This window comes from Sporomusa acidovorans (genome assembly GCF_900101845.1).
Classification (GTDB): Bacteria; Bacillota; Negativicutes; order Sporomusales; family Sporomusaceae; genus Sporomusa; species Sporomusa acidovorans.
The window spans coordinates 1-57671 of record NZ_FNAM01000023.1 but is presented as its reverse complement, the minus strand read 5'-3'; the positions used below and the strand labels follow the sequence as shown (position 1 = coordinate 57671).

59 protein-coding genes, 1 tRNA gene, 2 pseudogenes, 1 riboswitch and 1 other annotated feature (1 of these 64 running past the window's edge) are annotated in these 57671 nt (G+C 44.8%); of the genes and pseudogenes, 11 read left to right on the top strand and 51 right to left on the bottom strand.

Annotation, left to right across the window (positions count from 1 at the left end; translation table 11 throughout):
• The 19 genes from BLR65_RS16120 to BLR65_RS29875 form a co-directional block, all read right to left on the bottom strand.
• A protein-coding gene (locus BLR65_RS16120; RefSeq protein WP_143122597.1) for a hypothetical protein crosses the window boundary here: on the bottom strand, positions 1-338 show its 5' portion. The gene continues 241 nt to the left of window position 1, outside the view; 338 of the gene's 579 nt are visible here — the first part of the coding sequence; it begins with the start codon at positions 336-338; its stop codon lies off the left edge, out of view.
• Positions 307-1476: a chorismate synthase gene (aroC, locus tag BLR65_RS16115; protein WP_093795211.1), complete on the bottom strand. Its 1170-nt coding sequence runs from the start codon at positions 1474-1476 to the stop codon at positions 307-309. The genes BLR65_RS16120 and aroC overlap by 32 nt, the downstream gene beginning before the upstream one ends.
• 17 nt (positions 1477-1493) lie before the next feature.
• Positions 1494-2069: a type IV pilus inner membrane component PilO gene (locus BLR65_RS16110; protein WP_093795210.1), complete on the bottom strand. Its 576-nt coding sequence runs from the start codon at positions 2067-2069 to the stop codon at positions 1494-1496.
• The gene (locus BLR65_RS16105; protein ID WP_093795209.1) at positions 2059-2601 is read right to left on the bottom strand and encodes a PilN domain-containing protein; all 543 of its coding nucleotides are present in this window, start codon (positions 2599-2601) and stop codon (positions 2059-2061) included. The genes BLR65_RS16110 and BLR65_RS16105 overlap by 11 nt, the downstream gene beginning before the upstream one ends.
• Entirely contained in the window at positions 2601-3701 is a 1101-nt protein-coding gene (gene pilM, locus BLR65_RS16100; protein WP_093795208.1) for a type IV pilus assembly protein PilM, read from the bottom strand. Before pilM ends, BLR65_RS16105 begins: the two co-directional genes overlap by 1 nt.
• Positions 3685-3963, bottom strand: a complete 279-nt coding sequence (locus BLR65_RS16095; protein ID WP_169717039.1) for a late competence development ComFB family protein — start codon at positions 3961-3963, stop codon at positions 3685-3687. The genes pilM and BLR65_RS16095 overlap by 17 nt, the downstream gene beginning before the upstream one ends.
• A gap of 15 nt (positions 3964-3978) precedes the next feature.
• A complete protein-coding gene (locus BLR65_RS16090; RefSeq protein ID WP_093795207.1) occupies positions 3979-5037 on the bottom strand; it encodes a pilus assembly PilX N-terminal domain-containing protein in 1059 nt (352 codons plus the stop codon).
• 12 nt (positions 5038-5049) lie between these two features.
• On the bottom strand, positions 5050-5586 hold the full coding sequence (locus BLR65_RS16085; protein WP_093795206.1) for a PilW family protein: 537 nt from the start codon (positions 5584-5586) through the stop codon (positions 5050-5052).
• Positions 5587-5612: 26 nt separating this feature from the next.
• A complete protein-coding gene (locus tag BLR65_RS16080) occupies positions 5613-6029 on the bottom strand; it encodes a type IV pilus modification PilV family protein (RefSeq protein ID WP_093795205.1) in 417 nt (138 codons plus the stop codon).
• Positions 6030-6044: 15 nt separating this feature from the next.
• Positions 6045-6512, bottom strand: a complete 468-nt coding sequence (locus BLR65_RS16075; protein ID WP_169717038.1) for a type II secretion system protein — start codon at positions 6510-6512, stop codon at positions 6045-6047.
• A 198-nt stretch (positions 6513-6710) separates the two neighbouring features.
• The gene (locus tag BLR65_RS16070) at positions 6711-7457 is read right to left on the bottom strand and encodes a prepilin peptidase (RefSeq protein ID WP_093795203.1); all 747 of its coding nucleotides are present in this window, start codon (positions 7455-7457) and stop codon (positions 6711-6713) included.
• 60 nt (positions 7458-7517) lie between these two features.
• Complete coding sequence (locus tag BLR65_RS31460) at positions 7518-7937, bottom strand: type II secretion system protein (protein ID WP_093795202.1); 420 nt, start codon at positions 7935-7937, stop codon at positions 7518-7520.
• Positions 7938-8091: 154 nt separating this feature from the next.
• The gene (locus BLR65_RS16060; protein ID WP_093795201.1) at positions 8092-9318 is read right to left on the bottom strand and encodes a type II secretion system F family protein; all 1227 of its coding nucleotides are present in this window, start codon (positions 9316-9318) and stop codon (positions 8092-8094) included.
• Between the two features lie 62 nt (positions 9319-9380).
• Positions 9381-10472 carry a type IV pilus twitching motility protein PilT gene (locus BLR65_RS16055; protein ID WP_281241549.1) on the bottom strand — a complete coding sequence of 364 codons (1092 nt, stop codon included), beginning with the start codon at positions 10470-10472 and terminating at the stop codon, positions 9381-9383.
• Positions 10450-11976, bottom strand: coding sequence for a GspE/PulE family protein (locus BLR65_RS16050; RefSeq protein WP_093795244.1), 1527 nt, complete (start codon positions 11974-11976; stop codon positions 10450-10452). The genes BLR65_RS16055 and BLR65_RS16050 overlap by 23 nt, the downstream gene beginning before the upstream one ends.
• Before the next feature lie 215 nt (positions 11977-12191).
• Positions 12192-13046: a shikimate dehydrogenase gene (locus BLR65_RS16045; RefSeq protein WP_245692832.1), complete on the bottom strand. Its 855-nt coding sequence runs from the start codon at positions 13044-13046 to the stop codon at positions 12192-12194.
• Positions 13047-13106: 60 nt separating this feature from the next.
• Positions 13107-13610: a YqeG family HAD IIIA-type phosphatase gene (locus BLR65_RS16040; protein WP_093795199.1), complete on the bottom strand. Its 504-nt coding sequence runs from the start codon at positions 13608-13610 to the stop codon at positions 13107-13109.
• Between the two features lie 132 nt (positions 13611-13742).
• A complete protein-coding gene (locus tag BLR65_RS16035) occupies positions 13743-14018 on the bottom strand; it encodes a sigma-70 family RNA polymerase sigma factor (RefSeq protein WP_245692831.1) in 276 nt (91 codons plus the stop codon).
• 165 nt (positions 14019-14183) lie between these two features.
• Complete coding sequence (locus BLR65_RS29875; RefSeq protein WP_169717037.1) at positions 14184-14345, bottom strand: hypothetical protein; 162 nt, start codon at positions 14343-14345, stop codon at positions 14184-14186.
• 378 nt (positions 14346-14723) lie between these two features.
• On the opposite strand from BLR65_RS29875, the gene BLR65_RS31455 reads away from it, so the two are divergent.
• The 3 genes from BLR65_RS31455 to BLR65_RS16020 all read left to right on the top strand — a co-directional run bounded on the left by BLR65_RS31455 (position 14724) and on the right by BLR65_RS16020 (position 17695).
• Positions 14724-15212 (top strand): CBO0543 family protein, encoded by a 489-nt coding sequence (locus BLR65_RS31455; RefSeq protein WP_093795197.1) that lies wholly within the window; start codon positions 14724-14726, stop codon positions 15210-15212.
• A gap of 181 nt (positions 15213-15393) precedes the next feature.
• Complete coding sequence (locus BLR65_RS29870) at positions 15394-15540, top strand: hypothetical protein (protein WP_169717036.1); 147 nt, start codon at positions 15394-15396, stop codon at positions 15538-15540.
• Between the two features lie 577 nt (positions 15541-16117).
• The gene (locus BLR65_RS16020; RefSeq protein ID WP_093795195.1) at positions 16118-17695 is read left to right on the top strand and encodes a recombinase family protein; all 1578 of its coding nucleotides are present in this window, start codon (positions 16118-16120) and stop codon (positions 17693-17695) included.
• On the opposite strand, the gene BLR65_RS16015 is transcribed toward BLR65_RS16020, so the two are convergent.
• From BLR65_RS16015 to leuS, 15 genes are all read right to left on the bottom strand, one after another.
• Positions 17661-18170, bottom strand: a complete 510-nt coding sequence (locus tag BLR65_RS16015) for a sigma-70 family RNA polymerase sigma factor (protein ID WP_093795194.1) — start codon at positions 18168-18170, stop codon at positions 17661-17663. The two genes, BLR65_RS16020 and BLR65_RS16015, sit on opposite strands and share 35 nt — an antisense overlap.
• A gap of 453 nt (positions 18171-18623) precedes the next feature.
• On the bottom strand, positions 18624-19217 hold the full coding sequence (gene yyaC / locus BLR65_RS16010) for a spore protease YyaC (RefSeq protein ID WP_093795193.1): 594 nt from the start codon (positions 19215-19217) through the stop codon (positions 18624-18626).
• A 65-nt stretch (positions 19218-19282) separates the two neighbouring features.
• A complete protein-coding gene (locus tag BLR65_RS16005) occupies positions 19283-19852 on the bottom strand; it encodes an HD domain-containing protein (RefSeq protein WP_093795192.1) in 570 nt (189 codons plus the stop codon).
• Positions 19853-20041: 189 nt separating this feature from the next.
• Entirely contained in the window at positions 20042-21772 is a 1731-nt protein-coding gene (locus BLR65_RS16000; protein ID WP_093795191.1) for an ABC transporter ATP-binding protein, read from the bottom strand.
• A 154-nt stretch (positions 21773-21926) separates the two neighbouring features.
• Positions 21927-22595, bottom strand: a complete 669-nt coding sequence (locus BLR65_RS15995) for a C40 family peptidase (protein WP_093795190.1) — start codon at positions 22593-22595, stop codon at positions 21927-21929.
• 3 nt (positions 22596-22598) lie between these two features.
• A riboswitch (cyclic di-AMP (ydaO/yuaA leader) is annotated at positions 22599-22737 on the bottom strand.
• A 99-nt stretch (positions 22738-22836) separates the two neighbouring features.
• Positions 22837-23796, bottom strand: a complete 960-nt coding sequence (locus BLR65_RS15990) for a glycosyltransferase family 2 protein (protein ID WP_093795189.1) — start codon at positions 23794-23796, stop codon at positions 22837-22839.
• 227 nt (positions 23797-24023) lie between these two features.
• Positions 24024-24383 carry a chorismate mutase gene (gene aroH, locus BLR65_RS15985; RefSeq protein WP_093795188.1) on the bottom strand — a complete coding sequence of 120 codons (360 nt, stop codon included), beginning with the start codon at positions 24381-24383 and terminating at the stop codon, positions 24024-24026.
• Positions 24384-24478: 95 nt separating this feature from the next.
• Positions 24479-24793: a hypothetical protein gene (locus BLR65_RS15980; protein WP_093795187.1), complete on the bottom strand. Its 315-nt coding sequence runs from the start codon at positions 24791-24793 to the stop codon at positions 24479-24481.
• 27 nt (positions 24794-24820) lie between these two features.
• Positions 24821-25303, bottom strand: coding sequence for a HyaD/HybD family hydrogenase maturation endopeptidase (locus BLR65_RS15975; RefSeq protein WP_093795186.1), 483 nt, complete (start codon positions 25301-25303; stop codon positions 24821-24823).
• Between the two features lie 15 nt (positions 25304-25318).
• Positions 25319-26038 (bottom strand): Ni/Fe-hydrogenase, b-type cytochrome subunit, encoded by a 720-nt coding sequence (cybH, locus tag BLR65_RS15970; RefSeq protein ID WP_093795185.1) that lies wholly within the window; start codon positions 26036-26038, stop codon positions 25319-25321.
• Positions 26039-26175: 137 nt separating this feature from the next.
• Positions 26176-28068: a nickel-dependent hydrogenase large subunit gene (locus BLR65_RS15965; protein ID WP_093795184.1), complete on the bottom strand. Its 1893-nt coding sequence runs from the start codon at positions 28066-28068 to the stop codon at positions 26176-26178.
• A gap of 22 nt (positions 28069-28090) precedes the next feature.
• Positions 28091-29218: a hydrogenase small subunit gene (locus tag BLR65_RS15960; RefSeq protein ID WP_093795183.1), complete on the bottom strand. Its 1128-nt coding sequence runs from the start codon at positions 29216-29218 to the stop codon at positions 28091-28093.
• Between the two features lie 129 nt (positions 29219-29347).
• Positions 29348-30910, bottom strand: coding sequence for a bifunctional metallophosphatase/5'-nucleotidase (locus tag BLR65_RS15955; RefSeq protein ID WP_169717035.1), 1563 nt, complete (start codon positions 30908-30910; stop codon positions 29348-29350).
• 124 nt (positions 30911-31034) lie between these two features.
• Positions 31035-31376, bottom strand: coding sequence for a thioredoxin (gene trxA, locus BLR65_RS15950; protein WP_143122598.1), 342 nt, complete (start codon positions 31374-31376; stop codon positions 31035-31037).
• A gap of 17 nt (positions 31377-31393) precedes the next feature.
• Positions 31394-33874, bottom strand: a complete 2481-nt coding sequence (gene leuS, locus BLR65_RS15945; protein ID WP_093795180.1) for a leucine--tRNA ligase — start codon at positions 33872-33874, stop codon at positions 31394-31396.
• Between the two features lie 47 nt (positions 33875-33921).
• On the opposite strand from leuS, the gene BLR65_RS29865 reads away from it, so the two are divergent.
• Both BLR65_RS29865 and BLR65_RS15940 read left to right on the top strand, forming a co-directional pair.
• Positions 33922-34086: a hypothetical protein gene (locus tag BLR65_RS29865; protein WP_176772754.1), complete on the top strand. Its 165-nt coding sequence runs from the start codon at positions 33922-33924 to the stop codon at positions 34084-34086.
• A gap of 1 nt (position 34087) precedes the next feature.
• Positions 34088-34294, bottom strand: a binding site (T-box leader).
• A 108-nt stretch (positions 34295-34402) separates the two neighbouring features.
• Complete coding sequence (locus BLR65_RS15940; protein ID WP_093795179.1) at positions 34403-34813, top strand: hypothetical protein; 411 nt, start codon at positions 34403-34405, stop codon at positions 34811-34813.
• A 194-nt stretch (positions 34814-35007) separates the two neighbouring features.
• On the opposite strand, the gene BLR65_RS15935 is transcribed toward BLR65_RS15940, so the two are convergent.
• Entirely contained in the window at positions 35008-36390 is a 1383-nt protein-coding gene (locus BLR65_RS15935) for an aminotransferase class V-fold PLP-dependent enzyme (protein ID WP_093795178.1), read from the bottom strand.
• Between the two features lie 158 nt (positions 36391-36548).
• Here BLR65_RS15935 and BLR65_RS15930 point away from each other — a divergent pair, with 158 nt between their 5' ends.
• Both BLR65_RS15930 and BLR65_RS15925 read left to right on the top strand, forming a co-directional pair.
• Positions 36549-39815 (top strand): DEAD/DEAH box helicase, encoded by a 3267-nt coding sequence (locus tag BLR65_RS15930; RefSeq protein ID WP_093795177.1) that lies wholly within the window; start codon positions 36549-36551, stop codon positions 39813-39815.
• Positions 39816-39914: 99 nt separating this feature from the next.
• Positions 39915-40610: a metallophosphoesterase gene (locus tag BLR65_RS15925; protein ID WP_093795176.1), complete on the top strand. Its 696-nt coding sequence runs from the start codon at positions 39915-39917 to the stop codon at positions 40608-40610.
• Here BLR65_RS15925 and BLR65_RS15920 read toward each other — a convergent pair.
• The gene (locus tag BLR65_RS15920; protein WP_093795175.1) at positions 40607-41311 is read right to left on the bottom strand and encodes a cytochrome c biogenesis CcdA family protein; all 705 of its coding nucleotides are present in this window, start codon (positions 41309-41311) and stop codon (positions 40607-40609) included. The genes BLR65_RS15925 and BLR65_RS15920 overlap by 4 nt on opposite strands.
• Positions 41301-41837 carry a TlpA family protein disulfide reductase gene (locus BLR65_RS15915; RefSeq protein ID WP_093795174.1) on the bottom strand — a complete coding sequence of 179 codons (537 nt, stop codon included), beginning with the start codon at positions 41835-41837 and terminating at the stop codon, positions 41301-41303. The genes BLR65_RS15920 and BLR65_RS15915 overlap by 11 nt, the downstream gene beginning before the upstream one ends.
• 72 nt (positions 41838-41909) lie before the next feature.
• Between BLR65_RS15915 and lgt the strand changes: the two genes are divergently transcribed.
• On the top strand, positions 41910-42701 hold the full coding sequence (gene lgt, locus BLR65_RS15910; protein ID WP_093795173.1) for a prolipoprotein diacylglyceryl transferase: 792 nt from the start codon (positions 41910-41912) through the stop codon (positions 42699-42701).
• Positions 42702-42744: 43 nt separating this feature from the next.
• On the opposite strand, the gene BLR65_RS15905 is transcribed toward lgt, so the two are convergent.
• From BLR65_RS15905 to BLR65_RS15870, 9 genes and pseudogenes are all read right to left on the bottom strand, one after another.
• The gene (locus BLR65_RS15905) at positions 42745-43125 is read right to left on the bottom strand and encodes a RidA family protein (RefSeq protein ID WP_093795172.1); all 381 of its coding nucleotides are present in this window, start codon (positions 43123-43125) and stop codon (positions 42745-42747) included.
• A gap of 161 nt (positions 43126-43286) precedes the next feature.
• Complete coding sequence (sdaAA, locus tag BLR65_RS15900; RefSeq protein ID WP_093795171.1) at positions 43287-44174, bottom strand: L-serine ammonia-lyase, iron-sulfur-dependent, subunit alpha; 888 nt, start codon at positions 44172-44174, stop codon at positions 43287-43289.
• A 15-nt stretch (positions 44175-44189) separates the two neighbouring features.
• Positions 44190-44855, bottom strand: a complete 666-nt coding sequence (gene sdaAB, locus BLR65_RS15895; protein ID WP_093795170.1) for an L-serine ammonia-lyase, iron-sulfur-dependent subunit beta — start codon at positions 44853-44855, stop codon at positions 44190-44192.
• Positions 44852-45574, bottom strand: coding sequence for an NADH-quinone oxidoreductase subunit B family protein (locus BLR65_RS15890; protein WP_093795169.1), 723 nt, complete (start codon positions 45572-45574; stop codon positions 44852-44854). The genes sdaAB and BLR65_RS15890 overlap by 4 nt, the downstream gene beginning before the upstream one ends.
• 11 nt (positions 45575-45585) lie before the next feature.
• A pseudogene (locus BLR65_RS15885) lies at positions 45586-46526 on the bottom strand (hydrogenase large subunit).
• A 91-nt stretch (positions 46527-46617) separates the two neighbouring features.
• Entirely contained in the window at positions 46618-46887 is a 270-nt protein-coding gene (locus BLR65_RS30955; protein ID WP_245692828.1) for a hypothetical protein, read from the bottom strand.
• Positions 46884-47666 (bottom strand): proton-conducting transporter transmembrane domain-containing protein, encoded by a 783-nt coding sequence (locus BLR65_RS15880; RefSeq protein WP_093795168.1) that lies wholly within the window; start codon positions 47664-47666, stop codon positions 46884-46886. The genes BLR65_RS30955 and BLR65_RS15880 overlap by 4 nt, the downstream gene beginning before the upstream one ends.
• An 8-nt stretch (positions 47667-47674) precedes the next feature.
• A pseudogene (locus tag BLR65_RS15875) lies at positions 47675-49275 on the bottom strand (proton-conducting transporter transmembrane domain-containing protein).
• Positions 49276-50036: 761 nt separating this feature from the next.
• Positions 50037-50732: a TerC family protein gene (locus BLR65_RS15870; RefSeq protein ID WP_093795167.1), complete on the bottom strand. Its 696-nt coding sequence runs from the start codon at positions 50730-50732 to the stop codon at positions 50037-50039.
• Between the two features lie 575 nt (positions 50733-51307).
• Between BLR65_RS15870 and BLR65_RS15865 the strand changes: the two genes are divergently transcribed.
• Both BLR65_RS15865 and BLR65_RS29125 read left to right on the top strand, forming a co-directional pair.
• A complete protein-coding gene (locus BLR65_RS15865; RefSeq protein ID WP_093795166.1) occupies positions 51308-52255 on the top strand; it encodes a metal-dependent hydrolase in 948 nt (315 codons plus the stop codon).
• 30 nt (positions 52256-52285) lie between these two features.
• A complete protein-coding gene (locus tag BLR65_RS29125) occupies positions 52286-52660 on the top strand; it encodes a hypothetical protein (RefSeq protein ID WP_143122595.1) in 375 nt (124 codons plus the stop codon).
• Positions 52661-52664: 4 nt separating this feature from the next.
• On the opposite strand, the gene BLR65_RS15855 is transcribed toward BLR65_RS29125, so the two are convergent.
• The 4 genes from BLR65_RS15855 to BLR65_RS15840 all read right to left on the bottom strand — a co-directional run bounded on the left by BLR65_RS15855 (position 52665) and on the right by BLR65_RS15840 (position 57042).
• The gene (locus BLR65_RS15855) at positions 52665-53345 is read right to left on the bottom strand and encodes a TerC family protein (RefSeq protein WP_093795164.1); all 681 of its coding nucleotides are present in this window, start codon (positions 53343-53345) and stop codon (positions 52665-52667) included.
• Between the two features lie 209 nt (positions 53346-53554).
• Positions 53555-54928, bottom strand: coding sequence for a VWA domain-containing protein (locus BLR65_RS15850; protein ID WP_093795163.1), 1374 nt, complete (start codon positions 54926-54928; stop codon positions 53555-53557).
• Positions 54925-55788, bottom strand: a complete 864-nt coding sequence (locus BLR65_RS15845) for an AAA family ATPase (protein WP_093795162.1) — start codon at positions 55786-55788, stop codon at positions 54925-54927. The genes BLR65_RS15850 and BLR65_RS15845 overlap by 4 nt, the downstream gene beginning before the upstream one ends.
• Before the next feature lie 60 nt (positions 55789-55848).
• Positions 55849-57042, bottom strand: a complete 1194-nt coding sequence (locus BLR65_RS15840) for a metal-dependent hydrolase family protein (RefSeq protein WP_093795161.1) — start codon at positions 57040-57042, stop codon at positions 55849-55851.
• Positions 57043-57180: 138 nt separating this feature from the next.
• Between BLR65_RS15840 and BLR65_RS15835 the strand changes: the two genes are divergently transcribed.
• Positions 57181-57256: transfer RNA gene (locus tag BLR65_RS15835), tRNA-Ala, on the top strand.
• Positions 57257-57457: 201 nt separating this feature from the next.
• On the opposite strand, the gene BLR65_RS30505 is transcribed toward BLR65_RS15835, so the two are convergent.
• A partial coding sequence (locus BLR65_RS30505; RefSeq protein WP_218130642.1) for a hypothetical protein occupies positions 57458-57671 on the bottom strand: 214 nt, incomplete at its 5' end.

Here is a 57671-nt window from a genome sequence, read left to right as displayed (position 1 = left end):
GAAGAAGCAATTGCAGGTAGATTCGCAGATTCTTTTTCCTGTTTTTGCTTTACTGTAAAGCTATCCGGCGCAGAAAAGGGATCCCGAATCCCGCTGGATGGTGCCGGTATAAATTCCTGATAACGCTGTTGATCTGCTGAATGCGCCTCCCGCTCCGACTGCACATAAGCCGCCTGCTGGGAAGTGGGTGAGCCCGTAATCATTATCACAACGGCAATAAGTAACAAACCAGCTGTGCAAACAAGCCCATATCTCTGTTTTTCGGTCGTCAGTTTTTTACATTGCTCCACGAAACCGGCAAAAAAGTTAGCCACAATCACTCGAACCTTTTCTGACATACTGCCGATACTCTGTAACCCGCTTCATTATTTCAGCAATACTATCTCCGCCAAACTTTTCCACCAAGGCGTCTGCCAGCACGAACGCGGCCATGGCTTCGCCGACAACTGCCGCCGCCGTCACGGCACATACGTCACTGCGTTCCGTATTTGCCTTAAGTGGTTCTTTTGACGAAATATCAATAGATAATAGGGGTTTCATAAGTGTAGGAATGGGTTTCATGGCTGCCCGAACGATAATAGGCTCCCCGTTGGTTATACCGCCTTCAATGCCGCCGGCATTATTGGTATGGTGGCAATACCCGCGATTGCTGTCATAATAAATTTCATCATGAATCTGGCTGCCGGGAAGATTCGCACAGGCAAATCCGGCTCCTAACTCAACTCCCTTAATCGCCTGAATAGACATCAAGGCCCCGGCTAATTTTGTATCCAATCGCCGATCCCATTGAACATGGCTCCCCAGCCCGGGCATTGCTCCATAAGCCACGACCTCAAATATGCCGCCAAGGGAATCGCCCTGCTCTTTGGCCTCTATAATCACAGCTTTCATCTTAGTTTCAGCCTCGGGGTCAATGCACCCCAGTTCAGACTGTTGCCGCCGCTTCAGCAGATCTTCATAACTTTCCGGTACTGCCTGAGCATTGACGCCGCCAATATTGACTACATAAGAACCGATCTTAATATCAACAGCAGCCAACAGCTCTTTACACACTGCCCCGACAGCCACTCTTGCGGCTGTTTCCCGTGCACTAGCACGTTCCAATATGTCCCGGACATCATTCCGGCCGTACTTTAATATTCCCGGTAAATCGGCATGTCCCGGGCGAGGCGCTGTTATCATACTGCCGGCAGGCTTGCCAAACTGGGACATACGTTCCTGCCAATTCGCCCAATCCCTATTACTGATCTGTAATGTTACGGGACTGCCTAGCGTCTGCCCAAACCGAACGCCTGACATGATTTCAGCTTTGTCTTTTTCAATTAACATCCGGCCTCCGCGGCCAAATCCCTGCTGACGCCGGGCCAGATCTGTGTTAATTTGCTTAAGATCAACTGTGATACCTGCCGGTAAACCTTCAAGAATTGCTGTAAGTGCCGGACCATGCGACTCCCCGGCAGTCATAAACCTTAACATAAATCCACCTCTTTACATTACCTTTTTGCAGGCTGGGCCTGAACTCTGGCAGGCACGCCATGACTGTAGATCACCAAATTTAACTTACTCTCCAATACACCTTGACGGGATTGAATGCTAATATGGCTGACAGTATTAAATCTCGCCATCGTTTCAAGCTTTTGCAAAAAAGCCAGTGTCTGGGCAAATGATCCCCTAAGCATTATTTCGACTGGGATTTCCTGATAACCTGTTTTTATTATAATTTGGCCATGTTTTACTTCATTTAGCTGCAATCCGCAGGCAGTTGCCGCCTGTTCGAGCTGAATAAGAAAACTACTGAGATCTGTCTGATCAGGAATCATAACATTTACTAATGATACCCTTTTTCTCACCTCGTCCAAATACTTTTCTGTGTCTGGGTTTTTTCTGGCGAATTCCTGGATAACGGCGTTTTTTTGCCTTATATCCTGTTCCGCGGCGAATAGTTCACTTATTCGTATTCTTTGCGGCTCAAGTACATAGGTGTAAAATAAAAAAATGAAAATAAATAAACCGGCAAGAACGAGGAGGAGTTTGTGCCATATGGATAATGAGGTCCTATTAAGTTTCATGGCTGCTCCCCTTAGTTTTTACACTCAGTTCAAATCTAATAACCCCTAATGCCGGCTCCTGTTCAGCCTGAATTAATTGCGGCGCAGTTACTTGTTCCTCTTGTTCAAGCAGTTGTATAAAGCCTGCCAAATCCGGATACGTCAATGCATTGCCCTTTATTTTTAATGCACCTTTATCGCTGCTTTCTACCTCAATTAACCAAATTTGCGGCGGAGTAACGACTCCCAAGCGAGTAAGGATGGCGTACCAGGATTTGCGTTCAGCCGTAAGGTTCACCAAAAATGCATTCTTATTGGCCACTAACTGATTCTGACCATTGGCCCAGAGCATTTTTTCCTGAGTAGGCCGTAGCAAGGAAAATTGCTGTTGTATCACTGTCAGTTCCCTTTCCAACCGGTAAATGGTATATAAATTATAGCTGAAAACAGTCGCTGCCGCGACTGCAACTAGGATAATCAAGACGATTAATCCAGTTAACGCTCCCAGCGATTGCCGCTCTTCCGGCGGCAATAAATTAATCTGAACAGCCATTAACCATCGCCACCTCGTCGCAATGCCAGCCCAACAGCTACCGCTATTTGCAGTTCTATCCGTTTAAGCCATTTATCATCAAGGGAAGGCGATATTGGCAATGACAGTAACGGCGTGTGGATAATTACTGGAATGTCAGGCAATTGTTGCGTTAATGTAAATGCCAAATTACTCAGCTTAGTCCCGCCACCGGTTAAAATTATTTTTTCAATAATAGCATTACGATTTTGCATTTGGTAATAATCAACCGTACGACGAACCTCACGCGCCAGTTCTTCGATTAACAGCTGTAATGATTGCTGAAGATAAGCTAACCTCTCATCCGCTTGATTGTCAGCGACTAATAATTCTTTTTGTTGCTTGAGCCGTTCAGCTTCTGCAAAGTTAAGTTTCAATTCTCGCATAATCGTTTCCGTATAACGATTGCCACCAAGGGGAATAAGACGTGAAACGAGTGGAGATCCTTGTTGAAATAAGTTTACCTGACAAAATTCCGCACCTATATCGATAATAATAACGTTGCTTGCCTGCTCCATAGTTCGCTGCAAAGCCAGCGGCTCAATATCTACAGCCAAAGGCTTTAACCCAAGCTTTCTGGCTAAACTCACCAAACCGGTTATCATTGCTAAAGGTGCGGCAACCAATAATACTCTAATCTCGTGAGTATCCTTACTTGCCTCGATGGTGGCAAAGTCAAAATAATAATCACTTGCATTTGCCGTTGTCACATACTTATCAAGATCCCATTTTATCGCCTGCTGCAATTCTTCAACACTCATATCCGGAAATAATAATTCCCGAATAACCAAGGCCTGTCCCCGTAATGACAGTACTACATTTTTACTTGTTACACCACTTATTGTCAATATTTGTCGCAGCGCTTCCAGCAGCAAGGGTTCATTTACTATATAACCGTCTTTAAAAGTATTTACCGGCAGTTCTATGATGCCGGCCGCCCTAAGTTCAGGTTGGTTCTGATTCCACCCCACTTCGGCAACCTTAATTGATCCTGAACCAATATCCAGCCCCACAGTAGTAGCCGGCTGCCGCCGAAAAACTCTGCTAACAACTGCTTTAATTTGGCTAATTCTTGCCCGCATAGTGATGGGGTTTGCTGCTCACTATCTGCAAGGCATGAGTAATAGCTGTTACAATATCAATATTAAATTGACTTTCCAAGGCCTTAATTCTTGTATACGTCTCCCCTGTATCGGTAACAACATAACGCGGCGGCAAAAAATTAAGTGCCAACGCCGCAATGTCATACCGGCAATTTTCACAATTACACGCTTGTGGATTTGCTACCATAACTTCATCTAAACGCTGCCAGACTAAATCTTCCATGTAGTTTTTTAATTGCACGATGATACCTCCCAATTATTCATGTGAATTCCACGCCATTATTTGAATTTTACCAGAAGCCCAGGCAAAAGGTAAATAGGCATTATTCAAGATCTCTGCCGCCTCTAATTTTGGATCTCCATAGCCATTCCCGGCTATAGATAAATTACCGTAAGCAATAGTGCCGCCACGATAATCCGCTATGTTAATTTCCACATCGCCGCCTGCAATTAGCAAGGATTTATCCATAATCCCTTCAGAAATTTTAATATTTTTTTCTGATATCAAGGCTACATTATTAGAAATTGTCGCACCTGCTATCCGTATTTCTTCGGTGCAATAAATAACCCCCGGCCCCGTTATATGCCCGGTCGCCAATAATAGCGGATATTGTGCTTCAACATAAAATACATTTTTATTAAGATTGCTAAAATCCCCCCAGGTAACATACCTTTGCGAATCATCTTCGCGGATATTTGCCATTTTACCTATTGCTTTATAATTTTGTCTTATCTGCGAGGTAAAAGGAGGCAAATCCTTGGGGGAAACACCCGGGTTTAGCCTAGCCGCATCAACATCATAGGCATAAATCTCACCTGTCGCATCAGCCCTGCCCGTAATCTTCCCCCCAGTAAGTGTAATGTCGCCATTACTCCCAATGTCCCCATCGACAGCTACGCCTGATAACCGCATATGCTTCCCGGAAAAAGCAGCATAGTGAAAAGGGGAGTCAGACGTCACTGTAACAACTACAGTCCTCGTCGCGCGATTAACGGTACCGATTGCGGTGATGATCCGGTACATGCCTTGATTTACAACCGGCTTAACCTCATAATTGGCTTTAACCTCATAATTACCCATATCAAATTCTCTAGTTTCGCCGGGCCATTCTCCTGTCTCAGATCTTCTAATTTCACTAAGCGCCCGTTTGGCACCAGCCTCTGCCAAATACTGAGCCGCCAGGCCATCCCGATAATTCCCGGCGGTTCCCACATCTGTCAAGCTTAATCTTGCCAAACCGCTACCAATAACCAGCAATAAGGTCATGACCAGAATAGCCATTAGTGCAGCGGCTCCTCGTTGACTGGTAAACATAGGGGCCACCACCTACTCATTAACGAATAATACATTAAGACATCTTACTGATGAACGGTATTCCAAAATGTCCCCCCGATAGCCGCTTGCCTGTAGAACTATGGTAACCTCATTATGGTCAGCGGCTGGCGCCGCTTGGAATTCTAAATTCTTGATTACCGCGGGAGTTAACGGATTCGTGCCAATACCGCCGCCGGATGCCGTCTTATCGGTAATTTTATAAATCGTTTTCGATTCACTACTGCCATACCTAAATGTAATCTTTTCTTGAACCTTATTCGTCCTGGGACTAAATTGGGTAAGCGTTATGGATGATTTCGAGTTTATGTTAATCGTATTGGCATAACGTATTTCCCGCGCCATTGTATCTAACACATAGCGTGCAGTTTGTTCAATTTCACTGCGGTTCTTTCCTGCCTGCCAAACAGTTAATGAGTTTGCTACGCTAATGACAAGAACTGATGTCAGTAACATGGTTAGCCCCATACCGATGATCAATTCTACAAGAGTGAACCCCTTCCTATTGGCTATGATTCTGACTAAATTCATAGCTCCTCCTGATACATAATGACAAACTACGCCTTCGAGAAAAAAGTAGTAAATTGAATAGTTTTTACCCCTTCGGCCTCCCGCCAGGAAACCACGACATTTACCTGAATTAAACTGGGGTCAATTGCGTTTAGCTGAATAACGTCTGTTTTAACCTCAAAGGCCATTTTATTAACAATTAAATCATTAAAATCACCCTGCCATGGAAGCGTGCTAGGAAGATTGGGGTCACTCCAATCGCTTGCTTTCCACTTTTTCAGGAACTCCATTTGCTGTCTGCCAATGTTCGTAGCTGCCGTATAATGCGCAGCACTGGCACTCGCTTTTGTTGAAGAAAAAAACATGCCCGCAGTGGAAACCAAGGCAACAGCCAAAATAGCTATGGCAATGACCGCATCTATATAAAAATAACCTTGCTGCTTTTTTATTATCACACGGATCACGCTCAGATTCTTATTTCAGTAATCTTTTTCGTCAGTATTGCCGTTGGCAGAGACCCTTACCCGACCTGTTGCACCGGCAATATAAATATACAAAAAATAACGGTGGCGAATACTTTTTAATTCAATTTTTTGCCCTCTGCGCGGTGCACCTTTATTAGAAAACATAATATAATCCGGCTCGCCAGTCACTTGAACAAACCTTGATAAGTACACTGTCTTAATGGCGTGGCGGCCATTATGAATTATATAATAGGAGCCATGTTCATCCCGGGAAAAGCGCAGTGTGTAAAGGGGAGAATTGTCACCATTGGCATTCATAGCCAGTTGTTGCATACTTCTTATATCGGCCGCCAGATTAACGGCAGCCGTTTGCAATTCTTGATTTGCCAAGGTATCTGCAATGCGCGGCAACGCTCCGGTGGCTAAAACACCAACAAGCGCAACAACAATTATTACCTCTATAAGTGAAAATCCCTTTTGCACAACGACCACGCTCCAGCCTGTCACCAGCCTAGCTATGCATACAAGGTGCTGCGAGTCCCCTTAAATTCTCAAGCGAACTGTACATTTCAAACTGGTAGTAAAAATTTTTGCAGGCGAGTGGTGTGTTGGCAAAAGCGGAAGTCAAGCGCCAGCGGTGGAGCGCTCTTCATGCACCACCTACCTGAGTCTGCAAATTCTTTACTGCGGAATATATAGATACCAAATGATAAGTTGTTCCCCATACAGCAAACTAATCCAGGCACTTGCGGCAATAAAGGGGCCAAACGGAATAAAGTCTTTCCGTTTCTTTAGACCGGCAATAATCAGCAATAATCCCCCTAAACCACCAAGGAGAAAAGCCAAAAAGACGGTAAGCATTGTCAGCTTAAATCCCAGCCATAACCCTAATGCAGCTACAAACTTAATATCACCGCCTCCCATCCCCCCTCTGGTAATAACGGCAATTACAAGGAAAATACCCCCGCCGGCTACGGCCGCACTTACCATGTCCCCGCAGGAGAGTACAGGCTCGAACAAGTTGCTAATGACAGCCAAGGCAGCAAACCACACCAGTATTTTATCCAGAATAAGCTGATGTCGAAGATCAATAAAGGTAATACAAATAAGAAAGGATGTAAGAATGAGCGCCTTACTACAAGCTAATGTTACCCCCAAAATAAAATAGCACCATATAAATAAACAGCCTGTCAACAATTCAACTCCGATATAACGCCAGGAGAGTAACGCAGCACAAAACCGGCATCGCCGCCGTAAAAGCAAAAAACTTATAACCGGTAGGATATCTTGAACCGGCAACGGCTCCTTACACGCCATACAATATGACCGTGGCCGTATCAACGACTGCTTTAGAGGTATCCTGTCAATACATATATTTAAAAAACTGCCGACAATCAGCCCTGCTAAGAATAAAAGTAAGCTGAGCATGTGCTTCTCCCTCGAATAATAATACGGAAAAAATACATATTGTCTTACACTTTAGAGAAGTTATTTGACGTCCACAGGATTGTCCACAGGATTAGAACCATCCGACTTATAAGTCTTTCCTGCAAACTTGATCGTTACAACACCGGTAGAAGCATCATAGCCGGCTTTATAGCTGGCAGGATCTGAACTGTCAGGTGGCGCAGGCATGGCTTGCAGATACTTTTTCCCCGACGTTGGAACTAAGGCGGCATCAAGCTCTGCTTCCGGCAACTTGCCATTATCGACCTCGTATAACGCGATGGCAGTGCCTATTGTTCGCAAGTCAGCCTGAAGTTTAGCGGCTTTAGCCAATGTTATTGAACCTGCAAGTCTCGGCAGGGCAATTGATGCCAGAATGCCAAGAATGGCGATAACCACCATCAACTCAACTAATGTAAATCCTTGGGCATTGCTTATTTGTTTTTTTATAGTTAACATCATACTATTCACTTTCCTTGATAGATATATACAACGTGCGAAGATTTTTGCAGGCGGGTGGTGTGTTGGCAAAAGCGGAAGTCAAACGCTAGTGGTGGAGCGCTCTTCATACACCATCCGCCTGCGTCGGCAAACTTCTTTAATGCGGAATACATAGTTACATGCTACTGCCGACATTGGCAATAATGTCAAACATAGGTAAGATAATCGCGATAACAATAAAGCCAATGAATACACCTAATATCCCGACAATAACAGGTTCCATAATACTGCTCATTCTTGTAACGATATCATCAACTTCACTTTCATAATAATCAGCGACTTTTTCCAGCATCTTATCGATAGCGCCGCTTTCTTCGCCAATAGCCACCATCTGAATAACCATAGGCGTAAATACTCTGCTGGCAGCAAGCGTTTCGGCAAGCGTAATTCCTGCTTTTAAGTTTGCTTGCGCCACAGTCACAGCCTCCATCATGCTCAAATTATCAATCACTTTTTTTACGACATCAAGGGCGGCGATAATGGGCACCCCTCCCCGGATCAGTGTACTTAGAGTGCGGCTAAACCGGGCGATGGCAACTTTTTGAACAAGTTTGCCAACAAGCGGTATGGCAAGTACCACTTTATCCCGTATCCTGCCTATGTCAGGCCGGGTTAACGCTAATTTGCCAAACAAACTTACGCCAATAATGCCTATTAGTAAAAACAGCCAATAGTCTTGAAGAAATTCACTAACTAGCAGCAGCATCCTTGTTGGCCAAGGTAACTCCACTTTCATATCGACAAACACGGCTATAAAAACCGGTAATACAAAAATAAAAATAAATATAACAGCCAGTACCGCCATCGTTATCACAACAGCAGGATAGGTCATGGCCGATTTAATTTTTTCGCCAAGCTTATGTTCTTTTTCAAAATGGATAGCCAGGCGCTCAAGAACGGTTGCAAGCACACCGCCTAGCTCACCGGCTTCGACCATATTGATCATAATAGCCGGAAATACGTGGCGATGTTGAGCAAGTGCCCAGGAAAACGTCTCACCTGCCTGTACATTCTCATACACACTTTGCAGTACGGTTTTGATGTAGGCATTTTCACTTTGATCGATGACAATCTTAAGACAGGTAAGTAATGGCAAACCTGCCTCAATCATCGTGGCAAGCAGACGACAAATCAGTGCTAAATCTTTTATTTTAACAGTGTTTAATTGTTTCCGTACGACCGCATACAGGTTTTTGCCTGTCTTTTTTTCTTTTATTTGTAAAACAAAGCCGTCTTTTTTACGTATATGTAAAGCTACAGCGTTCTCGCTGTCGGCCAGAAGAGTGCCTGTCATAAGTTTTCCCTTCCGGTTCTTGGCCTTATAAGTATAAGTCTTAACCACTTTTTTCTCTCCCGGTCTTAGCTATAGAAAATACATTCTTTCTGACAGGGTGTTATAGCGTACTACCTATCTGCCAAAAAAATAAAATTCTCCTGATTTAGCGAATACGCTAATGCATCCTGATAAGAAATAACCCCTCGCTGATACAACATTTTTAAAGAAAAATCCATAGATTGCATACCGAATTTAGTACCGGTCTGAATAACCGATGAAATTTGATGAGTCTTGCCTTCACGAATAAGATTGCGTACTGCAGGCGTTGCCATGAGGATCTCGACCGCCACTGTCCTTCCATTCCCATCACATCGCGGTATAAGTTGCTGTGATATAATGCCTTGGAGCGTCAAAGCAAGTTGAATACGGATTTGCTGTTGCTGATAAGGAGGAAAAACATCGATAATCCGGTCAACCGTCCTCGCAGCATCACAGGTGTGGAGAGAAGCCAACACCAAATGCCCTGTTTCGGCAGCAGTAACCGCAATGCCAATAGTTTCAGCATCCCGCATCTCCCCAACCATGATGACATCCGGATCTTCACGCAGGGCTGCCTTAAGGCCACTTGCAAAAGTTGTACTATCGGTTGGTACTTCTCGCTGACTAATAACGCATTTACGGTGTTGATGTAAATATTCGATAGGGTCCTCCAAAGTCAATATATGGAATGAACGTTCATAATTAATTAAATCGACCATTGCAGCCAACGTTGTTGATTTTCCACTACCTGTCGGACCGGTAATAAGAACTAAGCCGCGGGGCATCCGGGCCAGGGACTTGACTACTGTCGGCAGGCCTAACTCATCCAAGGAAACAATCGATTCATTCAACACACGAACAGCAATAGCCACAAAACCGCGTTGACGGTAGGCATTAACGCGAAAACGACTAAGGCCGTTAATCGCAAAAGCAAAGTCAAGTTCACCATTTTCCTGAAAACGAGCCTGCTGGTCAACAGACGTTATTGCCTGAAATATAGCCAGCGTATCTTCCTGGGTGAGCGGAGAATTATCGGTTGTAATTAAACTCCCGTTTATTCGGAAAATGGGTGGCACCCCTACAGATAGGTGAATATCTGAAGCTTTTTGAGTTACTGCCGTATGTAACAGTGTCTCAATCATCGGTCTGTCACCCCGCTTAATCGGATTTATTGTAAACATATGTGCCACGCATAACTTCGTTCATTGTGGTAAACCCCGCCAGCGCTTTTTGTATCCCATCTTCCCGCATGGACAGCATCCCCTCACTTCTAGCTACAGCACCGATTTCATCGGTTGATGCGCGACGATTGATCAGTTTCCTAATCTGTGAACTGACAGGCATAACTTCCTGAATAGCCATTCGTCCCCGGTAGCCGGTAAACGCGCAGTTGGCACAGCCTAACCCCTTATACAACGAAACAGGCTTGTCCTGATTTACAAATAATTGTTCCCCTGAACCATATACCGGTGTATATATTTTTTTGCATTCAGGGCAATTTACCCGCACCAGCCGTTGGGCCAGCACCCCCAATACCGACGAGGCTATCAAGAAAGGCTCCACGCCCATATCGATCAACCTGGTTATTGCTCCCGCTGCGTCATTCGTATGCAGGGTACTCAATACCAAATGCCCGGTAAGTGCGGCTCTGATTGCTATATCAGCCGTCTCACCATCTCGAATCTCGCCTATCATAATCACATTCGGATCTTGCCGTAGAATAGAACGCAAGCCTTTGGCAAAAGTCAGCCCCGCTCTCGGATTGACTTGCACTTGGTTTGTGCCTGCAAGACGATATTCGACAGGATCTTCAATTGTGATCGTATTACGGTCAATCGTATTAATTTGCGCCAACGTCGAATATAAGGTTGTCGTCTTGCCGGAGCCGGTTGGTCCCGTCACGAGTATCATCCCGTGTGACTGCGAATATAACTGGCGGTAACATGCTAGATTGCTAGTTGTAAATCCCAATTTAGTTATATCGAGAATAACCGCCCTTTTATCAAGCAGCCGCATGACAACCTTTTCGCCGTCAATTGTCGGTAAAGTTGATACCCGGATATTGACCTCACGCCCTTGTTCCAGGGTATCGATTCGTCCATCTTGCGGAAGACGCTTTTCCGTAATGTCCATATTAGCCATAATCTTGATTCGCGACACGATCGCTGAGTGAATATTGCGGGTAAATGAAACTACTTCTCTAAGTATGCCATCAACCCGGAATCGAATCCGCAGCAAGTTCTCCTGTGGCTCAATATGAATATCACTGGCGCGTTCCCTTACTGCCTGAGCTAAAAGGGAACTAACGATGCCGATAATGGGTGCGTCGTCTTCCGTATGTACTTGCGCCACTGCGGAGTGCTCTTCCTGATTAAACTTTTTTACAGCTTTTTTAACTAAGTCATGTACGCCATAGTACTGGCTAATAGCCTGCATTATGGCTTGTTCGGCGGCAATTACCGGCTTAACCTCACAGCCAGTCACCCTTCTCACATCATCAATGGCAAAAAAGTTTGTAGGGTCCGCCATAGCCAGTGTTAATTCCTGGTTTTCTTTTTCGATAGGAATAACTTGATACCGCTTGGCCAAGGACTCGGAGATCGCAGACACGGCTTCTTGACTAATATGGGCAGTGGCTAAATCTACATGAGGTACGTCTCCCGGACGTTTATTATTTTGCAGCATTGTTTCTCTCCGTTGAATAATAAAAAAACAACCGACGTAGCAAAAAATTATATATTTTGCCTGGTCCGGTTGCATTGTTTACTCTACTTGATCTGTGGGAGATCGCTATCCCCCCATAATATTGCTGAATATGACCGATAAGGAGTATATTCGCATTCCGGCAAGAGTATTCCTGCCATAAAATTAATAATCTTAAAATATTTTGTTAATTTTTGTTATCTTTTTAACTCCCGCATAAGCGCCTGGCGCATCACGCTTGCGGGCGCCTTACGACCTGTCCATAATTCAAAAGCCAGTGCTCCCTGTTCAAGCAACATTCCCTCACCGCCGACAACGATATGGCCTCGGCGAATACCCTCGGCCATAAACCCGGTTATTAGCGGATTATAGATTAAATCGGAAATTACTGCTGACTGTTGCAAAAGGTCCCAGCGCACCGGCGGCTGATTGACAGTAGACGGATACATTCCTAAAGGCGTTGCATTAACCACAATATCGGCATTAGACAATGCCGCTGCAAACTCGTCGCTATCCCAGCAGACACCGCTTACCGGGATAGTTCCGTCAAATAAATGCGCCATATGTTCGGCCTTGTTTTTATCTCGCGCGCCAACAGTTATTGCCGCTACATGAGCAGCGGCGAATCCAGCTATAACAGCCCTTGCGGCACCTCCTGCCCCGAAAATTACGGCCGAGCGGCCAGTCACGCTAATACCGACCTGCTTAAGAGAGCGGATATAGCCTCCGGCATCTGTATTATGTCCGATTAAACGGTCTCCCTGACATAGAATCGTATTAACAGCGCCGACTGATTTAGCGCTACTGTCAATTTCGTCCAGGTATTCCATTATCGCGACTTTGTGCGGGATCGTTACATTCACACCCGCGAACCCTAATGCTTTAAGTCCCTGAACCGCTTGCGGCAGCAGTTCAGGCGGTGTGGGCAGCGGTAAATAGACATAGTCCAAGTTGCTTGCCGCAAATGCCGCATTCTGCATTACGGGTGATAAGGAATGACCAAGCGGCCAGCCTAGCAGGCCTACCTTTTGGGTTTTAGCAGTTATCATCATGATGTAAGGACTCCCTCTGTTATTTGCAGAAAATTAAATATGTTTTTTCACTGACTCATTTTAAAGTCTTCCGGTAGCTTTTAGCAAACGTACCGCTAGTTTTTCAAATTGACGGGTAATTTTTGTGCCGATAAATTCTTGGGTAGTTAGTGGTTTTACCCAAATAGTAAACATGCCAAGCCGGTTACCGCCCAAAACATCGGTAAATAGCTGGTCACCCACAACCGCAACAACATCCGGACTTAAGCCCATCACCCGGGCCGCTTGACGAAAACCGCGGCGCAAAGGCTTGCGGGCCTGGGCTACAAAAGGTACGCCGCATTGAAAAGCTATCTTTTTTACCCGTTCTTTGCCATTATTAGATACTAAACAAAGTCTGAAGTCCTGTGCAGGCAAATCTTTCAACCATTGTAACATCTCCGGACAGATATCCGGACTACTCCAGGGAATGATTGTATTATCAAGATCAAAAACGATTCCTTGCATTCCCCGCTGACGCAATTCGGCAAAATTAATTTCAAATAAAGTGTTGACTACTCGACAGGGTACTAATAATTTGAACAATTTCTCCTCCGGTTTGTTAATATCGATTACCAAAAATTATAACATGGTCATCGTAAAAACAAAAGAGATTGCCCGCTACACACAAAACAGCCTCTTTTCCTCATTACTATAATCCCATTGGTTTATCCTAGCCTACTTATGGGGAGTGTCACCCGCAGATAATGTCTTTCCCAACTTAGTAATCGCATGTTTTTCTATTCTACTAACGTAACTTCGTGAAATCCCTAGTATTTTGGCAATATCACGCTGGGTTTTGCGACTGCCGTCAGGCAGTCCGAAGCGCATTTCTAGTACCCATTTTTCCCTGGCAGTCAGCCGGTGAATTTCCCGATTTAACCGTTCCTGTTCACACAAACTTTCTACGGCCTCCCCCACAACATCCGGCGCCGTTCCCAATACGTCTATCAATGTAATTTCATTAACACTTAGTGTTTATCTGTATTTTATAAATTTCTTCCATATAATATTGTATTTATATAAAAATAACCCCCGGTATCACACCAGGAGTTTATCGTCCTACCTCAAGGTCAGTTGGCCTTCCAATTCTCACCTGCCAAGGGCCCAATTCATAGGTTATTGTTCCAAATCAACATTTAGCTTAGCTTTGATAAACGTTTTAAAGGTTTCCTCGTTATCTATTAATTGCTTAGCATCTCTAACAAGCTGAATTCGTTTCCCCATATCAGAACACGTACAATCAAATGGCATAGCCTTATCACAAATTAAGCATTTCATTACATCAACTCCTTCTTTGGTTATTTCGACATAAGGAAATTATTTCCTTTAAATAGTTTAAATGGCTGTTATTAATATCACGCCATCTATCCCGGCCTACCGCTTTTAACATATTCAACTACACGCAGTCATTCGGCGTGTTGTTAGCAGGCCTGCTACTGTCATGATATCTCCTTTTCGTTGGTATTAAAATTACATTTTCAAGCTATGCTATTTTAGTGGTTAACGATGTTTTATATTGTGCGTTTCATAATTGTTTGGATCATTGGGTTTGGACAGGACTTGTAATCCAGTTAAAAATTATCCCTCCCCGGCCGGTAGTTACTTCTTATCAGTAAAAAGCTAAGAGCTTTTATGGATATTTAATGGAGAAATCTAATGAGTCTTTATTGGGACCAACTTATTATGATACTGTCGTTCATAATCACTTTGTTATTAGTGATTTATGTAATTGACTGGCAATATTTCCGAATTTGGGTTGCTGTCTTCTTTTTTCAATGTACCCTAGATTTTATTTTAGGATCCACAGTTCATAGTCTCAGGCTCTTAGAATATCCGGTTCGTCTACTGCCAAAATATTTTGAAACCAGTATACTTTTTGAGATATGGGCATTCCCGGTTTTGTGCATTTTGTATAACCAAACTACCCGCACACGGGGTCTAGGCGGCATAATCGGTCATGCGCTACTGTTCAGTGCCGGGATTACAGCAATAGAATATCCTCTTGAACTCTATACCAACCTTATTAAGTACAGCGGCTGGAGCTGGTTTGCTACCTTTTCCACACTTACGCTGTCATTACTAGTTTCAAAAATTTTTGTTACTTTCTACCGCAGGGGATGTATTTATTTCAGCAAAAAAATTTAACCAGTAAAATGCATCCAACTTGTTCACCAGACTTTTGCCAAAGATTTACCCAGCGTACCCCATACCCAATCAATCTGCATAAAAGTCCCTCTACCTGTAAATTTATGAATAATATATATCTTACGTGCATATCATATATTGGGTAAGTATATTCTCATAAAAATACTAAGGAGGATGAATCATGGGCGGTAGAACTCTTGATCAATTTCGCAGTATACAACGACAAAAAGAAGCTAAAAAGGCTAAAGAAACCGACTCGCCCAAGGTTCCCAAAAAAGAAGAGTCCGTACCTCCAAACGTTGGAGACGATGCTTGGTTACCTTCATAATCCCGCTAGTCGGGATTTTTTATTGTCTATTTTTTTATCCAGGACAAGCGGATGTTGTGAATCTCCATGTAGTCACTTCCCGGCTTGTCCCTGTTTATTGCAGCCGATTTTACTCGGCTTTGCATTCGGCATTAAATCTTAGTCGCTCCTCAACAGAAAGGGAATTCCATGCATCCCAACAAGCTTCATAGTATATACGGACTCTTCTCTCTTTTTCTTCTTCAGACATTGGCGGTGGAGCTACCACATGAACTACACCTTTTCTGCCAGGAAAACGATAGGTAGCCGCGTACTTGCATTCCACAGTATCACCCCGGTAATTTATATGCCGGGGATTAACGTGGACTGCCCTATAATAATGTTAAATTCTTCGTAAATATATCTGAACGGAAGTACCTATCAATGTAATAATGATCCCTTTTTGACATTTGAATTGTCCTAGCATCGAACTTTTTATAATACCTCTTAAATACTGTAAGAACGAAACGCAAAGCAGCATTAAAACAAAACGTATCAGGAATATTTTATCGCTTTGATTACTATTTTTGTTATATAACTACGCCTTAGAGGTGAGACCATGAAGAAACAACGCTTACAACAGGATTTAGAACCGGCTTGTTTTTATCTGCGCAAGTCACGCGAGGATCAGGAAGCCGAAGCACGCGGCGAAGGTGAAACCCTAGCCAAACATAAAAAAGCACTTTTTAGACTTGCAAAAGAAAATAACGTCAAGATAACAACAGTATTTGAGGAAATTGTATCCGGTGAAAGTGTTATCCATCGTCCGGAGATGATGCAGCTTTTAAAAGAAGTCGGCGAGGGTAAATGGAAATCTGTATGGTGTATGGAAGTTGACCGTCTTGGCCGTGGTGATATGGAAGACCAGGGCCTTATACTAAAGACTTTTAAAAACTCAGGTACTTACATTGTAACCCAAAGAAAAATTTACGATCTTAATGATGAGTTCGATGAAGAATACACCGAATTCGAGGCATTTATGGCGCGCAAAGAATTAAAAATCATTACCCGGCGGTTGCAGGGCGGCAGAATCCGTTCAGTGCAAGACGGCAATTATATTGGCACAAGACCGCCATACGGCTATCAAATTGAAAAAAAAGGACGGGATAGAATGTTAGTCCCCCACCCCGAACAAGCCCCGGTAGTAAAGCTTATTTTTGAGTTATATACAAATGATTCTATGGACGGCAGAATGGGAGCGCATAAGATTGCCGCAGAATTAAACCGTATGGGCAAGAAAACGTACAGTGGAAGGCCTTGGGCATCCTCCATGGTCTTAAATATCATAAAAAATGAAGTATACATTGGCCGGCTGCAGTGGAAAAAGAAAGAAAGCAAGAAATCAGCCGACCCGGACAAAAGACGCGATACCAGGACACGTCCTCGGGAAGAATGGATTGATGTCGAGGGAAAGCATGAACCGCTTGTATCCAAAGAACTTTTTGCCAAAACACAGGCCATTCTAAAAGGAAAATATCACGTCCCCTATCACCATGGTAATGGTATTACTAATCCGCTGGCAGGGCTGGTTAAATGTGACATTTGCGGCAGTTCTATGGTATACCGTCCGTATAAGCGTCAACAATATCCTCATCTCATATGCTACAATCCGCAATGCTCAAATAAGAGCAGCCGTTTTGAGTATATAGAGAAGCAATTGCTTGATGGCTTGGAAGCATGGGTTGAAGAGTATCAAAATCAGTGGAGCAAATATCAGCCCCAAAATAAAAAAGAAAACACGATCAGCATCTATAAAAAAATATTACATACTCTCGAAAAGGAATTAGCAACACTAGGCCAACAGAAAGATCGTCTTCCCGAGTTGCTTGAAAGACGAATATATGATGAAGCTACTTACCTTGAACGTTCACAGAAATTATCTAAACGGGTTGCAGAAACGGAAAAAGCAATAGCAGATATGAAATTAGTGATCAAGAATGAAACCAAGCGAGAAAAAGCCAGGAAAGATATTATCCCCAAATTCAAAAAATCGTTGTCGGTATTTTCCAAGACCAAAGATCCTGCTGCAAAAAACCGAATACTAAAATCCGTGCTAGAGTATGCCACCTACCGAAAAGAAAAAGACCAACGCGACGATGATTTCACGTTGGTACTTTACCCTCGATTGCCCCAGTAAATCGCCTAATTGAGGGATAAAACAGATAAAGGGTTAGGGTAAATTCATTTCCTTCTTTGTCGACACCAATTGGATCATATAAACTCACTTCAGTACGAATACGCCGGGTGCTCCTTAAATGCATGAGAATTTCATTTTCAATGCAACGGGCAGCATAGGTAGCTAATCTAATTTTTTTAGCCGGATCAAAAGTATTAATGGCCTTGATAAGACCAATGGTGCCGATGGAAATTAGATCATCCACGTCCTCACCGGTATTATCAAATTTCTTTACAATATGAGCCACTAGTCTAAGGTTGCGTTCAATTAACACATTACGGGCAACCTCATCCCCTTCTTTAAGCCTTTGTAAATAGATTTGCTCATCTTTTTCTGATAATGGCAGAGGAAATGTATTATTGGCTATGTACGAAACAAGCAGGGTGATGCCTTTAATAATTGACGTTGCCAGAACCGTAAAAAACGAAAGAGTCATTACGTCATACACCCCCGAAAAATCTGTCGCTTAAATCTTATGGCAAGGACGAGCCGAATGTGCCTGGCAATAAAAATATTTCTTAATTGCCCTTTTCGTCCTTGCACCAGCAAGGCAAGTAGCATATAATCCAAATAAGAATAGATGTTAATCCGGGAGGCTGAAAAGCATGGATCGCTATATTGCCGATATTGGCATATTCTTTGCCGGTGCATTAGTCGTACTCTATATGCTTTGGGATAAATTATTTCCAGAGGAGTAACATTTTCAACACCAAAAGACGAGATTGCATTTCAGCTAGGACAACAGGCAGTTTTTTAACTACCCATCAGTTGCTGGAACTGCAATCTCGTTTTCTAGTCAACCAAAATATAGAACTGAATTTTTTGACATAAATGAGCTATCAGTCAGAACCTTCCAGGGTTTAGCGCTATTAGCTGAGCTCTCTAATCACTATTTAGCGACTGATTGTGTACAGGCAGGGATAGATTCCATAACCAATACATTCATAGTATCAGCAATGGCTTCGCCAATGGCTTTACTAAGTTTCATCACTTTAGCGAGTGAGGTACTTTGCAAATCAAGATAGCCAATCTGACTTTGGGCATTAACGACACCGATAATCGAGATATCACCGACAGTAGGTAATCGATTGCCTACCGCAATCCCCGCAGCCAAACCTCCCTGCCAGATTTCAATATTGCCAATTTCATGACTTTTGCCAAGACAGGCATCAATGGCAATAATGAGTGGATGGTGGTGGCGGTGCGTAATGATATTTAAGGCCTCAACAAAGTTACCCGCATGAATGGGGTGTTCCAGTGTACCATATACATTACACTCTGTGTTTTCTTCCAGATAGGTTCCGACTAACGGCCCCAGGGCATCACCCGTATAACGGTCCGAACCAATACAAAGTGCCACAATAGGCCGCAAGCTTATGCCTTCTTGACGTTTTAATAATGCTGTTAGGTGTTCATAAAGTTTTTCCCGGACATTGGTGTCATCTAGATTAACAGTAAGTTTATTCAGAACGTTTTTTACCATTCTCTCTCTCCTCTTAGCTATCCTCCGTTAATCTATATGCACCTTTTGTCCTTTTTATGTCCGCCTTAACCTACCAGCGGAAACTCCTGATATTCAGGCAATTTCACTGCCTGAGCTAATGCCTTGGTAACAAAGGCAATGTGCTCCTTAAAATCTACATTCATGTCTTGTGCACTTGTCGTCAATGTTTCACGGTTAACGGCGCGGGCAAAGGCTTTATCTTTAAATTTCTTCATAACCGATTTAACTTCCAGGTTGTCCAGATTCTTGTCCGGCCGTACTAATGCACAGGCAATGACAAACCCGGTCAATTCATCCACCGCCAACAACGTTTTTTGCAACAACGTTCGCTCTTTAGGCCAATCGCGGGCATGAGATTCAACATTTGTGGCAAACTGGCCATCATAACCGGCGGCAGTAAGAATCTGTCTAACATGATTGGGATGGTCATCCGGGTATTTCTCAAAATCAATATCATGGAGAAGTCCTACGGCTCCCCAGTATTCTACATTTTGGTCAAATTTAGCTGCATAGGCCCGCATGGCAATTTCAACAGCTAAACAATGTTTTAAAAGCACTTCACTTTTTACATGTTGACGCAATAACGTCCAAGCTTGTGATCTAGAATAGTCCATGATAGTCCTCCTGATTATGTAATTTTATCATCATTATAGCAAATGATCGAAATATTACAAGTTAACGCCTAAAGTACCGTTAAGCTGCCCCAGCAATTTATAATTTTGGCCATGTGTTCAATACCACCGTGTCAAACTATTACATCAAAAAAATTAGCGGCAACTGTGCCGCTAATTTTTTCATTATTCCTAATGGGTTATGCATAGTTCGAGTTCACCCAGTTGAACCGCCCTGGCATACAAACCACCCTTATCAATAAGTTCCTGGTGCGTACCTGTTTCGACTACCCGGCCACCCATTAAATAAACAACTCGGTCGGAAGCCGCTATGGTAGACATATTATGCGTAATGATAAAAGTCGTTCTCCCGGCACTCACTTTCCGTATATCAGCCATAACCAGCTTTTCAGTTTGCGCATCAAGAGCAGCAGTCGGCTCATCAAAAAGCAATATGGCAGGTTCAGCAATGATCGCTCTGGCCATGGCAATTCTTTGCCGCTGTCCTCCTGATAAATTCCCTCCCAATTCGCTTACCACTGTATCATAGCCTTGCGGCAAAGACCCGATGAAGTCGTCCGCATTGGATAACTGAGCCGCTCGCTGAATCTGACTGTCTGTCGCGTCAAGACATCCATAACGAATATTTTCCCTAATCGTAGCATTAAATAGGATGGGCTCTTGCTGAATAAAGCCGATATGCTGCCTTAAAGCGTTAAGTTTCAGATTTTTTATATCCATTCCGTCTACGTAAATAGTCCCCTTATCAGGATCGTAAAAACGTAAAAGCAAATTAGCAAACGAGGATTTACCCGCGCCGCTGGGACCGACAATGGCAATAATCTCGCCTGGTTTGGCCGCAATATTAATGTTTTGCAAAACAGATTTACCTGGTTGGTAAGCAAAGGAAACATCCTTAAATTCGACAAAACCTTTTGCTACAGGCATTGGTAAATAACCATCAACAATTGATGGGATTTGCTCATTAAGCAAACTATTAATCCGTTTCCAGGCAATCGCACCAAGTTTCAGGTAGGTCATAGCTTGACTAATTTTGCGTATTGGCATGGGAACATTGATGATATAGACAAGAAAGGCAAACATTCCGCCAATACTCAAATGACCGTTAATCACCTCACGGCCGCCGTACCAAATAATAATTGTTAAACCAATAGCTGCGAGAAATTCAACCAAGGATACTAAAATTGCGCTTAAACGCTGGGTTTTCAGTAAATCATCAGCGGCTTGGTGTATCTTGTCGCTAAATTTTCGATATTCGTATTCTTCCCGCACATAGCTCTGCACAATCATAACGGATACAAGCGACTGTTGAATAATAGCCGTAACTTTAGCCAAAGTATGTTCGACAAGCAGTCCCAGTCGGCCTATTTTATTGTTAAAAAAGCTTATGGCCACAATAATAAATGGTAAAGTGGCAAAGGTCACCATAGCTAATTCCCAGTCAAAATAAATCATAATCGCCATAATAGCCAAGAGATTCATCGATTCAACGATAGCATCAGGAATGCCGACAGTAATTGCCTGTTGAATAAATAACATGTCATTGGTAAACAAAGAAATAAGATCACCGGAAGGAGTTTTCATAAAATAGGCATAATCCAATGACTGCAGTTTAGTAAACATATCCTGCCGTAATTTAGCGAGCATTTTATTACCGGCTTTAGCCATACCGTATCCGTAAAAATAAGAAAATAAACCCCGGATCAGGTATAGTAATACAATACTTGCCGTAATGAAATGCAAAAATTTAATATTGCCTGCCGCCAAAGCATCGTCAATAAGCAGTTTAACGACCAACGGCGCAGCCAAACCGGCTAAACTTGCAACAATGAAACAAAGCACTGCTGTCAAGGCCAACAGCCAGTAAGGGACTATGAACTTTCGCCAGTAAAAACTAAACATAATTTATCTCCGCTGTAAAGAATGCTTAACTTTGATCTTCTCTATTGTCTCATTTCCTATAGTAAAATACAATCCTTTATGTAAAACTCCTGCTACAAAGTTAATTTAATTTAAAATAAAAATGGGAAGGCCGACAACGCCTTCCCTTCTTAATTTAGATTACTCGGCGAGCCCCGATATACCGCGGACCCCAATAGCTGCTATCCATACTGTCAATTGCTACACCACGGCTAGAAGTAGCACTGATAAATCTACCATCGCCAATATAGATTCCGCTATGAGATACGCCTGAGGTATAGGTGCTGAAAAACACCAAGTCTCCCGGTTGGAGACGACCATAGGACACATACCGCCCAACTTCAAATTGTTCATCGGCCATTCGCGGCAAGTAAATCCCGCTTTGAGCAAAAATATAACGAGTGAATCCGGAACAATCAAAACCGCTCGGGCTTGTACCACCAAATACATAAGGTACACCCATATAACGCATGGAAGTCTGAACGATACGCCTTACCGAAGCAGTGGAAGAATCACGGCTGGCCGGGATATCCCGTCCCATCAAAGCACGATAGGTTTGCATTCCAACCACACCGTCTGCTTCAAGACCACGTGATCTTTGAAAAGCTTTAACAGCATTAGCCGTTAAGGATCCAAAATCGCCGTCCACAGCACCAGCATTAAAACCCAGATTATTTAGCTGTGCCTGAATACCGGCCACATCATCGCCCTGGTCACCAACCTCGTATGTACCCGAAGCTTGAGCAAACGTAGTTATGCCAAAAATGAGGCATAACGTGACAATAAACCTCAAAAACTTATGCAAATTTGATTCTCCCCTCACTGGCCTCCGAGGTTAGCTGACGGGTTAGGGTTGCAGGCACCCTACTTGAAAAAGCCGTGTTGATCAAGTTTCACCCCCTAAATTGGTTCCCCCGTACCTGAGCAGGATTCGGCATTTCTATAGCGCTCAAAATTACTTATTCGGCCTAATCCTGAAAAATCCTTCCTCTATATCGATTTTTTTTACATTTATTAGGTCAAAATTTTGTTTTTCTTGCAAAATATTACTCTTTATTCCTTTCTTTGTGCTGCCCAAATTCAGCACGCAGCCAGTAAAGCGGCCGCTGTTTTACTTCCTCAAATATCCGTCCAATATATTCGCCAATAATACCAATTCCCGCTAACTGCAGCCCGCCGAGAAGAAGAATGCTTGCCGTTATCGTCGCCCAGCCGGGAACCGCCTCTACCGTAAATAACTTTATATAAAGAACATGCAAGGTCAAAACTATGCTGCTAAATCCCATAATAATCCCAATATAAAAAGCAAAACGGAGCGGTGTTTTGGAATAGGCGGTAATACCATCCAACGCAAAATGGAGCATTTTCTTCAGCGAAAACTTGGATTTTCCCGCAAAGCGTCTAGGAGCCACAAATTCAATTTTCGTTTGGCGATAACCAATCGCACTGATCATACCGCGAATAAAGCGGGCCCGTTCCCGAAACCGGCGGAAACTCGCCACTACCTGCTTGTCCAGCAATCTAAAATCAGAACCGCCTTCTGTTACCTGAACATTGGACATAGCATTCATCAGCTTGTAAAACATGTTCGAAGTAAAGCTTTTAAACCAAGAAGCGCCTTCCGTATTTATCCGGACAGTTTGAACAACCTGGAAACCTTCCTCCCATTTGCTAATTAATAACGGCAGCATTTCCGGAGGATGCTGCATATCACCGTCCATGGTAATGACTGCATTGCCTTTAGCGTGATACAAGCCACAAGTCAGAGCTATCTGATGACCAAAATTACGCGCCATAATCAGTCCTCTCACCCGTTTATCGGCAACAGCTAAGCGCTCTACAATAAAGGGCGTGGCATCACTTGATCCGTCATCGACAAAGATGAGTTCAAAACAATAGGCCAGTTGTTCCATATATTTTACAACTTCCTGATAAAACATGTCGATATTATCCTGCTCATTATACACTGGCACAACAATTGATATCAAACAGTTATTCGCAAACATCTGATCGTTAAGCCTCCTTATTTCTTTCTATATTATTACACTACCGGCCGGTGATTGCAATTAAACTTACTACAAATTCGCCAAAATTCAACATATATACCGTATATACAATGACAGTATCAGCCAATAATCTCCATTATCCAACGTAAATAAAAAGTCTGCTTTGCAAACACAAAGCAGACTTTGTTGATCACCGAGCAGTTAGCCGCTCTGACACCCAGCTTCTCTTATAGCTTGATATCCTGACGCAAGCAAACCGCATCATGCAGATATACATGTTTAATGTCTTGCTGTCCAAGATCAGTATTCCACAAGATCAGTACACGAATACAACGTTTTGGTGCATCCGGACATTCGATTTCCTGTGTCCCGAACAGCGGTACCTGCAGCCAGCCGGCCTTTCTCGCGCCGGCAGCCGGAAAAGCCGCATTTAAGTCCGGGGTTGAACTAAATATTACCGCACCGATGTCCTCAATGCGCAGAGCATTTTCCTGAACAATTACCGCAAGGAGTTCAGCCACGCGATCAAAAATCTCTTCCCGGTTATTAGTTGTAACAGTTGTTGCGCCACGAATGCCGCGTAGCATAATTACCACTCCTTGATACGCAGAATAAAATAATTATCAGTATACAATTTACGTATAAAATAGCATTTTTCCTGCCATCATTGTAATTTTTTTAATTAGTCTTGCTTTTTAGGTTTATTACAGTGACAGGAATCACAAACATGGCATCGCCACCAGCCACATTCAGGACAAACGGCATTTGCCTGATTAAGTTCGATATATTTTCCTTCTTCATACTCCTTCCAACAAAAGGCTGCTCCCGCAATTTTCTTCAGTCGGACAGCACGGGTGTCAACCCACAGTTTTTGATTAAATATTGTAATTAATAATTCATGACAGGCCTGTTCCTGGTTGTACCGGTAATCTTCGGCCGGAAAAACTTCAGGTTCTTCACGCAGGGTAAAAATAACATAAAGAACACTGTAATTCACAGCGCCACCTCCCGCATTTGTAAATTACTATGTATGCGTTTGGCAGTTTATACCCCAAGAATCCAAAACACCAACAACCAGCTTGACGATATCATCCATTCTTGCCTGCACAACCTCAGTTAATTCAAGTCCGATATCAATAACAGCCGGCTGAACCCCTACAACAACCACCTTTTTTACCGGCTGCTCTAAAAGCTCGAGTGCGGTCAGCACATCCTGAATGCCTATTTCATGCATAGATACTTTCTGCTTAAAATAAGCCTTAACCTCTTCACCGGTAAGCTGATATAGATCGCCAGGCTGACCGCCGCCATTTACTGCATCAATGATCAACAGATATTCGGCCCCTTTAATAAAGTTCAGCAGTTCCATGCCAAGGGTTCCACCGTCCAAAGCCTGGACATTTTTCGGGAATGTATAGCGCCGTGAAATCTCTTCCACAACACGGACTCCAAACCCTTCATCCTGCATCAGGATATTGCCGACTCCTAAAACAATGGTTTTCTCCATAGGTAAAAAACTCCCCTACTCTGCCTTAGCTTTCTTAACTAGTATGTCCCCTACATCGTCAGGTTCTTCCTCCAGGTATTTGACCCCCGAAAACATGGCTGAGATTTCGCCGCCCTTTTCTGTAAAATCAGCCCTTACAGCCATATAAACATGCACGATTACAAATAGAATAATAAACCAGGCAACAAAATGGTGAATGAGGTGAACAACATATTCGTTAACAAGCAGGTTATTGAACGGCCCGAATATTTTAGCTAACAACCGATTGGGCTCAACCATATAGTACATAGCAAAACCTGTTATCATCTCGATCAAAAACATAAAATAGACCGCTAAATAGCCTGACCTTGCCAATGAGTTCCTTAGATACGGCCGATGCCTTCCTCTCAGAAACATATAATGCAGCTGCGTATCCATAATCCCTGTCCAGTAGAGCTTGGTCCAAAACCGGGGAAGCAGCCTGTCGCCGGGATTAATAATAAAGCCGTAAATGCGCGGTATAAACGAAAGTACCAAAATATAGGCAGCAATAAAGTGAATATAGCGTATCGTTTCCATAGACAAACCGTTAGCAACGGCAAAAGTGGGGTCTATTCCCTGGTTCCCCAGAAAAAAGGGATTGCCAATATATAGGCCTGTGACAAACAATATAAACACGCATATTACCATCACCCAATGGAAAATCCGCAGCCATGGGCTAAACAGATAATACCGTTGCATGGCGCCTTGACGCATAGACAGTATCCTCCTTTTTTTACATTATCAGAAAATATAACCTTTCTGATAATAAGTAAGAACGACTATACCCCCTAAAGGGGTACAGGTGGCTTCTGCCGGCGTTCTGAAGGACTTGGCACAAGCCAAGTCTTTTCTTAAAAATACGGATCTGTACGGACGACAGCAATTTCCTTGCCTTCGTTATCAAATAAATGAGTGGCACACGCCAAGCACGGATCAAACGAATGAACAACTCGCAATATTTCCAGAGGTTGTTCGGCAATCTTAACTTTTGTATCGATCATACTGGACTCATAGGCGCCATGACCGGCTTTTCCATCGCGCGGGCAGGCGTTCCAGGTAGAAGGAACAATGGCCTGATAATTGTCAATTTTTCCGTTCTTAATGGTTACCCAATGGCTCAGACCGCCACGCGGCGCTTCATGTAAACCAACACCCTTAGCTTCCTTAGGCCAGCTGGCCGGATCCCAATTAGCCGTATTAGCGACCGTCGTGTCCCCTGCTTTAATGTTGTTTAACAGTTTATCAAAGAAATATTTGCTGATATAGGCATGCAGTTGGGCGTCCAGGGCGCGGGCCGCAGTCCTGCCGACCGTGGTGGGCAGCCATTTTTCCGCTGGCAAATTCAATAATTTTGACACCGCTTCAATCTGATCGACAATAAATTTTTCTGCCCAGGTAGGCTGCTGAATAACACCCTGCTTTATCTTGGTATACACAATGATATATTTGGCCAGCGGCCCGACTTCAGCTGTCTTGCCATTCCATTTGGGCGTCTTAATCCAGGAATATTTGCCGTCTTCGTCAAGGTATTTCCAGTTTGTTTTAGTCCCTTCCTTAGGTCCGGTATACTGCGGAGCCGTAACACCGTTCCAGGGATGCAGATCCTTGCCGCTCTCGGGGTAATTGTACCAAGCATGCTCAACACCTTCGGCCAGTACATTGGGATCGCTCAAATCTTTTCCCGCCAGTGGATGGAAAATAGCCTTGTCCACTCCCTGGCCAAAATTCTCCACTACACCGTTGGAACGGATCAACAAGTTATTAAAATAGTCACCATTGGAAATTCCGCTATAGCGTTCCTCCGGGAAATCGCCAAATGACAATACCCGCTGCCCGGCAAGACCGCCACCGTCAACATAACCGGCCTTAACAAACAAATCGCCAATGACCAGCGCATCTGGTATATAAAAATTATTAACGAGATCAATTGTTAAATTTACTGAATTGTCAACAACGGCTAATCGCTCGGTGTTAACCGGCGCATTCATATCATTCATCGAAATAGAACAGGGCATACCACCGACAATATAATGAGGATGGGGATTTTTTCCGCCAAAGATAATATGAGGAATAACAATGTCCCGTTGGCGGTCCAGCATATTCAAATAATGTGATACGGCCATGAGATGTGCTTCCGGCGGCAGCACATTATAATCAGGATGTTCCCAATAGTGACCGGCAAAGATCCCCAACTGCCCGCTCTCAACAATGGCTTTGATCTTGTTCTGGATTTCGGTAAAATAAGCGGCAGTTGCTTTGGGGAAATCTTTGGGATAAGCACTGGTAGTAAAACTTTTGGGGCCTTCAGCCTTAAGACTATATGTCTCCAGCACTGTATTTTGCAGAGCAGCGGTAGCCGCCGGATTGGCTTTGAGGGCCGCAACCGGGCTTACCCAGTCCAAAGCGTGCAAGTGGTAAAAATGAACTACGTGGTCATGTACCATTTGCGCAGCGGCAATGATATTACGAATATAGTTAGCGTTTTTAGGGATTTCAATACCTAGTGCGTCCTCGACGGATCGCAGGCAGGCCAAGGCATGTACGGTTGTACAGACTCCGCAGATGCGTTGAGCAAACAGCCAGGCATCCCGCGGGTCACGTCCTTTTAGTACCAATTCGATACCCCGCCAGGCAGTACCGCTTGACAGTGCATCTTCAACTTTGCCGGTAGCCTCATCTACTTTAACTTCAACCCGCAGATGGCCCTCAATCCGGTTTATAGGGTCAACAACGATTCTCTTCATCTATGCCGTTCCTCCTCGTCCTTTATTCGTCCTGGTCTTGCTGAGGCTTAGGTTGTTCACTGTCCTGCCGTTCTTTTTCCGTTTTTGCTTCATGCCGGCTATGCTGAACATAAGAAGCTATGCCGTGTGCCACTACGCCGGCAGTAGTGACACCAGCCAATACAGCGCCAACTTTATCAGCATTCGCAATGGTATTCGGCAGCGGAATATTGGGTAATCGTTCGTAGAACGGATCATTATCCCAGAAATTGTTAGACGCACAGGCTACACAGGGTGCGCCTGACTGAATGGGATAACTCATACCATTCCACCAGCGCATATTACCACAGGAATTGTAGGCCTCCGGCCCCCGGCAGCCTACCTTGTATAAACACCAGCCCGCCTTACTGGCCATGTCATCAAATTTTTCAACAAACATACCCGAATCAAAAAATGGACGCCGGTAACAAGTATCATGGATCCGATTGCCAAAAAACTGTTTAGGACGCCCCTGACTATCAACAGGCGGTAACTGACCGAATAAAGCATAATGCATAACCGTGCCTGTCAGTACTTCCGGTATCGGCGGACAACCGGGAACTTTAATAATCGGCTTGCCGCTGATTACTTCGCTAACGGCCACTGATTTAGTCGGATTGGGCCTGGCCGCCTGAATGCCGCCCCAAGCGGCGCAGGAACCATTTTCAATAATAGCGGCAGCATCTTTAGCTACATGCTTTAAGGTCTCAAGAATTGGTTTGCCGCCTACCATGCAATAGATACCGTTTTCCGCTGCCGGTACAGCCCCTTCAAAAATTAGAAGATACTGACCGGCATAGGCTTTTATTACCTCCTCCAGGTGATGCTCTAGCGGTTCACCGGCAGCAGCAGCCAATACATCCATATATTCAAGGGCTATCATATTGAGAATTAAATCAGAAGCTAATGGTGTCTGTGAGCGAATGAACGATTCGTCACAGCCTGTACACTCATGACCATGAAGCCAAATAACCGGCGGCAGCGTTTTTTTCTCCGCTGCTTCAATGACTTGTGGTATCAGATCGGCGGACAACCCCATTATACTGGTTAACGCTACGCAAGTTTTGATAAAATCCCGTCTGCTAATATTCTTTTTTTGGAATAACCCCCAAAGAGTGTCCCGTTTTTCCATTGTCGCCCCCCCTAAAATTGGCAGTACCAAATAAATCCTTAATTGATTATTCTGCTTTTATCGTCAGTTTCCTGTTAATGAATCATATAAAATAATAATTATTTAGTAAAAAAGTACCTCACTAGCAATTTAAGCAGCAGGCCTTTTGATCTTAGCTTGCGTGAACGCCTCAACAAAACGATGATCCTCAACAACGTTAAGTGTTTTTGCCTTTTCTACAGCCTCAATAAGGCAATCACGCAAAGGAATCTGAGTATCCATTTTATGTTTTCCTTGGGCAAATACGGTAAAACCGTCGCCCCCCTGGGCCATAAAATCATTTATGACAACTTTATAGGTTTTAGTCAGACTTAGTTTGCTTCCATCGGTAAGTCGCACCCGGGTAATCTTCATACTTGCCGGCAATGACCGCTCAACCTCCACAACAAGGCCGGAAAACTGCAGCATCCCTATTTGCTTATTATCAATACCATGTTCAAGAACCTCCATGACCTGTCTTCCGGTCAGTTCCATGGTAACCAGGGTGTTGTCAAAAGGCACGACCTGATACAAACTACCCAAGGTAATTTTTCCTGCCGGAATACCGGAGCGCAGACCGCCGCCATTTTCGAAAGCAATATCAGCATGTGCTTTGTAAAGCATACTGTCTGTTACCCACTGCCCTAAGACCGAAAGGGAAAATTTTTCATGCTGTAAGTCGTATACCGTCTGGCCTAGAACCTTGTTTTTTAATGGAGCTACTTCTTCTTTGGCCTTGTCGATAATCGCCGCTACCTTCTCGTCTGCATTCAGTTTAGTGAGCGCAAGTTCGGCAACACGGGTCTTAACAGCTACAATTTTCCTGGCATTTTTAGAATAGGTAAATGTGACTTCCGCCACTGCCCGTCCATTATAAGCCGCCTGAACAATCGGCACAGAATTTACCAGGCCATCGACCATCAAATGAGTATGGCCGGAGATAATTGCATCCATATTGGCCGCGTTATGCGCCAAATCGGCTGCTTCACCTTTCACTTCCTGGGTCAGCGGTTCAACTTCACTGCCCAAATGAGATAATATGACGATTATATCGGCCCCCTGCTGTTTTACCTCAGGAATGAGTTTAGTTACAGTTTTAGCAGGATCGGCAAAGCGATAATTTCTTATGTATTTCGGATTTGTCTTAAAAGCTGTTTCCGGGGTCGCCAAGCCGATTACGGCAATTTTTACACCGTTTTTTTCAATTATTGTATACGGTTTAACAAAGCTCACAGGCTTGCCGGTAGTTTTATCAATGATATTGGCCGCAAGGTAGGGAAATTTGGATTGCGCAATACGTTCCTTGAGCACCCGGATACCCCAGTCAAATTCATGATTGCCTACGGCCATCGCTGAAAATCCTAATTCGTTCATCGCCTCAACAACAGGTTGTCCGTAAAGCATGTTTGATTCTGGGGTTCCCTGAAACATATCACCCGCACTGACAAGAATTGTCCCGGCAGGATTTTTCGACACTTCCTCCTTTAAGAAAGCTGCCAGCTTTGCCAGCCCGGGATTCTTTCCATTTTCAGACAAGGCACCATGAAAATCATTGATTGACAATACGCTGATCTCTACTTCTTCAATTGCTTCTTCTGCAGAAACAGCCGGCAAAAAACAAAATAAATGCATACAAAGGACTGCAATAAATAGCCCCAGTTTCTTAATTGGCATTAATTTATACCCTCCTCTCTTATCAGGCATTTTCAATTATGACAAAACATCCTAATAAATACAAGTTTTATGCCAATAATTTCTCTAATAAAATAAACTCCCGGATAATTCCGGGAGTTTTGTTCTACAGCGCCTTTTCTAATATATCGCCAATGTCCTTTTGCGGGCGATAACCTGTAATCCGACCAACTTCGTTGCCGTTTTTAAAAACCACTAATGTAGGAATACTCATCACATTATACTGGCTAGCCAGCTCTTGCTGTTCGTCAACATTAACTTTGGCGACAACAGCCCGCCCTTCAAATTTTTGGGCAACAGCCTCGACTTCCGGTGCCACCATCTTGCAGGGGCCGCACCAAGGAGCCCAAAAATCAACCAATGACGGTTTATCAGACTTAAGTACCGATTCATTAAACTCAGCTGCATTTTTAATAGTAAGCATACGTTTTTTCGCCTCCTCAAGCATATACATATATATTATCCCTATTTGACAACAATATTAACCAGTTTCTGCGGTACCGAAATAACTTTTACCACTTGTTTGCCGGCAATGTGTTCCTGAACTTTCGGTTGTTCGAGAGCTGTCTTTTCAAGTTCTTTGGCCGTTAAGCCTACCGGAACAACAACTTTATCCCGAACTTTGCCATTAATCTGCAGAACAATCTCGACTTCTTCCACTTCGGTAGCAGCAGCATCGAATGTCGGCCAAAATTGCTTATGAACACTGCCTTCGGCAATTGTTTCCTGCCAAAGTTCTTCCGTAATATGCGGCGCAAATGGTGCAAGCATTCGTAACAGACCGGAAACCACTTCCCGGGCCAAGGCCGCATTCGGGGTTACCCCTTGCTCCTTAAGTGCGTACATCGCATTGACTAATTCCATTATGGCGCTAATCGCGGTATTGAAATTGAAGCGCTGACCAATATCCTCCGTAACACGTTTAATCGTGATATGTAAAATACGGCGCAGTTCTTTTTCCGGCTTGGTGAGTTCAATAGAGTCCCCCTCCGGCACGGAGGCTTTAACCAGTGGCACGTAATGCTCAATAATCCGCCATAGCCGCCCTAAGAAGCGGTACGCTCCCTCTACGCCCTGATCGCTCCACTCCAGATCGCGTTCAGGCGGTGCGGCGAACAGGATAAACAGCCTAGCGGTATCAGCACCATATTTGCCGATAATTTCTTCAGGCGAAACGACGTTGCCTTTTGATTTAGACATCTTGGAGCCGTCTTTAATAACCATTCCCTGCGTCAACAGGTTTTTGAACGGCTCATTTACGTTAACCAACCCGGCATCCTTCAGTACTTTGGTAAAGAATCTCGAATATAAAAGATGCAAAATAGCATGTTCAATACCGCCGATATACTGATCAACAGGCATCCAGTAATTCGCCTTGTCAGGATCAAAAGGTTCGTCCGCACTATGCGGGCTGGTATAACGGAAGTAATACCAGGACGAGCAAATAAAAGTATCCATAGTGTCGGTTTCCCGGCGTGCTTTTCCACCGCATTTAGGGCATGTGCAATTTACAAAATCCTCTGCTTTAGCCAAGGGCGATACAGAACCGCCGGCAAAGTCAACATTTTCCGGTAACATAACCGGAAGCTGTTCTTTGGGCACAGGCACGGTACCACACTTCGGACAATAGATGATAGGAATCGGCGCGCCCCAATAACGCTGACGGGAAATAAGCCAATCCCGTAAGCGGTAGTTAACACGGCGTTTACCAATGCCTTTCTGTTCAAACCACTGGGCAATTTTTATTTTGCCGGTTTCATTGTCCAGGCCGCTGAACTCTCCAGAGTTGACCATAATTCCTTGTCCGTCATAGGCACCGGTCATTTTATCAAGCACAAGCTCTCTATCGACAGGCTGAACAACAACTTTTTTCGGTAATCCATATTTTCCCGCAAAATCCCAGTCACGCTGGTCATGTGCAGGCACACCCATAACTGCCCCTGTGCCATATTCCACTAAAACATAATTGGCAATCCATATAGGCACTTTTTCGCCGGTAAACGGATGAATGGCATAAGCGCCGGTAAAGATGCCTTCCTTTTCCGCTTCATTGGAGGTCCGGTCTATATCGCTCTGGTTGCGGACCCGTTCAACGAAAGCTCTGACTGCCGCCTCTTCCGGTTTGCCGGTAATAAGCTTGTCCACCAAAGCATGTTCTGGTGCCAACACAATATAACTAACACCGAATACCGTGTCATGACGGGTTGTGTATACAGCAATTCTTCCGTCAATTTCCGGCACTTCAAAGCTAAACTCGGCACCTTCACTACGGCCTATCCAGTTTTCTTGCATTGTTTTGACCCGTTCAGGCCAACCTTTGAGCTCATTTAAATCTGCCAATAGGCGGTCAGCATAATCTGTTATTTTCAAAAACCATTGTTCAAGGTCTTTTTTAACGACAACCGAGTCACAGCGCCAGCAGCGACCATCAACAACCTGTTCGTTTGCCAGCACAGTATTACATTCGTTACACCAATTTACCGCCGCTTTCTTTTTATAAGCCAAACCACGTTCAAAAAACAGCAAAAACAGCCATTGCGTCCAATGATAATAATTAGGATGGCAAGTAGCTACCTCACGGTCCCAGTCGTAAGATAGGCCCAGTTCTTGCTGCTGCCGGCGCATATTGGCGATATTGTCCCAAGTCCAGGACGAAGGATGAATGCCATGTTTAATAGCGGCATTTTCGGCCGGCATGCCAAAAGCATCCCACCCCATCGGATGCAATACGTTATACCCTTGCATTACTTTAAATCTGGCAATAACATCACCAATCGAATAATTGCGCACATGACCCATGTGCAAATTGCCTGACGGATACGGAAACATTTCCAGCACATAGTATTCCGGTCGCTGACGGTTAATTGTTGTACAAAATGCATCATTTTCAGCCCAATTTTTTTGCCATTTAGCTTCAATTTCGCGCGGCGTGTATTTCTCGTTCATCAAGTAATCCCCCTCGGACAAATAGTAAAGAAAACACAGCTTTCGCCATGCTATTGACGAAAGCGGAAGCCGGTGTTGCACTTATACCCGTGTGGTATGGCAGTAAAGTCCGGTTTGACCAAACCCTTAGGCCACGGGCAGAAGTCCTGGCTGTTTTACTGATTATCAGAAAGGGGTTACTTTCTGATAATGCAAAAAAGTCCCGTGGCTGACGCCAGGGACGAGATTCTCGCGGTACCACCCTGTTTGATGACAATTGTCATCCACTCATTGCCTGTAACGCTGGCTGGCGTCGACCGCTACTTGCAATTCACAGTCACTCCTCCGCAGCGAGTTCAGCTATCATGCCAATTGGCTCGCAACCGCCGCCAACTTTCTGAACTGCCATAAAAGCTTACTACTCTGCCTCTTCAGATTTGCTTATCCCATTATATAGCAACAAATTACAAAAGTCAACTTATCAGCCAGTGCTAAAAATAGTTCTATCTCAAGCAAACCTTCATACAATAATTCATAAGGAGGTGCGTCATGTATAAGCTTATTATCGGCAATGTAAGAGTCACCGTTGATGATGACAGCATCAAACGTGATCAGGCTGCCGCTTATGCCAAACAGGCTATTTCCGCCGCAGGTCTGCAAGGAAAGCTGCTTTCTCATGTTGGATTAAGTACTGGTCCGGACGGCATAGAGGTTTCTACTACTGAAAAAGCCGGTTGCCGTATGATCAGAAAAAACATTAAGCAAAGTATGCTTGATGGCATTTTGGATGCCGCCAAAGAAAAGTTATATCCAACCGGTACTTTTTCTGAAAAAGATTCCTGGTTTGACAATCAAACCGGACAAGAATGGCGGGGAGAAGAATGCGAGCTGGCCCGCAAGGAAGTGTTAAAAAAATTAGAGGAGTGGATCTATGAGCAAAACACGCAAGCCCATACATAACTTGCGTATATGGACACGCCTCGAATGGCCCGATTTAGCGAAATCTGCACAAATAATATTTGCGACCAACCTTAAGAAATGGATTAAATCAGTCAGTTTTGTTATGTAAATGAAGGCAAAGTCAACTTATACACAAGAACCACCCGTAAACTCAAACAATGAAGTCTGGGTGGTTTTTGTGTTTACCGCCGGGACTAGCAGTACGGATAATTTGGGGCTTGCCGTTTGCCGCAACGCTCAGGTTCCAGCACATAACGATATTTCCAAGCATAGTATTGAAGATGCTTAGCGATATGCTCCAAAAGGTTTAAAAAAATATTTATTTCGTCGAAATTATTATACAGCGCGAAGCTGATCCGAACGATTCCCGGAATAGTAGTATCGTCATGAGTCTGATAATATTCAATTTCTTTCTCGCTTACATTTAGTAACTTTTCCACATAAGGATGAGCGCAGAACAAGCCGTTACGGACAGCAATCCCGGCTTCTTGGGATAATGCCTCTGCAATTTGGCTATGGTGCAGCCCCTCCATGGCAAAGGATATCAAACTTACCCTCTCTTCGTTGCCATCGTCAGCACTGTAAAGGGTAACCCCGGGTATTTTTGACAAACCGTCTATTGCATAGTCAATCAATCCGCGTTCGTATTGACATACATCATGAAGATTCAGATTATTTAATGTTTCTATTGCTGTAGTAAGTGCCAACACACCCATTATGTTGGGAGTTCCGGCCTCATATTTTGCAGGCGGCTCATCCCATTCAATCGCCTGGTGAGAAACCAGCCCAACAGCTCCCCCTCCCTGATATACAGGCACAGCTTTGCTAAAGGTCTCTTTCGGTCCTATGAGGACCCCGGCACCAAAAGGCGCGTACATTTTATGTGCGGAAAATGCTAAATAGTCAATATGCTCGGGCGAAGTATACGGTTTCATATCAACCGGCATATGCGGCACCCATTGGGCTCCGTCCACCAAAATCTTAGTTCCGTATTGGTGAGCCAGCCGGGCAATCTTGCTGATGGGGTTGACGTAGCCGGTTACATTGGAAGCACCTGTTACCGTGACAAGCTTAACCTTATTCTCATATAACTGCAGTTTTGCCTCCAAGTCTTTTAGTAATAATTGTCCGGATCCAGTTAACGCCACATATTCTATTTTATATTTATCCCGCCACGGCATATCATTAGCCAGGTGTTCCATACTTGTTGACAAAACAACTTGCTTTTCATCTTGGTCTGCAAGCGCGTAGGCTAGCATATTAATAGACTCGGTAGTGTTGTTAGTAAAAATAACCACATCGCGCTTATCAGCATGAACAAACTGTCTCACTACCTCCCGGCTATGCTCATATAGCTTGGAAGTAAGAATGGATTTATAACCTTTACCCCGGTGAACAGAAGCATACCAGGGAGAAAATTGAACAATTTTTTTTAACACGGAGCAAAACGGTGGTGTGGTAGCCGCATTATCAAAGTTAATGGCGGTAACGTACTTGCCATTTGCCAGTGGTATCATTGTTTCTGCCCCCGCCACCAGGCTGCGGAAATAAGCTTCCGGCTTATTACGATGCTTCATGTTTTAACCCCGCTTTACATTATAGTAATTATAAGTATATATCTGGCGCTACTATAATGTATGCTTAAGATTATTGCGTTGGGAACACAACAAAGCAGGATTTTTATCTGAGGCAGACTAATTAAACAATAAGTACTGAAAGCTGAAAGGAAGCCAACATGTTAGCCGATGAAATAATTAGAGCGGAGGCAGAGTCTGATGCCGCTTATATGAAAGGCTGTCACTATTATTATAACAATTGCGTTGATAATTTACATTTATCGAACTGTGACAACACCTTTGAAGCACGGGTACGCAGCCAATATTTTTATATAGTATCGGTAACCTTTAACGGTCAACAAAAAATTAAGCAATATTCCTGTGATTGCCCTGCATTTCACAGCAACAAGGGTGCCTGCAAACATATTGTTGCCGTATTAAAAGCCATTCAACACGTTTGGCCACAATACTTTGGCATACTTAAACCGGTGCCGCTTACACAAACTACCCGGAAACTGCTTGACTTTTTTCAAAACCAAGCGATCAAAATAACTTCTGACAAAAAAATAACAGCTTGTTTAATAAAGCTTACTCCTATTTATGGGTTTTCGGGAAACAATACGCGAAAAACAAACTATGTAGAGTTTACCATCGGTTCTGACCGTATGTATGTAGTAAAAGATATTCCCCAATTACTATCCGCGCTCGATACCAACCAAGAAATTATTTTTGGAAAAAATTTGACAATAAGACCTCAACATATTGAGTTTGACGACTTGTCGGCTAAGTTAATCACCCTATTACGCCAGGCTTATAAAGAAGAAAATGAACGAACTTTTTGGTATCCCAACTCTTTTTCCGGCCCTTTATTCCATTCGGCTTTTAGTGATTCCCGGCAACTTAAACTCACGAATACTAACCTGCTGCGTTTTCTGGCGGCAATGGGGGATCAGCCCTTTGCGGTCGCAATTAACGGCAAAAAAACAGCAGGTGTTCGTATTATTAATGCCAGACCACCTGTCAGGCTTACTATCCAAACGATAAAAGGCGGCTTAAAACTGGTCATGGACTTAGCCGATGACGAATTCTACGGACTTGACTCCGAGTTTCATTATATTTATTATCATAACGCAATCTACCATGTCGACACTGTCTTTGCACAGTATCTGAAACAATTGCTAAATTGCTTCAGTGAGAACCGTAACCAGGAAGTAAATATTCCGGCGACAGCAGTGTCCGAATTTGTATCAGCTACTTTACCTGCATTGGAGACCATTGCAACCGTTACCATTGAATCCGCTGTCCATAGAAAAATTCGTAAAGAAGAATTACTAAAACGGGTATATCTCGATAAATTTGCCGCAGGAATAAGTGCAAGAATTGAATTTTGTTATGGCAACCTGATAATTGATCCCCATGCTGACACTAAGCCAGCAGAAACTGTCGCTAATGATCACTGGCTGCTGCGGTCAACTATCGAAGAAAAAATGCTATTGAATATTTTTTATCGCCACGGTTTTGTTCGGTCAACAGACAAGCTGGTATTAGCCGAAGAAGAAGCTGCTTACGATTTCTTACAGCAGGCACTGCCGGAACTTGAGGCTACTGCAGAAGTTTTTTACTCCGATGCTTTTATGAATATGAAACTCCAGCCACCCGGAAAAATTACCGCCGGTATTAGATTGAATACCAGTACCGACATGCTGGAATTTTCCCTCAACCTTGACGATATATCTCCACAGGAGCTTATTGAATTACTAGCTGCCTATAAACTAAAAAAACGCTATCACCGCCTCTCCACAGGCGCATTTATACCGCTCGATTCCCCTGAATTCCAGACAGTCGCCGGGCTTATTGAGGAATTAGGCCTTCGCCCGGCCGATATAAAAAAACAGGTAGTTGAGCTGCCTAAATACCATGCTTTGTACTTGGACAGCATAACGCGGGAAGCACCCGCTTGTTCCTTGGAAAGAAACAGCGCCTTTAAACGTATGGTACAGGATATTCGTGAGCCCCAGGATTTTGAATACGCTGTCCCTGCCGGGATTCAGGGAAAGCTACGCGACTACCAGAAAACAGGCGTAAAATGGCTTAAGGCACTGGCGCATTACGGTTTGGGAGGTATTTTGGCCGACGACATGGGTCTGGGAAAGACTTTGCAGGTAATCACATTTATTCTTGCCGAAAAGAAAAATTTATCCGAACCTTCTCTGGTCATTGCGCCAACTACATTGATATTTAACTGGCAGGAAGAGGTAGCGAAATTTGCGCCTGGTTTAAAAGCACTCGTTATTTGCGGTCAGCCGGCGGAGCGTCTGGAACAGCTTAAAGAAATTGACGGCAACGATATAATCATAACCTCGTACGCTCTTATAAAACGAGATATTGCATTCTACGAAAAAAGAAATTTTGCGTATTGTTTTCTTGATGAAGCACAACACATTAAAAACCCCAATACATTAAACGCCCGCTCTGTTAAACAAATTAAAGCAAGAAGCTATTTTGCCCTTACCGGCACACCCATTGAAAACACACTGACAGAATTATGGTCTATTTTTGATTTTCTAATGCCCGGCTATCTGCGTACCCATAAGGTTTTTACAAAACGATTTGAGATTCCCATTGTTAAAAATGGCGATACTCAGGCTCTCAAAGAGCTGGGCCGCCATATTAAACCGTTTATTTTGCGACGTATGAAAAAAACAGTTCTAAAAGAACTGCCGGAAAAAATTGAAAGTAAAATGGTTAGTGAAATGACGGCGGAGCAGGCCAGGCTATATACTGCCTGGCTTCTAAAAGCCAGGCAGGAATTCGAAACCGAAATCAGCAACAAGGGTTTTGAAAAAAGTCAAATTAAAATACTTTCGTTGTTAACCCGGCTTAGACAAATCTGCTCCCACCCTTCCCTCTTTATTGAAAATTATCAGGGTAGCAGCGGCAAACTAGCAATGCTGCAGGAATTAATAAAAGATGCTACCGGCGGCGGCCATAGGCTACTGTTATTTTCGCAGTTTACCGGTATGTTGGCCATAATTAAAGAAGAACTTACGGCCATGAAGATCAGTTACCACTATTTAGATGGAACCACCAAAGCTGAAGACCGGATCAGACTGGTTAACGCCTTTAACGCCGGTGAAAAGGATGTCTTCCTTATTTCACTAAAGGCAGGCGGTACCGGCCTTAACCTTACCGGTGCCGACATGGTTATTCACTATGATCCATGGTGGAATCCGGCTGTCGAAGATCAGGCTACCGATCGTGCTTACCGCATTGGACAGAAAAATTCCGTACATGTTTATAAGCTGATTACGAAAAATACGATTGAAGAAAAAATATATTTGCTGCAGCAGAAAAAAAAGGAAATCATTGACTCCCTCATCCGGCCTGGCGAAAGCCTTCTGACCAAGATGACCGAAGCTGAAATCAGAGAATTGTTTACTGTATAGTAACTCATACTTTTTATTTGCTATTCACTTAAATATTGGATAAAATAGATTCCAGGCATTACCATAGCCATAAAGAAAATAAAAAGGATACTTTCTAATATGAAGATATTTGCCATAGCGGACACCCATTTATCAGGCCAGCCGCCAACCAAGCCAATGAGCGTGTTTGGCAAACACTGGGAAGGTCACTGGGAAAAAATAAAAACAAGTTGGCAGGAACAGGTCACCGCCGAGGACGTCGTCCTTATCGCCGGCGACATTTCCTGGGCTATGAAATTGGCCGACGCACTTGTCGACCTGAACGCCATTGCCGATCTTCCTGGTAGAAAAATCATGATTCGCGGCAATCATGATTACTGGTGGCAGACAGTAAGCAAAATGAAGAAAGCCACTGAAGATAAATTTGAATTTCTTAATAATAATTTTTCTACTGCCGGGCAGTGGGCAATTTGTGGCAGTAGAGGCTGGATATGCCCGGAAGACCCGCTGTTTAAAACACCGGATCAAGCCATTTTTAAGCGGGAGCTTCTGCGGGTTGAGGCTTCTCTCAGTGCCGCCCGCGACGCCGGTTTTACCCGGATTATCCTTATGCTCCACTTTCCTCCGTTATACAACCAGCAAATAGGCACAGGCTTTTCCGACTTAATTAATAAGTACGAGGTAGCTATCTGTATTTATGGTCATCTGCACAGTGAATCCTCAATCAAAGCCGCCGCTACCGGCATGATTAACGGGACATTCTACGAACTGGTATCCTGCGATGCACTAGGGTTTACCGTAAAACAAATTATCTAATTGAAAATTCCCCATACCAAGCCTACTGCTTTTTGCAGCCAATCAAAATAAATGAGAATACCGGCCGCCACGAGTACGGCTCCCGCTGCCTGTTGAATAAGCGGCAGCCATTTATACAGTCCCTTAATCTGATCCAGGTAACGGTTTAACACCAAAGCCAGAAACAAAAAGGGCAAACAAAAACCCATAGCATATACAAACAATAAAAAAGCTCCCTGAACGACCGTAGCCGCCGAGCCGGCATACATAAGCACGGTAGCAAGTATCGGCCCCGTACACGGTGTCCAACCGGCCGTAAACGCCAATCCAAGTAAGAAAGCTCCGAATGGTCCGGCAAAAGCTCCCTGTAATAAAGGGCGATATTCACGGTCAAGACAGGGGATCTTTATTAAGCCAAGCAGCTGTAAGCCCATAATCGCCATAAAAACTGCGCCAACCTTACGGATAACCTCCTGATAATAAAAGAAAAACTCACCAATAAGGGATGCTGTTGCCCCCATGGCAATAAAGGTCAACGCAAACCCGCTTAAAAAGCTGAGGGCATTCACGATAAAAAGCCATTGTCTTAAACCAGATTGTGTCTGAGTACCCGTACCGGCTAACAGTGCTGCATAGGTTGGCAGCATGGGCAATACACAAGGTGATAAAAAAGAAACGACTCCCGCCCCGAAAACGGTTACCAGCGTAAGGTTATAATCCATGTAGCACTCCTTCCAGTTCAGCTACTGTAACAGGACCTGACTTTCGATATTTAATGATACCCTGTTTATCAATAACCAACGTGGTTGGAATACTATTAATACGAAAATTCTGGGATACCTCACCCGTTTTATCGCTGAGCACATTCATGGTATATTTATTATGTGCCAAAAATTCGTTCACTGTTGCAACCGGCTCCTGAATATTAATCGCATAAAAACCTACTTTGCCGCTATACTGTTGGGCAAACTTCTCAAGTTCAGGCATCTCCTGGCGACAAGGCGGACACCAGGTTGCCCAAAAATTAAGAATAGTGACTTGCTGGGCAGCGGGAGATACTTTCGTCATTTTTCCGTTAAGGGTCGAAAGTGTAAATTCCGGCAGTTGTTTGCCTACCGTTACCCCTGAGTCAACCGCCGGTTTGTCAGGTTGAGTTCTCAGAAAATTTTCGGGCTGCATAGCAATAAAACCGATTGCCACCGTCATGGCAATGATTGCAATGGCTAAAACGATAAATCTTTTTGACATTTGATCCCCTTCCTTACGTTTCTATGCGTTAGGGTTGGCTACTACTAATTACTATGGAGGTTTCAACACATTATGCATCAGTACCTCTTTTTTATCGGGGATTTTCCGATCCGGGCTTATGGTTTAATCTTAAGCCTGAGTATTATTTTGGCGACAGGCACCGCTTATTTTCTGGCCAAACAGGATGGCCGCTGGCACCAACATGTGCCTGACATTGGCATTTACTGTGGCTTGGCCGGCATTGTCGGCGCCCGTTTATGGGATGTTTTCTTTTTCGATTGGGAATATTATCAACACCATTTACTGGAGATCCCTTTCGTCTGGCAGGGCGGCATGGCCATTCAGGGCGGTGTTTTATTAGGCGCTATTGCCGGTATTATCTACACAAAAGTTCATAAAATTGATACCTGGGCATTTGCCGATATTGTGGCCGCTCCGGCAATCATCATGGGACAAGCCATTGGGCGAATGGCTAATTTAATGAACGGCGATGCCTTCGGCCACCCAACAGGCGGCAATTTTGGCATCCTCTATCCCTCTACCACTTTGGCTCACCAGGTATATGGCAACCAACCGTTATGGCCGGCGGAAATTTGGGAGGGCCAAATTGATGTCGTTATCTTTGTACTGTTATTGATTTTTAGAACAACCAACCATGCCAAAGGGCAGGTTTTCATCCTGTATGCCATACTATATTCTACTGCCCGCTTTTTTCTGGAATTTCTCCGCGGAGACTATGGCACATTGCTATTTGGCCTAAAATCAGCTCAGCTTACAAGCCTGGCTGTTATTCTTGTCGGACTTGTCTTGTTTGTAAGGCAAAGTTACTATGGTGAACGTATTGGTATGAATAGCAAAAAATAATGTAAGAAAAGCCGAAACCCTTCCGGTTTCGGCTTTTCTTATGTTAAGGATATACGGCTATTATTTCAATTTCCACACTGACATCGCGCGGCAGCTTGGCAACTTGCACACATGCGCGGGCCGGCGGATTCGTAGTAAAGGATTGACTATAAATTTTATTCATTACCGCAAAATCATCCATATCCTTCAAAAATACGGTGGTCTTCACGACATCGTCAAAACTGAGACCCTCTTTTTCCAAAATTGCCTGCAGGTTGGCAAGTACCTGATATGTCTGGCCTTCTATCCCGCCATAGACAATCTGTCCGGTAATTGGGTCAAGCGGAATTTGCCCAGAAACAAACAAGAAACCATTGGCCTTAATAGCCTGAGAATAGGGACCAATAGCCTGCGGGGCACGATCAGAAGAAACAACTGTTTTCATGCTGCAGTCCTCCAAATATTTATTCTTCTTGATTTTTCTACATTTATCAGAAAAAACCTGCTTAATTATATAATAGCTAATAAAGATTTCCAGACAGAGTGTTGGTAAAAGCGGCGATCACGCGCCAGTGCCGGAACGCTGCTAACACCCTGGCGGAAGGATCATATCGTATGACCAAATATTTTTTCAGTCAACGCCAAGGCAGTGGGTGTTACCGCCAAACCGCCCTGGGCGGTTTCTTTAAGGGAACAATGCATTGACTGGCCGACCGCATCCATAGCGTCAATTACTTCATCCGGCGGGATTACACTTTCAATCCCGGCAAGAGCCATTTCGGCAGCAACCATAGCCTGCGCCACTGCTCCGGCGTTGCGTTTAACGCAAGGCACTTCCACTAAACCGGCAACCGGGTCGCACACTAAGCCTAGCATATTTTTAATGGTAATGGCGACAGCATGTCCTACTTGCGCCGGTGTCCCGCCCAATAAGGATACCATGGCGCCTGCGGCCATAGCCCCGGCAGAACCGCATTCGGCCTGGCAGCCGCCGGCAGCGCCGGCAAGCGATGCCCTGGATGCAATAACCATGCCAATGGCACCCGCCACTACCAGTCCTTTGGCCAGTTCACTTTGAGAAAGATGCAACTCTTCTTTCATAGTAAACAGAACAGCCGGAAGTACACCGCTCGAACCGGCGGTGGGAGCGGCGACGATCCGCCCCATGGCAGCATTGGCTTCGCCTACCGCCAGTGAATACATCACCGCTTTGCCGACAACATTTCCCAATATGCTCCGCTTTTTGCCACTCAGATATTTCTGTAACTTTTGAGCGTCGCCGCCGACTAAGCCACCTTTGGAACGAGGCCCCTTAAGCCCGGTGGTTATTGATTCTTCCATCACCGCCAGCATTGCTGCCATGCGGGCAATTACCTTATCGGGAGGCAGTTCCAACTGCTTACTCTGAAATTCGACGCAAAAGTCGGCAAACGAAACCGCTTGCCCGGCGGCGGTTTGCATCCATTCCTCTAACGATAATTTAGCTAGTGACATCTGCTCACCCCTATTTTAGCTTATTGCCGGAATATGCCGGACAGAGCGGATTAACGGCAGAGCCGCCACGGCAGCGATATCGGCATCGTCTACCGGCTGATCGGTTTCCAGCACCATACTGGCCAGTCCACCCTTATTTCTGCGAAATACGCGCATTTGAGCAATATTAACGCCGCGCCTTGACAGTATGCCGGTCACCTCCGCCACCGCACCGGGCCGGTCTTCATGCAGCGTCAAAATAGTAGGAAAATCCCCCGTAAACTCAAGGGGAAAACCATCCACTTCCTTGATTATGATTTGACCGCCGCCCACAGAGGCCCCGGCCATCTCACTTTCGCCGCCTTTGCGCCCTTTCAAATGAATTTTGACAAAGTTGGGATGGGCGGCATCACCGGCATTGATGTTCTTTAGGCAATACTTCAGGCCAATTTCCCGGGCATACGCAAATGCCTGGGGAATCCGTATATCGTCAGTCGACCAGCCCATAAGCCCTGCGACTAACGCCAGATCAGTACCATGACCACGGCCTGTCTGAGCAAAAGAACCATGCAAGCCAACGGCAGCTTCCGCCACTGCTTCTCCCAATATAGCCAGGGCGGCATTACCTAAGCGGACGGCTCCGGCAGTATGAGAACTTGACGGGCCAACCATAACCGGCCCAATAATGTCAAAAATATTCATGCCTTGCGGTTTCCTCCTAATCGGTCAAGCGCCAACAGCAGTCCGTAAAGAAGTGCAGCCGGACGCGGCGGGCAGCCTGGCACATAAATATCTACAGGTACTATTGTATCAGCTGCACCGCAAATTGCATAACTTTTTCCAAAAACTTTACCAGTGGCGGCGCACGCCCCTACTGCCATAACCAGTTTGGGAGACGGTGTTGCCTCATAGGTCAATGTAAGCGCTTGCTCTAAGTTGCGTGTTACCACACCGGTAATCATGAGCATGTCGGCATGCCGCGGCGAAGGTACAAAATCAATCCCATATTGCTGCAAGTCATAAATCGGATTATTAAGGGCAGCCATTTCCCAGTCACAGCCATTACAAGAACCGGCATCAACATGCCGGATATGAAGAGAACGTTTGACTATCGACCTAATCTTACCTGACAACCGGCTTTTCATTTCCGCCAATTGGTATTCGCCGCCATGAGACAATGCCTGGTGTTCACAAACAGCTTCGCAGCGTCCGCAAAAGGCGCAGGCCTGCTGATCAACTGTCAACATTCCGTCGCTAAACCCAATCGCACCGGTTGGACAGGCATCGCGACAGCTTTGGCAATGTTGACAGCGGCCCGGTTCCCACAACATCCCGCCCCGAAAACGTGGCGGCACGCTATCGGCATGATAAGCCTCAGTAACACAACCTGTTTTAATAATTTTTTTTAGAAGGTTAAGCATAGTATCCCTCCTTATCGATCAAGACACGCATAGCATAATTCAAAACTCTTATTAATTAAAGGAAAATCCGGAATAATATTCCCGGGAACGGCCACAGTGAGCGCCGGCCAATTTGAATAAGAAGCAGAGCGGACAAAATAGCGGTAAAGGGTGTTATTTTCACCAGCCATAAGCCAGTGTAAATTGGACCCACGCGCCGATTCCGTGACAGAGAACGCCGCCGGTAAGGCTCAATCGAATGCAGTTCGGACTTAAGATTACCGCTTGGTAATCCGTCAAGCACCTGCCCTATAATTCGCAGGGACTCGTCTGCTTCCTCCGCCCTCACCCACAGTCGGGCGGCTACATCACCACTTGCATATACGGGAACGTCGAAATGAAGGCTGCGGTAGGCAGCATAGGGAAAATCACGCCGCACATCACAGTCAATCCCGGACGCACGCGCCGCCACACCGACGGCTCCCAGTTCAAGTGCGGCTTGCTGCGGCAAAATACCGGTCGTATTAACCCTGTCTAAAAACGCGTCGTTGTCACGTAAAAGGCCAAGCAGTTCGGCAAGCTCATGGCTAATCCCGGCCAGTGTCCGCGAAATGTCATGCACCATATCGCGCGTTACATCCATAGTCACACCACCAAGGGTAATCCAGCCCCGCAAAAAGCGGCTGCCGGTCAATCGCTCATTAAGCCGCATAAGCTGCTCTTTTAGACGGGACCCCTGGCTGGTACCCGGAGCAAACCCTAACCCGGCGCACAAATTTCCAATATCACCAATATGATTGTACAGCCGTTCCAGTTCAGCCGCCAGTACTCTTAAAAATTCGGCTCTTACCGGAACCTTGGTACTGGCAAGAAGCTCGACTGCCTGGACATAAGACAGCGTATTAGCCACAGAGCAAGCGCCACAAATACGTTCTGCCTGAAATAAAGCCTGACTGAACGAGAGCCCCTCCACTGTTTTTTCAATGCCGCGATGGGTAAAAAACAGTTTCGTTTCCAGGTTGATGATATGTTCACCTGCCTGGCTGAAACAAAAATGGCCGGGCTCAATAATTCGCGTTCATACCAGGCGGCCCCGCAAAAAGCGGCGTAAGTGAGGGAAACTCAGGTGGCTCCGCTTGTTTAATAACTGCCTTAACCGTTTTAAAAGCTGCTTCTTCCTTACTGAAAAATATTGCATACACAGCAAATGCATCGTTGATTCTGCGCTCGTCATTAGCAAACATGGCTGTTAACCGATAACGCCCGCCATGATTAACTACCGTAGCAGCAGCTCTCAAGGTTGCTGCCGTTATAATCTGTAATGCCCCTGTCATACTTTCCCTCCTATTATAGCTGCCGCCTGGGTAATAAGCGTGTCCAGCCAGTCCGGCAGATAGATTCCACCCAAAATCATGATCACCAGCGAGACCGCTACGGCTGCTAAAGCCGGTTTGCCCAGCTGGTAGTCGCCCGCAGCCTTGTTTGGTATCGGACCAAAGCCAAGCTTTAAGGTATAGTAAATTATACCGGCAAAAATGGCGGCCATCAACAATAGTACAATCACCCATAAAAAGGAATTTCCTGCTTGAAATGCGGCCCAGACAATCGTAAGTTTGCTAGAAAAAACACTGAATGGCGGCAGTCCTGCAATGGCCAGCACAGCAGCCACGAACATGGTTCCTATAACCGGCATAGCGCTCACTAAACCTTTAATCCGCAACATGTTCTTTGTCCCATAATGCTGAATAACAGCCCCTGCCAGATAAAAAAGGGATGACTTGGTTACGGCATGATTAATAATATGCAAAAGTGCGCCATACACTGCAAGCGGCGTCCCCAAACCAAGCCCCAGAGTAATAAGTCCCATGTGTTCAATGCTCGAATAGGCTAATAAGCGTTTAAGATCATGCTGTACCAAAATAAACGGCACTGCAACACTTATGGATAATAAACCGAAGCCTATTAGAAACTGTTCAGGAAAAGCGGGCCCAACGGCACCTTGCACAATAAGCAGCCTTGCTTTACTTGCTTTGATGAGTCCCGCAACTAATGGCGCAAAAAGTACAAGGGCAAGCGCATAGCCGAACGAGACTGTCATTGTCCATTGTTCCATATTATTACTCACCACCTGGTGCTCAAAATGAGGGCTAGCACGGTAATCGCCGTAATATACCCGATATAAAGCTGAACGCTGCCGGCCTGGATAACCTTCATAAATTGGGCAGCGCGAATAATTCCACAGTTTATTGGTCGATAAACTGCGCTAAAGATATCAGTAAAGCTTACATGATAATGGAGTCGCCGGCCGAAATAACGATTTGGCGTCAAGTCGGCGATTGTTTCGTGCTGCGGCCGCAGAATAGCTTTAAAGGCCAGTCTAATCGGCTTGGAAAAACCAGTAGCCGTATACTCCATCCTGGCGCTCGGCACCATACCGCAAGTCCAGGTTTCGCCTTGAGCCGTTTGCGACCTTCCATATAGTCTGGTAATTCCCCATGCCAAAGCTCCTCCCAATAGCAGCAGCACAGCCACAACAGGCATTTGCAGATCACCACTGGCAGAGCCTGCCCGAATCGCAATCACCTGCCAATTAAATCCGGCAAAAGCTTGTGCAGGCTCAATTACTCCTCTGCCTGATAAAGCCTGGCCGAGAATAGTAAGCAGAGGTGCAGGCCATAACCCGAGTACTAGGCAAAGTCCGGCAAGTACCGCCATCGAAAAAAGCATCGGGTGATTAACTTCCCGGGCCTGTTCTGCCTGGATACTCCGTGGCTTGGCCAAAAAAGCAATACCAAATGCCTTAACAAAACAGGCAGCCGCCAGTGCCCTCGTAAGGCCAAGCGAAGCCAATAAAAAAGCACTAAACACTTTGCCTAAAGCTCCTGCCATACTTTGCGGCAGGTAAAACAAGGCTTGGAAAGTCATCCATTCGCTGACAAAACCATTGAGAGCAGGCAAAGCGGAAATGGCAGCTGCCCCTGTCAAAAAAAACACAGCCGTAGAAGGCATCTTACGGATAAGTCTGCCCAAACACTCCATATCTTTGGTATGCGTTGACTGGAGTACGGCCCCTGCTCCCATAAATAATAATGACTTACATATCGCGTGACTCATTACATGATAAAGTGCTGCTACCCAGGCGACAGCAGCCAGCCCGCTTTGCCCCTTTGCCGCAAATACCAGGCCGGCTCCGACCCCTAAAAGAATAATCCCGATATTTTCGACACTGGAATAGGCAAGCAAACGTTTTACATCATGTTCCATTACTGCATATAATACGCCTAAAACGGAAGAAACGATCGCCAGGATAAGAACAATAACGCCCCACCATGCCGGACCGGCTCCCAAAAAATCAAGGCAAAAGCGGCATAACCCATAGATTGCCGTTTCTATCATAACGCCGGACATAAGCGCCGACACATGAGTAGGCGCTGCCGGATGAGCCTTTGGTAACCAAATATGCAAAGGTATCATCCCGGCTTTAGCCCCAAAACCAATGAACGCACAGAGAAAAACAATATTTTGAGTAGAAGGATCAATACTACCGACCGACTGCCTTAAACGCAAAAAATCCAAACTTCCGGCCACACTAGCCAATAGAAAAAAAGCGGTAATAATAAAGCTGTGCCTACATGGGTCATCACAATATAAATAAAAGCTGCCCTGCCAACTTCATTCTTCTCATGTTCATAATTAACCAAAAGGAACGATGTCAGTGCCATTATTTCCCAGGCAATAATAAAGGCCGCCACATGGCCGACGGAAACTACCACTAGCATGGATAGTAAAAAGGCATTATACAGTGCCGCCATTACCCGGTAACGGCAGCCATCTTCAAGATATTCTCGGCTGTAGCCAATAGCATAAAGACTGGTGACGCAGCCTATCCCCCCGATAAGCAACAAAAAAAACGCTGCCAAATAGTCCAAGCGAATATAAACAGGCTCGGTAAATAGCATAAAAGACGTAATTAACGCCATCTTCCCATTGTTAAAAACAATAATTGCACACAGTACGGCCGCCAGACATCCCAGCGCTGCCATTCCATGTGCAACATAGTTTACGATATGATTTTTACTGATAAGGAAAGGAGACAGTACACCTATACCAAAGAAAATCAGCAAAAAATACAGTAAATAATCAACAAACAAAATATTCGCCTCCGGTATATTGTAAATATATAGTATCCAATAACGATTTACAGGCAGGTGTTAGTATAGGGAAAGTCAAGCGCCAGTGTGGGGCGTTTACTAACACCCTGTCATGTCAGATGAAATCTTTATTGGATTTCATATAGGTAACAATTTTGTATTATATCATACCACGAGCATGGGGTGATACCAAAAGTTTAAATTATACAATTTACATAATTAACAGAATCATGAGAATAAATAATATACAAAGAAAACAGAAAACACGGAGATTATCTTCCCCTTGTTTTCTGTTTACATATATCACTATTTTTCTTTGGTACCCTAAAGAATTAGGCTTCGTGGTGGTGTTCGCCGGAGGCCGCTTTATTTTCTCTGCGTACAGGTTCAAGCCCCTGTTTTTTACGCCAATAACCAATAAGCAAAGCCGCCGCTGTCACACCAATCTCCAGCAAAACTGCATAAGGTTGAAGCCACACCCCCAGCACCGCATCAGCTACCATCATCTTAGCAGCCGTCCACGCTAGAATAGCTGCCCCTAAATAAATAATAATAGGGTATCTATCCATAAGTTTCATTAGCATCTGACTGCCGAATACTACCAACGGCACACTTAAGGCCAGTCCGAATATTAATAAGCCGATATGTCCGTTAGCAACGCCGGCAATGGCCAAGACATTATCCAGACTCATGATTAAGTCAGCAAATATAATAATTTTAATTGCTTCCCAAAAACTTTCGGCCCCTTCGCAGGCGACTTCTTTGTGTTCATCACCAAGCAAATTTACGGCAATATATACGAGGGCGATCCCACCCAAAAATTGCACATACGGAATCTTAAGCAAAAATGCGGCAATCATCGTAAGCAGAATTCTTAGAACCACAGCTCCCGCACTACCCCATAGCACGGCTTTTTTTCGCTGATCATGAGGCAAATTTCTACTAGCCAGAGCTATGACAACAGCATTATCGCCACTCAGTATTAGATTTATTAACGTAATACTGCCTAACGCTATCAATAGTTCCATTGAAAATACCCCCTCAGATTATTTTAATTTTTATTAGCTAATACTTACCCATCGCTTGCCGCCAACTCTTTCTTAGTCTTCACCCCCAAAATAAATAAGGACCTTTCCGTTTTAACCGGCAAGGTCCCTGTTAAACGATAATAAGACCTTGATGTAGTATATATGCATAATATACTAAAGGTCTCACTATTGGACTAGCTCCAACGACATAACCATGCACGCTGTACAGAATTGTTGATTATGTCTGACAGTTACTCCCCTTTAGGGTATTCACTTGGGTATTTAGAACTGAGATTATCATAATATAAAACTTTGCTCCCGTCAATATATTATATATATTCCGCATTAAAGAAGTTTGCAGGCACAGGCGGGCGGCGTATTGACAACGCTTCACCACTAGCGTTTGACTTGCGCGCCAATACGCCGCCCGCCTGCAATATTCTTTAAAACGGAATATACAGTATATCCAACAAAGATTTGCCGACTCCAGCAATTACCATCGACCGCCTCCCCACTAATTGTGATATAATTAGTCGGTAATATTATGTCACCTAGTTAAGGAGGACTTGCATCCGATGGACGCTTTATCCCATGCTTTATGCGGAATTGCTGTTGCCGGGTTATCCGGTCATCCGCCAAACTTTCAAGACCCAATATATTGGGCAAGTGTAATCGGCGCTCAGGCACCTGACTTTGATATCATTGCCATTATCCGCGGTAATTTTTCTTTGTTAAGACAACACCGGGCCTTCTCTCACTCCATTCCGGGTCTCATCATGTGGTCCAGCTTAATTACTGTCGCTTTTTTCTTATTTTCCCCTACAGCAATACTTGCTGAAGTATTTTTTTGGTCTTTTTTCGGCGGGCTGTCACACATTATTATTGACTTTTTCAACGCTCACGGAGCGGCGATTTTATGGCCGTTCAGCCGGGAACGCAAAAGTTTTGGCTTGCTCAATGTGTTTGATCCTATCTTGCTGACCCTTATGTTTTCCGTATTTATTCAACAGCTGCCTGTCCGCGAAACCTCACTGCTGTTTTTTGCCACATTAGGAGCGTATAGCGGCATTCGCTGGCTGTTAAAAATACGAGCTACGATTCGCCTGCAGCAATATTTTACCGACCGCGCTGTTGCCCGTATGCTGGTTATGCCATCACTTAAAAGCATATTAGGCTGGGATTTTGTCATTGAAACCAGCGCCTGCTACTATGTCGGACAAATTGGTATTCTGCAACAAAATTTAACACTATATACGGAATTAAAAAAGCAGGAATTATCTCCGGCTGTACAGGAAGCCCATAACACGGTGTTAGGTAAATTTTTCAGCTCATTTACCCCGTTCAGCTATATAACTGAACAGCAGGACAGCGAACAGGCCGGTAAACTTGTGCGTATTTACGATTTACGCTACTTTTTGAACGAGGATTTTCTTCATAGTGCCACCATTGTATTTAGCTATAATGAGCAGCCTTGCGATTCCTACATCGAGACGCATGGCCGCAAAATAAGAGTACCTTGTTAACAAGCTAAGATTATCGGCTGCGATCTTAGCTTGTTTATACATTCCACTTACTCACTGGTGTATCACGGCCCTCATGTCGGTTTGGCAAGTTCCAGACAACTCACTCCAAACTTGGCATTAGTCGGCAGCTTTACTTATTCCCCGCTTTCCCTGGTACAAGGTCATGGCTGGTGGAATCTGCGCAATTTGGACTTTCAGCATTTGGGAACAGGCCGGATGCTGGACGGAAACGTCGGGTTGCAGTATCAGGTCGTAGGGCGTCGTGACCAAGTACTTACAGCGGGTTATCGCTATCAGCATTATGCGTTATATACCGGTTCAGAAAACACCAGTGATCAAATAACATGGACAAAAGCCGACAAGGTGCAACAAGGCTGGTATATGGGCGGAGAGTTCAGCCTGTAGCAAACTAGCCGTTGCGCTGAGGTTCCTGCTTCCCGGGCTGCTTGCGATTAGCAAGCGCTGAGCCAATGACGACGACAACGACGGCGAACGCTGCCGGCACAGCCCAGTGTGTCCAAGGATACGGCTCCAGCAAAAGCATAATTTTTTGGTCGGAAGTTGCCATATCGCCGGCAGTCCAGCCTAAAAAGGCCGCACCGATAGTAATAATAATGGGCCATCGTTCCATCAGCATATGAATAAGGTTACTGCCCCAAATAATAATCGGAATGCTAATCCCCAACCCGACAATCAAGAGAGTAATATTTCCTTTGGCGACGCCGGCAATAGCAATTACGTTATCAACGCTCATGATCAAATCGGCAAAAATGATGGTCTTAACCGCTCCTGCCAGGCTTTTCTTGGCTTCCAGTTTCTGTTTATTTTCTTCGTTAGACAAAAGTTTTATGGCGATCCATAGCAGTGCTAAGCTGCCAAGCAGTTGCAGAAAAGGAATTTGCAACAAGATAACAGCGACAAAGGTTAGGATAATTCTTAATACAATTGCCCCGGCCCCGCCCCATAAAACTGCCTGTTTTTGCTGCTTGGGCGGCAGCTTCCGGCTCGCTAAGGCAATAACCAAGGCATTGTCACCACTTAAAAGCAAATTTACAGTTATAATACTCATTAATGTGATGGTCCACTCCACGAATTCACCCCCAGGATAATATATATATAACGTGCTAAAGATTTTTGCAGGCGGGTGGTGTGTTGGCAAAAGCGGAAGTCAAACGCTAGTGGTGGAGCGTTGTCAATACACCGCACGCCTGTGCCTGCAAGCTTCTTTAATACAGATGATCAATCTTAGTATTACCAGCTTTGCAAGAAACCGCTCCTAACAAAAGTAGCCAACCGTTATCATAAAATACGGTTGGCTACTTCTGTTAATTGTTCTAAATTCCGGCATTCAAAGACTTGTTGACAATAGGCCTGATATTCCTTCATGAGGCAGTCACCCTCAAGCCACTCGCTTGCCGGCAAGGGATTAAGCCAATAGATAGCCTGCGCCCGTTCGGCAATTTTGGCTAGTTCATCCGCTCCGCCCGGATGCCAGTTATTACGGCCATCGCCTAAAATAATGAGCTTAGTCCGGCCGCTTATGGCCGGAAGCTCATAGCGCGCTATTTGTTCAAACACCAAGTCGTAGCGCGACAACCCCACCCGCCGGTTGAACCGGTCTCGCAGATGTCTGGCCTGTAAAAAAGCATTGACATCCTGAGTTTTAAACCACTCGGTTACCTCGACGGCTTCATCAATAAAAACAAAGGATCGGACAGTAGCGTACCGGCGCTGTGCCGCCTGTACCAATTGCAACATAAACCGGCTGAATCGTTCAACGGAATTGGAGACATCACATAACAGCCATAGATCCACCTTGCTTTTGATCTTGTCCCGGTATTTTAGCATTAACGGACAGCCACCGGTCCGAACGACTTCCTGAAAGGTGCGGCGTATATCAATCTTACCATGTTTAGCCCGCCGCAAACGTATGCCCGGTCTCTCGGCCAGTTTTTTGGCCAATTTGCCGATTTCCTGCTCAACAGCGATGATTTCGCCTGCGGCCAGGCAGTCAAATCCCCGCCGGCGGACATTCGCATATTCTACCAATTTAAGAATGCTTTGACGACCAAACTGTTTGACGACCTTCCGCTCCAACTCGCGCCGCAAAAATGCCTCAAGCTGGGAAAATGTCTTCTGCCATTTTTGAAAAGCCGTTTCCTTCATCTGCCCGGTAACGTATTTCCGTTCCACTTTGTTGACAGCTTCAAACCAACGCAAATCCACTTGGATCTGACGCAGCTTCTTGGCTACTTCTCCAGGCTCATCGCGCCCAACCGCTATGTCCGCTAGCAAATTTCTTGCCAATTCTTCCAAGACCGCAGCCGGTTGATTCTCAATGCCTTCCAACAGCCCCTGGGCATCACCGCCAGCCCCGGCCGAACTGCGGCCGCTGCCGTCAGCGGTGGCGCCTTTTATCGTAAGGATATTCCCTGCCGGTTGAGTCTGTGGTTCCTGGTTTAAGGAAAGATCAAAATATAATGCAAATAAAGCATCAAATACCGGGCGTTCCCAGGTGCTTTTTACCAGGGTAGTTTCCATGACGCCGCGAAGCAGGCTCGGATCAAATTCGGTAAGCTCCGCTGCCTTTACCGCGTCAACAGCTTCCATAGTTGTCACCGTTAACCCGGCTTGGCGCAGTAACCGCACAAAATCAACAATCAACTGTTTCATGGTTTAAGTAAAAACGGCAGTTTATCGACAACATACTCACGATCCTTCGTGTATTTGAGCAAAGCGCTTAGTGTGGCCCGAACCGCATCTGCCGTTAACTCGCCACCAAGCATATTCATAGATAACACCCAATCAATACTTTCGGTAACACTTGGCGGTTTCTTGAGAGGCTGTTTTCTTATATTTTGGATAAATTCGACAAGCTGACCGGCAAACTTACGATCAATATCCGGCGCATTCTGTTCAATAATCGCCAGTTCGCGGTCAAAGTCCGGATAATCAATGTGAAAATGTAAACACCGGCGCCGCAACGCATCACCCAGTTCTCGCGTGCTATTAGAAGTCAGAACAACATAAGGCCGGTTGACTGCGCTGATTGTGCCCAATTCAGGAATGGTTACCTGCCAGTCCGATAAAGCCTCTAACAAAAAGCTTTCAAACTCCTGGTCACTTTTATCGATCTCATCAATTAAAAGCACCACAGGAGCAGGACTGGTAAGCGCAGTTAACAAGGGTCGTTTGAGCAGGAACTCCTGGTCAAAAATTTGCTTGCGCCCTGTTTCCCAGCCTTTTTCCGTTAAGGCCGCAATTTGAATATAGAGCAGTTGTTTTTGATAATTCCATTCATACAGAGCTTTGCTTTCATCAAGTCCTTCATAACACTGCAGCCGGATAAGCTGCCGTTTACGCAGGCGCGACCATGCCTTGGCCAATTCGGTTTTGCCGACACCGGCCGGTCCCTCCAGTAACAGCGGCTTTTCCAGGTTCTCCGCCAAATACAGGGCGGCAGCCAAGTTATCTTCGGTAAGATAGCCATGTAGACCAAGTTGGATTTTAAGCTCTTCGATTGCTTCTATCACATTACCAACTCCGTTACTTTGATTCGGGAACTAAATAATCTGGTTTTTTCCCAAAGAACTTTATCCATAGTATGCTTTCCCGTTGATAAATACCTTAACCACTTTTCTAATATCGGCGATATTTAATAGCGGATTGCCGGCCAAAACAACCAAATCCGCCCGCTTGCCTACGGCGACAGTTCCAATCTCCGGCTCCATGCCTATTGCTTTAGCCGCAAGTCCGGTAGCGGCATGAATAGCGGCGGCGGCAGGCAGACCGCATTCAACCAACAGAGCAAGCTCGCGCCAAATATCCCCATGTTCTACACCTAAGGCACCGGCATCGGTGCCGGCAACAATTTTTGCTCCCGCCTGATAGCCTTTCCTAACCATTGCCTGATGCTGTACATAAACATTCTCAACACCTTGCGCCGGGAGTGTCTTGCTTTGATGAGTGCGCCCATAGTCCAGCATGCGTTCAAAAGGCACTAAAGTCGGTATCCAAAACACTTCACTGTCCGCAATTTTTTCGACAATATTCTCATCAATCAACGCCGCGTGCTCCAGAGTGGTTACCCCGACAGCCAACGCTTGCCGCACACCGTCTATCCCATTAGCATGTGCGGAAACCGTCCTTTTTAGGTGACGTGCTTCATTCACCGCCGCCTGTGCCTCAGGCAGTGACAGTTCAACAACCCCGGCATCATGACGGACAAAATTCACGCAGCCTGTCATCATAATCTTTATACAGTCCGCCCCACCTTTAACCTGTTCACGCACAGCCCTTATTATATTTTCCGGCCCATCGGCCTCCCGTCCGCCTGCATAATGAAAATGCCCGCCGGTAATCGAGATAGCCTGTCTGGCGGTAAGTATCCGCGGGCCTTTAATAATACCTTGTTTAACTGCCTTTTTAAAAAGTGTGTTAATACCAAAAGAGCCACCAAGATCACGAACCGTTGTAACTCCTTGGCGTATGGTCGATGCCAGATTATTAACAGCTCGCAGCAGAGTTGTATCTCTATCATCTTTCCAGCGCAAAGTACGTGTCTTTAGATCGGAAATTCCCTCTAAAAACAAATGCACATGCGGGTCGATAAGACCTGGAATAACTGCGTACTGCGAATAATCAACAGCCGCCGCAACCTGCTCGGCGCCAAAGTCAGACGCCTTACCGATACCGGCAATGTACCCTTCCTCAATCGCCAAATAGCATGACTCCCGTGGCGTAAGGCCAGTTCCATCAATTAACAAGCCTATCTTTAATAGATGCATTTCTAATTCCCTCTTCCTTACACTAATCTCAAAGTATTCTGCATGATAGAGGTAAGTCCTGCCGCCATAGAGAAACTAATGAAAAATTCTTGACATTATGTGACGGTCTAAGTATAATTTGTATGTAATAATATATTTGGGGGTATAGCTCAGCTGGGAGAGCGCTTGAATGGCATTCAAGAGGTCAGCGGTTCGATCCCGCTTATCTCCACCAAGGACGCTTATGAGATGTTATCTTATAAGCGTTTATTTCTATTAACGATTCCTATTCGTTCTTGACTGAAACGCCGGATGTAAGATAAACTATTAGTATCCTGAATTCTGCAGCAAAAATGAATAAAAAGAGGCCGTTAGCCCAGACAATATACTGGGTTAGCGGCCTTTTCATTTTGTCACAGAGTTATCGTGTAACAGCTTATTTTTTGGTATCTCCTAAAACTTTTTTTATCTCACCCAGAGACATCATTTTGCGATTGAATGGAATGGCTGTCTTTTCCCCAATCAGTTCTAATACTTCATCATAATAACTGAACAAGTATAGGTTCTCTTTTACATGGGTACAGTTTGCTTGGGAAAGAGATTCCAGGAGTTTTCCGATGCTGTAACGGTGCTCGGTCTTTAATTCCAGG

Bases quoted from the DNA above. Each gene is read 5' to 3' on its own strand.
- lgt (WP_093795173.1), top strand. From the start codon at position 41,910: ATGCATCAGTACCTCTTTTTTATCGGGGATTTTCCGATCCGGGCTTAT.
- sdaAB (WP_093795170.1), bottom strand. From the start codon at position 44,855: ATGAATATTTTTGACATTATTGGGCCGGTTATGGTTGGCCCGTCAAGT.
- BLR65_RS16090 (WP_093795207.1), bottom strand. From the start codon at position 5,037: ATGTTTACCAGTCAACGAGGAGCCGCTGCACTAATGGCTATTCTGGTC.
- BLR65_RS15965 (WP_093795184.1), bottom strand. From the start codon at position 28,068: ATGAAGAGAATCGTTGTTGACCCTATAAACCGGATTGAGGGCCATCTG.
- aroC (WP_093795211.1), bottom strand. From the start codon at position 1,476: ATGTTAAGGTTTATGACTGCCGGGGAGTCGCATGGTCCGGCACTTACA.
- BLR65_RS16000 (WP_093795191.1), bottom strand. From the start codon at position 21,772: ATGTTTAGTTTTTACTGGCGAAAGTTCATAGTCCCTTACTGGCTGTTG.
- BLR65_RS16045 (WP_245692832.1), bottom strand. From the start codon at position 13,046: ATGATGATAACTGCTAAAACCCAAAAGGTAGGCCTGCTAGGCTGGCCG.
- aroH (WP_093795188.1), bottom strand. From the start codon at position 24,383: ATGCTACGCGGCATTCGTGGCGCAACAACTGTTACAACTAATAACCGG.
- BLR65_RS15870 (WP_093795167.1), bottom strand. From the start codon at position 50,732: ATGGAACTATTGATAGCGTTAGGCAGTATTACGTTAATAAATCTAATA.
- yyaC (WP_093795193.1), bottom strand. From the start codon at position 19,217: ATGGTAAAAAACGTTCTGAATAAACTTACTGTTAATCTAGATGACACC.
- BLR65_RS29875 (WP_169717037.1), bottom strand. From the start codon at position 14,345: ATGAAATGCTTAATTTGTGATAAGGCTATGCCATTTGATTGTACGTGT.
- BLR65_RS15890 (WP_093795169.1), bottom strand. From the start codon at position 45,574: ATGCTTAACCTTCTAAAAAAAATTATTAAAACAGGTTGTGTTACTGAG.
- BLR65_RS16005 (WP_093795192.1), bottom strand. From the start codon at position 19,852: ATGGACTATTCTAGATCACAAGCTTGGACGTTATTGCGTCAACATGTA.
- BLR65_RS29865 (WP_176772754.1), top strand. From the start codon at position 33,922: ATGCTATTGACGAAAGCGGAAGCCGGTGTTGCACTTATACCCGTGTGG.
- BLR65_RS15960 (WP_093795183.1), bottom strand. From the start codon at position 29,218: ATGGAAAAACGGGACACTCTTTGGGGGTTATTCCAAAAAAAGAATATT.
- BLR65_RS31455 (WP_093795197.1), top strand. From the start codon at position 14,724: ATGAGTCTTTATTGGGACCAACTTATTATGATACTGTCGTTCATAATC.
- BLR65_RS15955 (WP_169717035.1), bottom strand. From the start codon at position 30,910: ATGCCAATTAAGAAACTGGGGCTATTTATTGCAGTCCTTTGTATGCAT.
- BLR65_RS15840 (WP_093795161.1), bottom strand. From the start codon at position 57,042: ATGCATCTATTAAAGATAGGCTTGTTAATTGATGGAACTGGCCTTACG.
- BLR65_RS31460 (WP_093795202.1), bottom strand. From the start codon at position 7,937: ATGATGTTAACTATAAAAAAACAAATAAGCAATGCCCAAGGATTTACA.
- sdaAA (WP_093795171.1), bottom strand. From the start codon at position 44,174: ATGTCACTAGCTAAATTATCGTTAGAGGAATGGATGCAAACCGCCGCC.
- BLR65_RS16110 (WP_093795210.1), bottom strand. From the start codon at position 2,069: ATGAAACTTAATAGGACCTCATTATCCATATGGCACAAACTCCTCCTC.
- BLR65_RS15865 (WP_093795166.1), top strand. From the start codon at position 51,308: ATGGACGCTTTATCCCATGCTTTATGCGGAATTGCTGTTGCCGGGTTA.
- BLR65_RS30955 (WP_245692828.1), bottom strand. From the start codon at position 46,887: ATGACAGGGGCATTACAGATTATAACGGCAGCAACCTTGAGAGCTGCT.
- BLR65_RS29870 (WP_169717036.1), top strand. From the start codon at position 15,394: ATGGGCGGTAGAACTCTTGATCAATTTCGCAGTATACAACGACAAAAA.
- BLR65_RS16055 (WP_281241549.1), bottom strand. From the start codon at position 10,472: ATGTTTACAATAAATCCGATTAAGCGGGGTGACAGACCGATGATTGAG.
- BLR65_RS15940 (WP_093795179.1), top strand. From the start codon at position 34,403: ATGTATAAGCTTATTATCGGCAATGTAAGAGTCACCGTTGATGATGAC.
- BLR65_RS15925 (WP_093795176.1), top strand. From the start codon at position 39,915: ATGAAGATATTTGCCATAGCGGACACCCATTTATCAGGCCAGCCGCCA.
- BLR65_RS16015 (WP_093795194.1), bottom strand. From the start codon at position 18,170: ATGACTCTTTCGTTTTTTACGGTTCTGGCAACGTCAATTATTAAAGGC.
- BLR65_RS15850 (WP_093795163.1), bottom strand. From the start codon at position 54,928: ATGAAACAGTTGATTGTTGATTTTGTGCGGTTACTGCGCCAAGCCGGG.
- BLR65_RS15905 (WP_093795172.1), bottom strand. From the start codon at position 43,125: ATGAAAACAGTTGTTTCTTCTGATCGTGCCCCGCAGGCTATTGGTCCC.
- leuS (WP_093795180.1), bottom strand. From the start codon at position 33,874: ATGAACGAGAAATACACGCCGCGCGAAATTGAAGCTAAATGGCAAAAA.
- BLR65_RS15975 (WP_093795186.1), bottom strand. From the start codon at position 25,303: ATGGAGAAAACCATTGTTTTAGGAGTCGGCAATATCCTGATGCAGGAT.
- BLR65_RS16105 (WP_093795209.1), bottom strand. From the start codon at position 2,601: ATGGCTGTTCAGATTAATTTATTGCCGCCGGAAGAGCGGCAATCGCTG.
- BLR65_RS16020 (WP_093795195.1), top strand. From the start codon at position 16,118: ATGAAGAAACAACGCTTACAACAGGATTTAGAACCGGCTTGTTTTTAT.
- BLR65_RS15935 (WP_093795178.1), bottom strand. From the start codon at position 36,390: ATGAAGCATCGTAATAAGCCGGAAGCTTATTTCCGCAGCCTGGTGGCG.
- BLR65_RS15990 (WP_093795189.1), bottom strand. From the start codon at position 23,796: ATGTTTGCGAATAACTGTTTGATATCAATTGTTGTGCCAGTGTATAAT.
- cybH (WP_093795185.1), bottom strand. From the start codon at position 26,038: ATGCGTCAAGGCGCCATGCAACGGTATTATCTGTTTAGCCCATGGCTG.
- BLR65_RS16050 (WP_093795244.1), bottom strand. From the start codon at position 11,976: ATGCTGCAAAATAATAAACGTCCGGGAGACGTACCTCATGTAGATTTA.
- BLR65_RS16070 (WP_093795203.1), bottom strand. From the start codon at position 7,457: ATGCTCAGCTTACTTTTATTCTTAGCAGGGCTGATTGTCGGCAGTTTT.
- pilM (WP_093795208.1), bottom strand. From the start codon at position 3,701: ATGCGGGCAAGAATTAGCCAAATTAAAGCAGTTGTTAGCAGAGTTTTT.
- BLR65_RS15880 (WP_093795168.1), bottom strand. From the start codon at position 47,666: ATGGAACAATGGACAATGACAGTCTCGTTCGGCTATGCGCTTGCCCTT.
- BLR65_RS15915 (WP_093795174.1), bottom strand. From the start codon at position 41,837: ATGTCAAAAAGATTTATCGTTTTAGCCATTGCAATCATTGCCATGACG.
- BLR65_RS16085 (WP_093795206.1), bottom strand. From the start codon at position 5,586: ATGAATTTAGTCAGAATCATAGCCAATAGGAAGGGGTTCACTCTTGTA.
- trxA (WP_143122598.1), bottom strand. From the start codon at position 31,376: ATGCTTGAGGAGGCGAAAAAACGTATGCTTACTATTAAAAATGCAGCT.
- BLR65_RS15920 (WP_093795175.1), bottom strand. From the start codon at position 41,311: ATGGATTATAACCTTACGCTGGTAACCGTTTTCGGGGCGGGAGTCGTT.
- BLR65_RS15930 (WP_093795177.1), top strand. From the start codon at position 36,549: ATGTTAGCCGATGAAATAATTAGAGCGGAGGCAGAGTCTGATGCCGCT.